The organism is Ruminococcus sp. D54t1_190329_F1 (assembly GCF_015551645.1).
GTDB classification, from domain to species: domain Bacteria; phylum Bacillota; class Clostridia; order Lachnospirales; family Lachnospiraceae; genus Blautia_A; species Blautia_A faecis.
The window spans coordinates 1-57,671 of the sequence record NZ_JADNDC010000002.1; the positions used below are offsets into that span (position 1 = coordinate 1).

Below are 57,671 nucleotides of genomic sequence, written 5' to 3' on the forward strand. Positions count from 1 at the left end.
TTGTTGTCGTTACTGTTTCTTTCTTCCCTTTCCAGTAACCAGCGATTTTGCAATGTATATTCGCAAGCCGCGCATTTTAGGAGCGGTTTTAGTGGAGGCGAGATCCATGACTTACGGAGACTTAGGCGCGAAGGCTTTCCTGAGCGTCTTAGTCGTAGTTAGTCATTAGCTTGCCGGAACGTTGCGACGCGCGGCGGTGAATATACATTGTAAAATCGCGTCCGGGATAACGACCAACACATTAAATAGCAAAACAGGAGGTTCTACATGGGAAAAAGAAAAAAAGAAGAATTGCCCGATTACACAGTAGCCAATATGGATGTGGATGGTATGCCCTGGAATTCCAGAAGACCATGGCAGATATTTCCTGGAGATCCATCCAGACGCAGAAAAGAATTTGATGTAAAAGTGCCGGAACCGGGAATGGAAAATGAAGTGACGGATAATCTGAGCGCTTTTCAGAATCCGCCGATGACGAAGGAAGAAAGAAGAGGAATCATCTGGCTTTCGCTAAAGGCGTCACTGACTGTGGGACTGATCTTTGGCGGTGCGGCATTTTTGTTTATTTTATTCTGTGTATTCGTGTGGCTGAAATAAAAAAAGAGAACAGCGGTTTTACCTGTGAAAGTGAGCATTTCACAGGTAGAGCCGCTGTTTTTTATTAGATATCATGAAACATTCCGATTTTATTCTTAATTTTTTGCATTTCGTTATCCGTTTCGATTACTGCCTGGGCCGAGCGGAGCAGTTCCTCACTGATCTCTGCATATCCTGGCAGGTCCTCGATTCCCTTCTTGTAGCGGAGCTGATGCTCCAATGTAGCCCAGAAGTCCATGCCGTTGGTGCGGATCTGAAGTTCTACTCTCATAGGTGTTTTCCCCTTGGAGAAGAATACCGGAATCTCCACTATCATATGATAACTACGATAACCATTTGGCTTGGGATTCTTGATATAATCCTTGATTTTAATAACTTTAATATCATCCTGTCCGGCAATCAGATTGGCCACTGTATAAATATCGTCAATGAAAGCACAGACCACCCGGACACCAGCCACGTCATTTAATTGTTCCTGAATATTCTCCGCTGTAAAATCATATCCTAGCTTCTGCAGTTTCCGGTAAATACTTTCCGGTTTCTTTATCCTTGTCTTAATAAAAGATATGGGATTTCGCTTATACTCTACTGAAAATTCATCGTCCAGAACCTCCAGCTTAGTCTGTACCTCCCGGATGGCACATCTATACATCATCATCAGATCATTAAACTTTGCTGCATTTTTGATAAAACGCTGCGGATCTGGCGTATCCAGCCAGGGCGCATTCTTTTCTCCTTCGTTCATAGCGAATCCTTTCATTTTTAACATACAGATTATCCTGCATGAAGAATTTTATATAGTCTTATTATATAAGAAAAACGCTGTGGAAGCAACGGATAAATCCTTAGAGATATCCAGTGAAGGATAAGAAAATATTGTTAAAAAACATATAAAATACCGCTGTCATATTTTACTGTGATTTTACTTTTAAAAGCTAGTGCATTTTACATCCAAACATTAAGATACAACTGTAATCGCGAGAGAGGTAAAAAACATAAGGACCGCGAAGAAAAGGAGAAATGAATTATGAAAAAAGGTTTAGCAGTAGCAATGGCGGCATTATTAGGAGTAGCAACAATGGGAACAACAGCAATGGCAGCAGCTTCCGGAGATATTACAATCTGCTCAAGAGAAGACGGATCCGGTACAAGAGGCGCATTCATCGAACTGTTTGGAATTGAAGAAAAAGATGCAGATGGAAATAAAGTAGACAATACAACTGAGGCAGCAAAGATCACAAATAGCACATCCGTTATGTTAAGCACAGTAGCTCAGGATGTAAATGCAATCGGATATGTATCCCTTGGCTCCCTGGATGACAGCGTAACAGCAGTAAAGATTGATGGTGCTGAGGCAACAGCTGAGAGCATTGAGTCCGGAGATTACAAAGTGGTTCGTCCATTCAACATTGCAACAAAGGATGATGTAAGCGAAGCTGCACAGGATTTCATTACATACATCACGAGCGCAGACGGACAGCAGATCATTGAAGACAACGGATACATCGCGGTAGGTGACAAACCTGCATATGAAGCAGCTGACGTAGAAGGAAAGGTTGTAGTAGCTGGTTCCTCTTCTGTAACACCAGTTATGGAGAAACTTGCTGAGGGCTACAAGGCAGTAAATGACAAAGTTGATATCGAGGTTCAGCAGAGCGATTCTACAACTGGTATGACATCTGCAATCGACGGACTTTGCGATATCGGTATGGCATCCCGTGACCTGAAAGACAGTGAGACAGAGGCTGGTCTTACCGCAACTGTAATTGCAAAAGATGGTATCGCTGTAATCGTAAACAACGATAGTGGTGTTGAGGAGCTTACCAGCGAGCAGGTAAAAGATGTTTACACAGGCAACATCACAACCTGGGAAGACCTTGCAAAATAATAAGAAATAAAGTTACTGTTCACAAAAAACACCTTGCGGAACGTCACTGGTGAATAGTAAAGAAATAAAGTACCTTTACAATTACGAAACATGAAATAGAAAAAGGAATCCTGCAAAGCCGGTCAAAAGCTTTGCAGGATCCAAATTTTCCGAATAAAAAAGGAACTTACTTTATATGAAATCGATCAATGAAACTGTAATGAAATTTGTTTTCCTTGCAGCGGCCTGTACCTCCGTATTAGCCGTTGCATTAATCTGCATTTTCCTGTTTGCAAACGGAATCCCGGCAATGGCGAAGATTGGTCTGCCAGATTTTCTGTTTGGAATGAAGTGGAAGCCGTCCAATGGACTGTATGGAATTTTTCCATTCATTCTGGGAAGTATCTATGTAACAGCCGGGGCCATTGTGGTGGGAGTTCCAACAGCCCTTCTGCTTGCAATCTTCCTTGCATTTTATTGTCCGAAAAAGCTGTATGCACCATTAAAGGCAATGGTAAACCTCCTTGCAGGAATCCCATCTGTTGTTTATGGATTTTTCGGTTTGACAGTGTTTGTCCCGCTGCTTCGACAGCTTACCGGTCATGATGGAAGTACCATGCTGACAGCTTCAGTGCTTCTTGGAATTATGATCCTTCCAACGGTAACCGGCGTTGCAGAACCAGCCTTAAAAAGTGTTCCCACAAGTTATTATGAAGGGGCACTGGCACTTGGAGCAACCCACGAAAAAAGTGTGTTTGGCACTGTTTTCCCGGCTGCAAAATCAGGTGTATTAGCTGGCGTGGTTCTTGGAATCGGACGTGCCATTGGTGAGACGATGGCAGTGATCATGGTAGCCGGAAACCAGACCTGGATGCCCCAGGGACTGTTCAAAGGACTTCGAACCATGACCGCAAATATTGTAATTGAAATGGGCTATGCAACCGATCTTCACAGGGAAGCGCTGATTGCTACAGGTGTTGTACTTTTCGTATTCATCCTGATCATCAACCTGTGTGTATCAGCCCTGAAAAGGAGAGCAGAAGATGAGTAAAAATAAATTATCTTATTGGAAAAATCATCCTGGTTCTGCCATCCTGAGGCTCCTGGTATGGTTATCTGCAATTATTACAGTGGCAGTTATGGCGTTTCTTGTTGGTTTTATTCTGATAAAAGGTGTTGGAAATCTGACACCAGACTTGTTTGCACTGGAATATAATTCTGACAATGCATCTTTGATGCCGGCACTGATCAACACCTTGATCATCACCCTGTTATCTCTGGCGATCGCAGTGCCATTTGGAATTTTTGCAGCAATTTATCTGGTTGAATATGCGAAAAAGGGCAGCAAGCTGGTTAAGATCATCCGTATTACAACAGAGACTCTTCAGGGAATTCCATCCATTATCTTCGGTCTGTTCGGTCTTCTGTTTTTCAGTACCGCTCTCCATTGGGGATATTCCCTTCTGGCGGGAGCTATGACATTGGTGATTATGATCCTTCCGCTGATCATTCGTACTACAGAGGAGGCACTTATGGGTGTCCCGGATGCGTACAGAGAAGCTTCCCTTGGCCTTGGGGCAGGAAAGCTCCGCACCGTGTTTAAAGTGGTGCTTCCAAGTGCAATTCCTGGAATCCTTTCCGGTGTAGTACTTGCGACAGGACGTATTGTTGGTGAGACTGCAGCCCTGATTTATACTGCCGGTTCTGTGGCGAAGGTTCCATCCAGTCTGATGGGATCCGGACGTACCCTGGCAGTACATATGTATGTGCTTTCCAGTGAGGGACTTTACATGGATCAGGCTTATGCTACAGCGGTTATTCTGCTGATCTTCGTACTTGTGCTGAACTGGGTATCCGGTTTCTGTGCAAAGCATTTAAGCAAAGCCACAAACGGACAGTAGTAGGAAAAGAGGAGAATTATGGGTAAAATAGATGTAAAAAATATGGATCTGTACTACAGCAGCTTTCATGCCTTGAAAAATATTAATCTGGAGATTCCGGAAAAGAAGATTACCGCGTTCATTGGTCCAAGCGGCTGCGGAAAATCCACATTGCTGAAATCCTTAAACCGTATGAACGATCTTGTGGAAGGCTGCAAGATCACAGGCGATATTTGTCTGGACGGTGAGGATATTTATGGTGATATTGATGTAAACCTTCTTAGAAAACGTGTTGGGATGGTTTTCCAGAAACCAAATCCTTTTCCAATGAGCATTTATGATAACATTGCATATGGACCTCGTACTCATGGAATTCATTCCAAGGAAAAACTGGACGATATCGTAGAGCGTGCTCTTCGAAATGCTTCTATCTGGGATGAGGTAAAAGACAGGTTGAAAAAGAGCGCCCTGGGTATGTCTGGCGGACAGCAGCAGAGACTTTGCATTGCAAGAGCTCTTGCGGTAGAGCCGGAGGTACTTCTTATGGATGAGCCTACCTCTGCACTTGATCCAATTTCCACATCTCACATTGAGGATCTGGCGTTGGAATTAAAAGACCGTTACACCATCGTGATCGTAACTCACAACATGCAGCAGGCAGCTCGTATTTCTGACAAGACTGCATTTTTCCTGCTGGGTGAGATTATTGAATATAACGATACTACAGAACTGTTTTCCAGACCACAGAACAAGAAAACAGAAGAGTATATTACAGGGAGGTTTGGTTGATATGAGAGATGTGTATACCGCAAAGCTCTCCAGGCTTTCAGATGAGGTCCTGGAAATGGGAAATCTGTGCGGTCAGGCCATCATGAAGACCTGTCAGCTTCTGGCAAGCGTGGAGGTCCGTGAGGCTGCCACAAAGGAGATTGGAAGAATTGAGAAGGAGATTGACGACAAAGAGCATAATATTGAGGCTCTTTGCATGCAGCTTCTTCTGAAACAGCAGCCGGTTGGTACTGATCTTCGCAAAATTTCCGCAGCACTTAAGATGGTAACAGATATGGAGCGAATCGGCGACCAGGCTACTGATATTGCGGAGATTCTGAACACAGGCAGCGTTCATATACCAGTAACAGCCATCCCGCTTCAGGAAATGGCAGATTATGCCATGCATATGGTAAATGACAGTGTTACCGCTTATGTAGAGGGAAAAAGTGACCTGGCAAAAAAGGTGATCAGCAGTGATAATGTTCTGGATAATCTTTTCGATAAAGTAAGAAATGCGTTGGACCAGAACACCATGGACTTTTCCAGTGACGAGGTTCTTGATCTTCTGATGATCTCCAAATACTATGAGCGAATCGGTGACCACGCCACCAACATCGGAGAGTGGGCAGAGTTTTCTGTAGACGGAATCCACAGAAACGGAGACAGCATCAGCGATCTGTTTAATCCGGATTCCTTATAAAAGGATTGGAACAAAGACAGGGGCAAACATGTTTTGCCTCTTTTTGGCAGGAAAGTTACATATAAAAGAACCTTGTCTGACTGGCTAAAAGCATCGTATCAGACAAGGCTCTATGTTTTTCAGGAGAGGAATTCTTTCTTTACTTTTATTTTATTCGTAATTTTTATGTTTTTTAAAGAAATCCATTGTTTCCTTTACGACTACACCGCTTAAAGCAAGCAGCGCAATCAGGTTCGGGAAGGCCATCAAGGCATTGAAGATATCTGCAATGTTCCAGACAGCAGCAACAGTCATGTACGGTCCGAAGAAGACGCAGATGATATATAACCAGCGGTAAGTCTTTACTGCAGTCATGTTGCGGTTGAAAAGGTATTCCAGGCAGCGCTCACCGTAATAATCCCATCCAAGGATGGTTGTGAATGCGAAGAATACCAGGCACAGCATAAGAGCAAAGGAGGCAAACTGTGCAGGGAAGGGAAGTCCTTTCTGGAAAGCTGCGGTAGTAATCGCAACACCCTCAAGTCCTGTATTCCAGGTTTCGGTAATGACAATGGAAAGACCTGTCATGGTACAGATTACAATGGTATCAATAAAAGTACCGGTCATGGAAACAAGTCCCTGACGAACCGGTTCCTTTGTCTGAGCGGCAGCTGCAGCAATCGGAGCACTACCAAGACCAGACTCGTTTGAGAAAATACCGCGGGCAATACCTTTCTGCATTGCCACAACCATGGTTCCTATGGCACCGCCTGCAAGGGCACTTCCGTTGAAGGCTGTTTTTACAATTGTAGCGATGGCACCAGGAACTGCGGTAATATTTGTGATCACAATGATCAGTGCAAGAGCAACATAAAGAACCGCCATAAATGGAACGATGATCTGGGAAACCTTTGCAATACGCTGAATACCGCCAAGAACTACAAGTCCTACACATAAGGTAAGAATCAAGCAGGCGATTACAGTTGCCCAGGAGTATGTATTTCCAAAAAGGGAAACGGTGTGTACGGTATCCGGGTCAAAGAAGTTCTTTACTGCAGAAGCAATACCGTTTACCTGAGTAAAGGTACCAATTCCGAAAAGACCGACTCCGGCTCCAAAGAATGCAAAAATTTTCGCAAGCCATCTCCACTGTTTTCCCATACCATTCTCAATATAATAAAATGGTCCGCCAAGAACGTGTCCGTCCTTGTCGATGGTACGGTATTTGATGGCCAGAAGTCCTTCTGCATATTTGGTTGCCATTCCGAAGAATGCAGCAACGATCATCCAAAACAGGGCTCCGGGTCCGCCGGCAGCAATAGCAGTGGCAACACCTACGATGTTACCGGTTCCGATAGTTGCGGACAAAGCTGTGCAGAGCGCACCAAAGCTTGTGACTTCACCTTCGCCGCCTTCTTCATTTTTTACCATGAATTTCAGTGCTTTTCCCAGATGTCTTACCTGTAAAAAGCCTAACCGAACGGTTAAAAGGAATCCTGTGATCAGGATCAGAATGATTAACGGAAGTCCCCAGACTACTCCGTCAAACCAGGTGATAAAGTTGTTGATTTGTGTAAACATGTTCTCTTTCCTCCATCCTTTTGCCTGAGAGATTAACAGCATTACAAATGCTGCGTACACCTTCGGCGCTCTTCCATAAATTTTTTTGAAGAGACTCTCCTGAGTTACGAAAAACCTGCTTATACATTTTCTATAAAATGTACGAGCATGACGGTCATTCGTACTGTGTAGAAACACACTAATACACAGAATATCATATACGATCATAAATTTCAATGAAAATGTTAGAAAAATATTTTGTTTTGACAAGAAAAATATTTGCCTTTCCTTCATTGCAGCACAGGAGCGCGTTTGGAAAATCATTTCCGCAATCTGCTGGTATCATAAAATGAAACAGTTGACATGCATTTTCATATGTGCTATGCTTATGAAGATTTTGAAAGACAAAGAAAGAGTCTTTTCAAAGCAATTATTTTGGATCACTCCATTTGGGGTTAAGGCCATACGGACAGCCGGGTCCACTGCCGCTGATGGTAACTTTGGTTGCCTTATTGATTGAGTTAGAAGCTCAAATTTTATAAGTTGGTTCCTTTGATAACCACTATGCGCCTGATGCGCAGACTTGTGAAACGGTCAATAAGAGTAGTAAAAGTATGATTGCTATATAGACTCTGACATATATCATCCGGATTTCTATTTTATGTAAATACGAGGATTCCTATATTTATTATAAGTCAATGGAGATAGAATCGGGAAGAATGATCCAAGCAGGTTTGCGGTTTTAAGGCAGCCTGCTTTTTTTGTGTAATAGAAAATCCCGTTGGAATTTCCTATTATATAAAAAGCTCTGCCGGGTAGGATTCCACTGCAGCGGAAGAGCAGATGGCGCTGGAGACGCCCCTTTGCAGGCGAAGAATCCTGCAAACAGGATTCTTTATACAGACAAAGGAACTGGAAATGGAGACGCAATGAACAGAACTCGTTTTAAACTGGACCAGAATCGTGCACCAATTCACGAGGCTCTGGAAAATTTCCGGCGCATGAGGGTGGTACCCTTCGATGTGCCAGGACATAAAAGAGGAAGAGGAAATCCGGAGCTTACTGAGTTTCTGGGGCAGAAATGTGTAGGCGTGGATGTAAACAGCATGAAGCCGCTTGATAATCTCTGTCATCCTGTATCTGTGATCCGGGAGGCAGAAGAACTGGCAGCAGATGCTTTTGGAGCAGCTCACGCCTTTCTCATGGTTGGCGGAACTACAAGCTCCGTACAGACCATGGTGTTAACAGCCTGTAAGAGGGGAGACGAGATCATTCTTCCCCGCAATGTTCACAGAAGTGTGCTGAATGCGCTGGTTCTGTGCGGAGCAATTCCGGTTTATGTGAATCCGGAAGTAGATCAGAGACTTGGAATCTCTCTTGGAATGCGCCGTGAACAGGTGGCAAAGGCAATTAAGGAGCATCCAAATGCAGTGGCTGTGCTGGTAAACAATCCTACCTATTATGGAATTTGCAGTGATCTTCGTGCAATTGTGCGGATGGCTCATGAAGCAGGAATGCTGTGTCTGGCAGATGAAGCCCATGGGACTCATTTTTATTTTGGAGGAGGTCTGCCGGTTTCGGCAATGGCAGCTGGTGCAGATATGGCATCTGTATCCATGCATAAAAGCGGTGGAAGCCTGACCCAGTCCAGCCTTCTTCTGACTGGACCTGACGTCCATGCCGGATATGTCCGTCAGATTATCAACCTGACCCAGACTACCTCTGGAAGCTATCTTCTGATGTCAAGTCTTGACATTTCCCGGCGGAATCTTGCACAGCGCGGACGTCAGATTTTTCATCAGGTAGCAGATATGGCAGAATATGCAAGGGAAGAGATTAACGCCATTGGCGGCTATTACGCATTTGGAAAAGAACTGGTGAATGGAGATTCGGTTTTTGATTTTGACATTACGAAATTAAGTGTACATACCCTGGATATCGGACTTGCAGGAATTGAGGTTTACGACATTCTGAGAGATGAATATGATATTCAGATCGAATTTGGTGATATCGGAAATATTCTGGCTTATCTGTCAATTGGAGACCGTGCCCAGGAAGTAGAGCGGCTGGTAAGTGCCCTTGCGGAAATCCGCAGACGTTTCCAGAAGGATAAATCAGGATTGCTGGATCAGGAATATATTGATCCCCAGGTAGTAACAAGCCCTCAGGAAGCGTTTTATGCAGAAAAATGCAGCCTTCCTCTCCGGGAAACGGAAGGAAAGGTATGCAGTGAATTTGTAATGTGTTATCCCCCGGGAATTCCAATTCTGGCTCCAGGAGAGCGGATCACCCCGGAAATCCTGGATTATATTGAATATGCCAAGGCAAAAGGATGTAACATGACAGGTCCGGAAGATCCGGATATATTACGGTTAAATGTGCTGGAGCATGTTTGAAGTTACTGTGAACGGAGTGAACAGTAACTGTTTGAAAAAGGCTGTCTGCAAATTGTGACACACATTTTGCGGAAATAATTTTAAAACACACTCTGGCAGGGAGGTAAAGAAAATGGAAATGTGGTTTTCGGAATTTCATACACCGGATGTGAAGCATAGTATCCGGGTAAACCGTCAGCTCTACTCAAGGCAGAGCGACTATCAGCGAATTGATATTTTTGAGACACCGGAATTTGGCAGGGTTCTTACACTGGATGGCAATGTAATGCTCACGGAACGTGACGAATTTATTTATGACGAAATGATTACCCATGTACCTATGGCTGTCCACAAAGAAGCCAGGGATATTCTTGTGATCGGAGCAGGAGACGGTGGAGTTGTACGTGAACTGACCAGATATGACCGTGTCCGCCATATTGATCTGGTAGAGATGGATCCCATGGTAGTGGAAGCCTGCCGTGCCTATCTTCCGGGAAATGCCTGCAGGCTTGATGACAGGAGAGTGCATCTTCATTATGAAAATGCGTTGAAATTTATCCGACGCTGTGAAAATAAATATGACCTTATCATCGTGGATTCTTCCGATCCTTTTGGTCCTTCGGAAGGCTTGTTTACCCGTGAATTTTATGGAAACTGTTATAATGCGCTGAAAGAGGATGGAATCATGGTCAATCAGCAGGGAAGTCCTTTTTATTCTGAGGATGCCCACGCCATGCAGCGCAGTCACAAAAGAATTGCAAGTACGTTCCAGATCAGTCGTGTTTACCAGGCACATATTCCTACCTTTGCTGCCGGCTACTGGCTGTTTGGTTTTGCAAGCAAAAAGTACCATCCGGTGGATGATCTGGATACGGAGGCATGGAACGCCCTGAATCTTCGCACCCGTTACTATACCACAAGGCTTCACAGAGGTGCATTTTATCTTCCGGCTTTTCTGGAGGAAATGCTTCAGGAGGTGGAGGACTGATTTATGATTTTACCAAATATTGAGAATTTTATCGGCTGTGACAGCAGCTTTGAGGAAGCAGGGATTGTCCTTTACGGAGCGCCCTTTGATTCTACCACAAGCTTTCGCCCTGGAGCCAGGTTCGGCCCTTCTGCCATTCGTCATGAAAGCTTTGGACTGGAAACCTACAGTCCTTATCAGGACCGCGACCTTACAGATATTCAGGTATTTGACAGTGGAGATCTGGAGCTTTGCTTCGGCAGCAGTGAAATGGCACTTGCTGATATACAGAATCGTGCCTGGGAAATTCTGGAAGCAGGAAAGATACCCTTGCTTTTAGGCGGCGAGCATCTGGTGACGCTAGCGGCTGTAAGAGCCGCAGCCAGAAAGTATCCAGGACTTCATATTATTCATTTTGATGCCCACGCGGATTTGAGGGATGATTATCTTGGTGCCCGCTTAAGCCATGCGTGTGTCATCCGCAGATGTCATGATATTCTGGGAGATGGACGGATCCATCAGTTTTGCATCCGAAGTGGGGAAAGAGAAGAATTCCGGTTTGCAAAGGAGCATACAGATTTTCATCCCTTTACCTTTGAAGGCTTGGAAGAGACCGTACAGGAATTGGACAGGAAGCAGGTTCCGGTATATTTTACCATTGATCTGGATTGCCTGGATCCATCCGTATTTCCGGGAACAGGTACACCGGAGGCGGGAGGCGTAAGCTTCCTTGAGCTTCTTGCTGCTATCCGGAAAGTATCAGAATTAAATATTGTGGGAGCAGATGTTAATGAGCTGGCACCTATGCTGGATCCAAGCGGTGTTTCCACAGCCACAGCATGTAAGGTAGTCAGGGAACTGCTGCTGGCAGTGGCGAAATAAAAACAGCTGCGATAGTGAAATATAAAAAAAGGAGATAAAAAACATGAGCAGAGTACTTGTAATCGGCTGCGGCGGAGTAGCCAGTGTAGCAATCCAGAAATGTTGTCAGGCAGATGAGGTATTTACAGAACTGTGTATTGCAAGCAGGACAAAAGAAAAATGTGATGCCCTTGCCCGGAAGCTGGAGGGAAAAACAAAAACAGTTATTACCACGGCAAAGGTAGATGCAGATGATGTAAACCAGCTGATCCAGCTGATCAATAGTTACAAACCGGATCTGGTAATGAACATTGCACTTCCTTATCAGGATCTGACGATTATGGATGCCTGTCTGGCATGTGGTGTAAACTATATGGATACGGCAAATTATGAGCCCGAAGATACCGATGATCCGGAATGGCGGGCTATTTACGAAAAACGCTGTAAGGAAGCTGGATTTTCCGCATATTTTGATTATTCCTGGCAGTGGGCATACCGGAAGAAATTTGAAGAGGCAGGACTTACTGCTCTTCTTGGCTGCGGCTTTGACCCGGGCGTTACACAGGCATATTGTGCATATGCATTAAAGCATGAGTTTGACCAGATTGATACCATTGATATTCTGGACTGCAACGGAGGAGACCATGGATATGCATTTGCAACCAACTTTAACCCGGAGATCAACCTTCGTGAGGTAAGTGCTCCTGGAAGCTACTGGGAGAATGGACATTGGGTGGAAATTCCTCCGATGGCCATTAAGCGGGAATATGATTTTGACCAGGTTGGCGATAAGGATATGTATCTTCTTCATCACGAGGAAATCGAGTCCCTTGCCCAGACAATTCCGGGAGTAAAGAGAATTCGTTTCTTTATGACTTTTGGACAGAGCTATCTGGATCACATGCGCTGTCTGGAGGATGTGGGAATGCTTTCTACTACTCCGATCAACTATAACGGACAGGAAATTGTTCCCATCCAGTTTTTGAAGGCTCTTCTTCCGGATCCGGCAAGCCTTGGTCCCCGTACCAAAGGTAAAACCAATATTGGCTGTATTTTCACCGGAGTAAAGGATGGACAGGAGAAAACCTACTATATCTATAATGTTTGTGACCATCAGGAATGCTATAAGGAGGTTGGAAGCCAGGCAATCAGCTACACGACAGGCGTTCCAGCCATGTGTGGGGCATTAATGATGCTTACCGGAAAATGGATTCGTCCAGGAGTGTATACAGTAGAAGAATTTGACCCGGATCCATTCCTGGAGGCACTTGACAAATACGGACTTCCACGCAGTGAAAATCATAATCCGGAGCTGGTTGATTAATGGAAAAAACAGATACAAGACCACCCTTTGCAGCATCCGGCGGAATTATTCCGCTGGAATTCCGGAAAATCAAGACGCCTTGTTATGTTCTTGACGAAACAGCGCTTATAAAAAATGCAGAATTAATGGGAAAGATCGCCGAAAGAACTGGATGTAAAATGCTCCTGGCGCAGAAGGCTTTCAGCAATTATGACTGCTATCACCTTTTGGAGCCATATCTGGCTGGAACAGAAGCAAGTGGACTGTACGAAGCAAGGCTTGGCGCCCAGGAGATGCCAGGAAAAGAGGTACATGTTTTTTGTGCCGGATACCGTGAGGATGAATTTGAGGAGCTGCTTTGCTTTGCAGATCATATAGTGTTTAACTCACCCTCCCAGCTTCTTCGATTTGGAAAAAGAGCGAAGCAGGCCGGGAAAAGTGTAGGGCTCAGGATCAATCCGGAATGCTCTACCCAGGAAGGACATGCAATTTATGATCCCTGTGCCCCAGGCAGCCGTATGGGTACCACGAGAGCACAGTGGGAGGCTGCTGTGAAAATGCATCCGGATCTGACCGGATTATTGGATGGTATTCACTTTCACACCCTTTGCGAGCAGGATTCCTCTGATCTGGAAACTACTCTTGCAGCGGTAAAGGTGAAATTCGGAGATCTGATTTCTAAGGTAAAATGGCTGAACCTGGGAGGAGGACATCATATTACAAGACCAGGTTATGATATTGCACGGCTTGAAAAGTGCATTGAGGCGGCAAAGGAAGAATGGAAGGTGGATATTTACCTGGAGCCTGGAGAGGCATGGGCTTTAAATGCCGGTTTCTTTCTGACAACTGTGCTGGATGTGCTGCAAAATGGTGATACCCGGCTTGCAATTTTGGATGGAAGTGCTGCATGTCATATGCCGGACGTTCTGGAAATGCCTTACCGTCCGCCACTTCTTGGAGCAGGGGAGCCAGAAGAGAATGTCGTTACAGTCCGTCTTGGAGGACCAACCTGTCTGTCCGGGGATGTTATAGGAGATTACAGCTTCCAAAAGCCTTTGGCATACGGAGATCTTCTCATGTTTGGCGATATGGCCATATATACAACCTGCAAAAACAATACCTTTAACGGAATGCCCCTTCCTGATATCTGGCTGCGGCATGGTGATAAAACCATGGAACGTCTGACGGATTTCGGTTACGAGGATTTTAAAGGCAGACTTGGACACCGCAGGTGATCATAAAAAATCGCAGGTGATCATAAAAAATCTGTTTGACTTTTTGAAAAACAGGCAATATAATTAAATCAAACGAGTAGCAGGTAAGCGTAAATCCAGTTTACAAGCTGCTCGTTTTTTATTTTGCTAAAAATGAATAATATCGCCATGAAAAAGTGTGTAGCCTGTCAGCGTAAGTCCAGCTTATATGACAGAGTGCGCACTTTTTTTGTGCAGAAAAAAAGAGAGGAGTTAAAGCAAAATGGCGGAAAGCAACAAGATGAAGGAGATGCCGGTGAATAAGCTGATGGTCCAGATGGGAATTCCGATGATCTTATCCATGGCATTGCAGGCAGTCTATAACATTGTAGACAGCGCATTTGTAGGAAATATGAGAGTGGGCAGTGAATCAGCACTAAATGCACTGACTTTGGTATTCCCGGTTCAGATGCTTATGGTGGCAGTAGGAATTGGAACAGGTGTAGGAACCAATGCACTTCTTGCAAGAACACTGGGACAGGGAAACCGTAAAAAAGCTGCGAAGGTAGCAGGAAACAGTCTGTTTTTGGGTGTGATCATTTATGTGGTTTGTTTATTGTTTGGCATCTTTGGAGTGAGAGCATATATTTCATCTCAGACAGTAGATGCGGAAGTACTTGAGATGGGAGTCAGTTATCTGCGGATATGTTGTGTGATTTCTTTTGGAATCATCTTCTTTTCCTTATTTGAAAAGCTGTTACAGGCTACAGGACGCTCTCTTTATTCTACAATCGGTCAGGTGGTTGGAGCAGTTGTAAATATCATTCTTGATCCGATCATGATCTATGGTATTGGACCTTGTCCGGAAATGGGAGTGAAAGGTGCAGCCTACGCAACTGTAATTGGACAGGTAGCATCCGCAGTATTACTGCTTATCTTTCATATCAAATTAAATAAGGAATTTGAGCATGGGGCAAAATACATGAAGCCGGACGGCGGAATTATCAAGGAAATCTATGCGATCGGACTTCCGGCGATTATCGCTCAGGCACTGATGTCTATTATGGTTTATGTGATGAATCTGATCCTGAAGTTCAATCCGTCAGCACAGACAGCTTATGGATTGTTCTATAAGGTGCAGCAGTTTGTTCTCTTCCTTGCATTTGGTCTGCGAGATGCGATCACTCCGATCATTGCATTTGCTTATGGAATGAGAAGTAAAAAGAGAATTCAGGATGGTATTAAATATGGACTTATTTATACCGTTGCATTAATGATTATAGGAATTGCAATTACGGAGATTTTCCCTGGAGCATTTGCAACGCTGTTTAATGCAGGACAGTCCAGAGAATATTTTATCGGCGCGATGAGAGTGATCTCGGTAAGCTTCCTGTTTGCCGGAATCAATGTTGCTTATCAGGGTATTTATCAGGCACTGGACGGTGGTGTGGAATCATTGGTTATTTCACTTTTGAGACAGCTTATTATCATCCTGCCGCTGGCAGGAATCTTTTCCCTGTTTGTAAGAAATGGTCAGGTGGGCGTTTCCCTGATCTGGTGGGCATTTCCGATTACAGAAGTAATTGCATGCCTGGTGGGCTATGTATTTTTAAAGAGAATCAGAAAAAACAAAGTTGATGCTTTGCGTTAAGGAGGAACTGGAAATGGCAAAAAGAATCATTACAATCAGCAGAGAATTTGGAAGCGGTGGACGTTTTATCGGAGAAGAAGTCGCGAAGAAGCTGGGAATTGCTTATTATGATAAAAATGTTATTAATGAAATTGCAGAAAAGTCCGGATTATCGCCAGAATACATTCAGGAAAATGCAGAATTATCTCCGAAAAAAGGGATGTTTGCATATGCACTTGCCGGACGTGACATCACAGGAAGATCTGTGGAGGATATGGTACATGAGGCGCAGAGAAAAGTTATTTTAGAACTAGCCGAGAAGGCCCCTTGCGTGATCATTGGAAGAAATGCGGACTATATCCTGAAAGACCGTGATGATGTGCTGAATGTATTTATTCATGGAAATATGCCGGAGAAAACACAGCGGATCATTCGATTATATAATGTAGATGAGAAGAAAGCTGTGAAAATGATGGCAGACACAGATAAAAGACGTATGACAAATTATAACTTTTACACGGAGCATAAATGGGGAAAGGCCAGTAATTATACGTTGTGCCTGAACAGTTCACAGCTTGGATATGACAGATGTGAGAAGATCATTATGGAATGTATTAAATAACAGGAGGTGTATACTGTTTACTACAAATTGCTGTTGGTTCCAGGGCAGGAATATTAGACGAAATAGTTAGTGAGGTTTCTATGGCAATTTCTATTTTTCGCTATGGATGGAAAAATATGGATTCTTCTGAATGTGAGACATAATGACAAAATCTGCTTGATAAACCAGATAAAGGTGATATACTGGATGCATAAGAAAAGAAACCGTGTGGAATTACAGTTTTGTTTTCACACGGTTTTTTAGAAAATATGAGTTAGACAATGCTAACATTGGTTGCTTGCTTGAAAAAGAGGGCAGATTTCTATGAAAATATTGATTTATGGAAAATGAATATTTTTGGTTTCCTGTCTTTACAAATTCTAATGGTTATGTGAAAAAAACTGAAGACATGTGAATGTAAGGCGAAAACAGCACAGTGATTGGAGGAAAAAGCATGAGAAACGAAGAATACAAAAGGTTGTCGATTGCTGAATTTACAAAAGCAGCAGGAAGATATGAAAGTAACCATGCGGGTATATACGAAATGTGTAAGAAGGATTATCCAGATATTCTGGCGGAGCTGGAGAAAGAGTCGTTTAGAGAATTGTTGGATGCAGGCTGTGGTCCGGCTCCAATGATTTCTTTATTATCAGAAAAATATCCAGACAGGCATTATACCGGGTTGGATCTGACTCCTGCGATGATCGAACAGGCAAAAAAGAAAGAGATTCCAAATGCAACATTTGTTGTGGGAGACTGTGAAAATTTTCCTTTTGAAAACGATTCATTTGATGCAATTATTTGTTCTATGAGCTTCCATCACTATCCAAATCCACAGGCATTTTTTGACAGTGTGAAAAGATGTCTTCGCCCAAATGGAAGATTGATTCTGAGAGATGTGACCAGTGACAATAAAGTATTGGTATGGCTGATGAATACACTGGAAATGCCTTTGGCAAATATATGTGGACACGGAGATGTCCGGGTTCCGACAAGAGATGTGGTCATGAAATGCTGTAGGAAAGCAGGATTAAAAGTAGAAAAATTTGAAATCCGTAAAGGTATGAGGATGCATTGCGTTGTAAGAAAACAATAGAAGAAGGCAATAGACAATGAAAGAAAAAGTGAATGTGACAGGTGTGCCGGAAACGATGGTACAGACTTTGTATGCAAGAGCAAAAGAAACAAAAAAGCAAAATGCCAAAATCAAGGATGAGATTGCAGTAGAACTTGTGGAGAAGCTGGACTATAACTTTTCCAAAGCAGATAAGGATAAAGCCATGAATTATGGCGTAATTGCTAGAACAATCGTATTAGACCGGATGGTTAAGCAATATCTGGAGAAGCATGCAAATACAGTTGTTATAAATATTGCATGTGGACTGGATACCAGATGTTATCGGATGGAGAGAAAATATCTGCACTGGTACAATGTGGATCTGTCAGAAACGATGAAGATAAGGAGTCAGTTCCTTACCGAAACTGGTCCGGTATATCAGATTGCAAAGTCTGCAATGGATGAATCCTATGTAGATGATATCGATTATCATGGTGAGAATGTTCTGTTAATAATCGAAGGTCTTACAATGTATTTGTGTGAAAAGGATATTAGAAAAATGTTTTCTATTATTGAGAAATCATTCCAGAAGGTAACCGTAATGATTGAAACCATGTCCCCTTTTGTTGTAAAACATGTGAAAGAAAAATCTATAGAGGGGAGCAATGCAAAATTCACATGGGGAGTTAAGAATGGAAAGGAACTGCAAAGAATCATACCGGCATTTTCTGTTCGACAGGAAGTCAGTCTGATTGAAGGAATGAAAGAGCTTATGCCGATTTATCATGTGATAGGAAAGTTTCCAATCGTTCGGAACATCTCAAATAAAATAATAGTTATGGAGAAACATGGCTGATATTATACGAGCAGGAGATGATACAGATGAAGAAAAGTCATTTTGATGTGGAAACAGATGGATTTTATGGCGCATACTGGAAATGCAAATCAGATTCAGACTGTGCGATGATCGCCATGATCGGGGATGATTCAGAGGATTATCTGGCGCGTACATCCGTGAAATGGTTGCATAAACTCGGTGTGAATGTGATGACGATGTCACCTGGGAAAAAGGATTATGGACATCATAATTATCCGCTGGAACGTATAGAGAAAGCAATCAATTGGTTAAAAGTGCATGGTAATCAGAAGATAGGAATTGTCGGGGTATCTACGACAGGAACACTTGCCTTAACTGCCGCTTCTTATTTTGCAGATATTACATTGACGATTGGTCTGACACCGAGTGACTTTATCTGGCAGGGATTTATGCAGGGCAAAAAAGATGGCTGTAAGGAATGGCCGATTGAGGGAGAATCTCTTTTTTCGTATAAAGGAGAACCACTTCCGTACATGCCTTTTTTCTATAAACATCCGGATTACTGGCATGTAATTGAAAAAGAAACAAAGCGAACCGGTGATATGATTAATTCAAGAAAACTGTTTGACGATTCGGAAAAGGCTCATCCAATCCAAGAAGACGAGATGATCAAGATTGAAAAAATCAATGGAACATTATTGCTGATTGGTGCGGAAGATGATGTGTTGTGGGATACTACAAAATACATCCGCCGAATGAAGCAGCGTATAAAAGAACATCCGCATACATGCAGATTAGAGTCTGTAATTTATGAGCATGGAACCCATTTTGTTTTTCCAGAAAGCATGCTAAAGACAATGCTTCCGGTTGGTTCCGGACTCTTTGTGAGACTGGCATTTCAGGCAGCAAGAAAACATCCGAAAGAATGTCGCAGAGCACGTCTGGATATTGACCAGCGGGTGAGAAATGCTGTTGCAAAATGGAAGAGAGTAGATAGATCTTTTAAAAGTGGATAAAGCAGCTAGAGAACGGGAAGAAGTGATCCTGAAACAGTTAGAAGAAAAAGAACCACTGCCGGATAAAGAGAAAGATTAGATGGCATGGGTGAGAGTAGCCAACCAGCACAGAGCGATTGCAGAAGAGATTATTCTCAAGGAATTGATTTATGTTTAAATGAAGGTGATGAGGTCGTGGATTGCGACCTCATTATTGTATGAAAAATAGCAGTAGGCAGAATGAGAAAAATAGGGTAAAATGGGAACATGGATTTTGGAAACTCATAAGAAATGATTGTGCGGTAAAGTAACTTGAAATGCCAGTTTGGCATTTCAAGTTATAGAGGAGATGGAATGGCGGATCAGAAAGTAAAAGAAATGGAACCAGTGGAAACACAAATAGTTGAAATCATGCCACCGGACATTGAAAATCTGATTTATGTGGTAAGAAACAAACAAGTTATGGTGGATAGTGATCTGGCAATGCTTTATCAAGTAGAAACAAAAGCTTTAAATCGTGCAGTAAAAAGAAATATAAAACGATTTCCAGAAGATTTTTGTTTTCAGCTTACAACAGAAGAAACAGAATCTTTGAAGTGCCAATCTGGCACCTCAAAAATACAAGAGCCAGAAAAAAAGGATGGACGAGGTGGCAGACGTACGCTACCGTATGTATTTACAGAGCAGGGAATATCCATGCTGGCCAGTGTATTGCATAGCGAGGTGGCAATTAATGTAAGCATAGGTATTATGCGTGCATTTGTAGAAATGCGACGGTTTATAGCCAACAATGCACTTTTGTTTGAAAGGATTAGTAACGTTGAGCTAAAACAACTGGAATATCAGAAAAAGACAGATGAAAAGCTGGAGCAAATTTTTGAGTACATATCAGATCATGAGGAGTCTAATCAAAAGATATTTTTTGATGGTCAGATATATGATGCGTTCAGTTTACTAATAGGACTGATTCAGAAGGCAGAAACGGAAATTGTTCTGGTAGATGGATATGTGGATGTAGGAACATTAAATATTTTGTCAAAGAAGAAAGAAAATGTGGCGGTGACAGTTTATACACTGCAACGGACAAAATTATCTCAAACAGATGTAGATAACTTTAATGCACAGTATCCTAAACTGGATGTGAAGTACACAAGAGCATTTCATGATCGATTTTTAATTCTTGATAAAACGAAAGCATATCATGTTGGTGCGTCTTTGAAGGATGCAGGTAAAAAATGCTTTGGAATAATCTGATTGAAGATGCAGGTATTGTAAGGGATATTTTACAGAGATTAGAATTAGAAACAGAAGAATAGAAAAGTAAGTTATGCAGAAAGGCGTGAGTCATAAGAATATGGCTTGCGTCTTTTTCTGTCTGGAAAGGAAGTGGGGAGCATGGCACAGATTTTTCGTGTAGAGAGAACTAAGAATTTTACGGTAATGAGTAATCATCATTTCAAGAATAAGAATCTGACATTGAATGCGAAAGGGCTATTATCGCTGATGTTAAGTTTGCCAGAGCTATTCTTCGAGAATCACGAAATGCAAGACGAAATTCGGAAATTAAACGACGAAATTCATCGTTTGACAACCGAACTGTCCGAAACGCAGAAGCTGAATCAATTGCTTCAGAAGAACAACGACGATTTGAGGAACAGAAACGGTTTGAAGAGCAGGAGCGAGCAAGAGCTGCTCGAAGAAGAAATAAAAGACGTTCGGGACCAGAACTCTAAATTGCAGATACAGGTGAATAAATCATCTGTGCAAGCTGTTGATGAGGCATATAGAAAACAAAAAGAAGCAGAAAAACAATTACGGTCATTAAAGCATCAGGCGGAACAGAATAGAAAGATAGCTGAGAAGGAAGTGCAAAAATTGAAAAAAAGGATAAGATTGCAATCAGAGAAAATAAACGAGATAAAATTTTTCTGTGGAATCGGATATATAGTGGCACTTGTACTTTCAGCTTGTCTTATTAAGATGTGCTTCTTGTGATTTTAAATGCGATATTTCAGAATTGAATTACGATTTTTGATAGACTAGATTGTTTGAAACGCATTTTTATGATATGATGATAAATACCATGTGAACAGATATTTCAAGCAAATAAGATTGAGGTGAAAAAATGGCAGTTAGTTACAAGAAATTGTGGAAATTGTTAATTGATAAAGAAATGATGAAGAAAGATTTGCGTGCAATGACAGGAGTTAGTACAACAACGATGTCTCGATTATCAAAAGATGAAAATGTAAGTACAGAGATTCTGTCAAAGATATGTTCTGCTTTGAATTGTGACGTGGGAGATATCATGGAATTTGTTCCTGATAAAAAAGAGGAGCAGTAAGGAGGTACGGGAACATGGATCATTCTTATCCTTATATTGCATCTTTGACCAGAGAGCCGTTCCTTTTCTACGAAATGCGTTCTACCGCAAAGCTAATGGTAGAAGGAAATTCCGATGATGCAATTGTTAAAGAAATTGTAGAGCAGAATCTTTTCCAGTACCCAACGGAAAAATCTATCACACGCATGGCAAAAGCTTGTATAAAACGGCTTCATGCACTGGAAGATGATTCACTGGTTGCTGCGATTGCGTCACAGCCAACGGATGTAGCAAAACAGATTTGTCTTTATGCATTGATGAAGCAGAGTCGACTGGTTTGGGAATTTATGCTGACAGTTATTGGTGAGAAGTACAGATTAAGAGATACGTCTTTTGGTAAGATAGATTTGAATACATTTTTTATGCGCTTGCAGGAGCAGAATGATACCGTAGCTTCCTGGAGCGATACTACAATAACAAAGTTAAAACAGATCATTGCCAGGGTGCTTGTCGAAACAGAATATCTCGACAATCTCAAGGCAGATCATTTGAATCCAGTATGGCTGCATCCTGTTTTGGAGAATGCCATCAGAAGCAATGGCGATACGGCGATACTGCCAGCGTTTAATTGCTTTTCGTAGGAGGTAGCCTGATGAGTGATATAAAAGAACGCCTGGACAAAGTTCGGGCATTGATTCAGGAACCGGAGTTCCTGGAAGGCAAGGGACTCAGCAATGAGGTGAATATCAGAATCTTCTGTTATGAACCGGAGAATGAAATGGTTGTCCGTCATTTTGTGAATCAGCTGGAAACTGATCAGTCCTTAGATTGCCATTTGATCGTTTGTAATTTATATAAAACATTTCTCTCTATCTGCGATGATATGGACATCACAGATGCGATTCCCGATATGGAAGAAGCTGACGGAAGTGCTTATCTTCTGGAGCAGCTTAACTCCGCAATCGGCAATGGAGAGTTCATTGATAAAATCCAGTATGAGCCACACGAACCGGGTGATGTGCTGATGCTGACAGGTGTGGGCGAGGTGTTCCCGTTTATGAGAATCCATACGTTATTGGAAGCCTTGCAACCGTATTTTTCGGATGTTCCGATTTTGGTTATGTATCCGGGTGAGTTTGATGGTCGTCATGTAAAACTATTCAATCGTTTGACACCAAATGATTATTACCGGGCATTCAGTGTCATAGATTAAGGGGGATAAAGCCATGATGATTCGAGATATGTTTGCGGATGACATTAACCGCAAAATCAATGGTGTAATTAAAGTAGATCAGGCTGCTGATGATGTAATCGAGCAGGAGTTAAATGAATATGTCATTACCAGAGAATTGAAGAAACACTTCATTACGTTCTTCAATTATTACGGTGATGCTTTTGACCAGCCGACAGCTGATATGGGTGTTTGGATTTCTGGTTTCTTTGGAAGTGGTAAATCTCACTTCTTGAAAATGCTTTCCTATCTTTTGGAAAATAAAGAGGTAAAAGGCATTCGCAGTGTGGAGCGTTTCCGTAAAAAGTTTGAGGATGACCCGGCAACCTTTATGCTGATTGATCGTGCCACAAAGGGACAGACCGAGACAATTCTGTTCAATATTGATATTGAGGGATTCAGCAATAAAGATAAGACTGCGGTTCTTCGTGTATTTGCCAAAATGTTCTACAACCATCTGGGATTTTACGGTGAGAATCTGAAAGTTGCCATGATGGAGCGTTATATTGACCAGCAGGGAAAAACTGAGGAGTTTCGCAGAGTTTTTGAAGAAAAGAAAGGAAAGCCTTGGCTTGAAATGCGCCGTGCCTTTGCTTTCAATGGCAAGTTCATCATCCCGACATTGATGAAAGTTCTGGATATGAGTGAGGACGATGCCAAGGCGTGGTTCAATGATAAAACCGCAACAGAGATTTCTATTGCACAGCTTGTGGAAGATATGAAAGCCTATGTAGATACTAAACCTGCAAACTTCCGTCTGCTGTTTATGATTGACGAGGTTGGTCAGTATGTTGGTACGGATACCGATATGCTTTTGAACCTCCAGTCTCTGACCGAGAAAATCGGAAGTGAGTGCGAAGGTAAGATTTGGGTGATCTGTACCGGACAGGAAGCCATTGATGAAATCATTAAAGTTCGTGCTGATGAGTTCTCTCGTATCCAGGCACGTTTCAAGACAAGACTGAGCTTATCTTCTTCCTCCGTGGATGAAGTTATCCAGAAGCGTATCTTGAAAAAGAAGCCAGAAGCAACCGAAGATTTGGAAGGTGTTTATGAGCAGAATGATTCTGTTCTTCGTAACCTGTTCAGCTTTAGCGGTTCTATTCTGGATATTAAAGGTTATTCCGGTCCGAGAGAATTTACAGAGAACTTCCCATTCGTGCCGTATCAGTTCATCATCATGCAGAAAGTATTTGCTGAAATCCGGAAACATGGAAATTCCGGCAAGCACCTGTCCGGTGGTGAGCGTTCTATGCTTTCCGGTTTCCAGGAAGCTGCACAGAAAATTCAGGAGAAGGATGAATACGCACTTGTTCCATTCTTCCGTTTTTACGATACCGTACATACTTTCCTGGACGGTTCTATTCGCCGAGTAATTGAGCGTTGTCAGAAAGCTGCTGACAACGTGGATGGCATTGAACAGCAGGATGTGGATGTGCTGAAACTTCTGTACTTGATTCGATATATTGATGATATTCCTTCTAATCTGGACAATATCGTTATCCTTATGGCGGACGATATTCGTGTGGATAAGATTATCATGCGTGAAGCTGTCCGTGGATGCCTTGACCGTCTGATGAGCCAGAACTATATTGGCAGAACTGGCGATACTTATAATTTCCTGACCGATGAGGAACAGGACATTCAGCGTGAAATCCGGGATACCAATGTGGATACCGCTTCTATCGTGGAGCGTATTGCTCAGATGATTTACGGTGATATTTTCACAACCAAGAAGTTCCGTTATGGGAAATATGACTTTGCTTTCGATCAGATGGTGGACGGCATTACGGTTGGTGTGGCAACTGGCGGTATGCGTCTGCGTTTCCTGACCGTGGCTACTGATGCCATTGAAAAAACAGATTACCGTCTGATGGCGGAATCCAAAGGTAACGAAGCAATCGTGGTTCTGGCTGACACGCCTTACTATGAATCTCTGGAATCTGCTATGAAGATTCGCAAGTACGTAAAGCAGAGAAATGTAAGCCAGCTTCCAAAAACTGTGCAGAAAATCATCAGTGACCAACAGGACGAAGCCGGAAAATATGAGCTGAGTGCAATGACCGAATTGCAAAATGCCATTGAAAGGGCGCAGTTCTATGTAGACGGCGAACATCTGGAAATTAAAGCCGGAAATGCCAAAAGCAAGATTGACCAGTCTCTTGAATATCTGGTTGCTCATGTATATAGCAAGCTCGACCTGATTACAGATAATGCAGGAAGTGACGCAGATATTATTGCAATTCTGACAGGTGCGGTAACGGCACTTCCGGGCATGGAGCCAAACCGTGATGCTGCTTCTGCTATGGAAGAATATCTGGAAATGCAGGATGCGAAAAAACTGCCGACATCTATGGCAGACGTACAAAGCAAATATAGTGCAATTCCGTATGGATGGAAAGAAATTGATATTGCTGCGGTTACGGCACAGCTGATTTATTCCCAGAAAGTAACCATCAAGTATGCAGGCAATACCATTCAGCCAGATAACCCGAAATTGCCAGATATGCTCCGCAAAAAGAGTGAGATCGGCAAGACTTCCATCAGCAAGCGTAAAACCATTTCTGCTACGATGATGCGTGATGTAAAAGCGATGCTCCGAGAGTATTTCGATATCATGGATGTACCGGATGATGAAGATGGTCTGATTCGCTTTGTGACTGAGAAATTCAGTGAACAGCGTGATTACTATGCTTCTTTGGATGCCCGTTATGACGGACATAAATACCCGGATCGTGGATTGGTGCAGGAAGCCATTCATCTGATGGACGATGTACTTTCTCAGAAGAAAGACAATATTGCCCTGATTGAGCGTGTGCTGAAAAAAGAGGATGCTCTTTTCAACAATAAAGAAGCCATGAGCAACGGCATTGAAAACTTCTTCAAAACCCAGGTAACAGTATTCGACCAGGCAGTGCAGTTTGAAAAATCTCTGTACGACGATCTTGACCGAATTGCAGAAAATGAGGAAGCACATAAGGCACTGAATACCATTCGTCTGATTACGATGGTTCAGACTGGAAGCAAGTTCAACTATACCCGGATTCGTGAACTGAATCCGTTGATGGATACGGTTCGCACCTCCCATGACAAGATGCTGGAAGAAAAACGTGTTGAGGTTCTGGAAACGGTTCGTCAGTGTATGGAAGCAACCCACACTGCCGCAAACGGTGATTCCAAGGCATCACATTTGATTGAAAAATCAGACAAATATTTCAGCCAGTGCAAGGAGAAAATTGCAGAATTAAAGAGCCTTGCCCTTCTGGATGCTATGTTCTTGCCGATGTGTCAGTACAAGGATGATACGGTCAGCAATATCGAGTCTGTTCTGGCTCCGCCTGCACCGAAGCCGCCAGTACAGCCGACACAGCCGGGAAAAGAAGCAGCTCCGGCAAAGAAAAAGGTTGTTCGTGCTTATAACCGTCAGGTTGTATTCCAGGCAAAGACCTTACAGACGGATGCGGATATTGATGATTATGTAGAGAAAATTCGTTCTCAGCTGAAACAGTTGCTGAAGAATTGCGACGAAATTAAGCTGAATTAAGGAGACGAGTATGGATAAGAATGCGATTAAAAAATTTGCTGTCTGGGCAAGAACAGAGCTGATCGCCCGTGTTTCACTGAAAGGTGTGGAATACGGTATCACAGAGGACAACATTGAGGATGCCAATGCGGACAGCGTTGGCGGCAAAGTCCTCACTGCCGATGAAAAGAAACAGCGTCAGGCTCTGATTGCTGAGATTAACGATAAAGGATATAAGCAGGTCATGGAAGAGGTTGCCTATACTTGGTTCAATCGCTTTTCTGCTCTGCGATTCATGGAAGTAAACGGCTACCTTCCTTCCCATGTGCGTGTATTCACGGACGAGGAAAACAACTTTAAGCCACAAATTATAACTGAAGCCATTCATCTGGATTTGGATGGACTGGATATGGAAAAGGTCTATAAACTGAAAGATGCCGAAAAGACCGAAGAACTGTATAAATATCTGCTGATCGTGCAGTGTAACGCCTTGAATAAGATTCTGCCGGGAATGTTCCAGAAGATTGCGGACTACACCGAGCTTCTTCTGCCGGATAACTTGCTTCGTGAAGGCAGTGTGATTCAGCAGATGATCGAGCTGATACCGGAGGATGACTGGAAAGATGCTGTTCAGATTATCGGATGGCTGTATCAGTATTATAACAGCGAGAAAAAAGACGATGTTTTCGCAGCGTTGAAAAAGAATGTGAAAATTACAAAAGAGAATATCCCTGCAGCAACCCAGCTTTTTACACCTGACTGGATTGTTCGCTACATGGTAGAGAACAGCCTTGGTCGCCTGTGGCTGGAGGGACACCCGGATGTGAAAGAGCAGCTTCTTCCTACCGAGGAAGAACAGTCTACTTATGCTGACGGAAATCGTGAATCAGAAGATACTAAATGGCACTACTATCTGGAAGAAGCCGAGCAGGAGCCAGAAGTGCAAGAACAGTTGGCCGAAATCCGTAAGGAATATGCTACACTGACACCAAATCAGCTGAAAGTTATTGACCCATGCTCCGGTTCCGGTCATATTCTTGCGTATATGTTTGATGTGCTGATGAAGATTTATGAATCCTACGGCTATACTACCCGTGAAGCAGTGGCAAGTATTGTGGAGAACAATCTTTATGGTCTGGATATTGATGACCGTGCGGCACAGCTGGCTTACTTTGCGGTGATGATGAAAGCCCGTCAGTATGACCGCCGCTTCTTTAGCCGCGGCATTCAGCCCCATGTATATGCTATTGTGGAGAGCAACCATGTAGATAAATTCGCGGTGAATTATTTCTGTAACGGCGATATGAAGCTCACAGCCGCAATGGATACCATCATCAAAGAATTGCATGATGCAAAGGAATATGGTTCGATTGTAACCGTAACACCGCAGGATTGGTCTGTTCTGTATGACCGTTTCGCTGAGATTACGGTAGATATAAATATGTCTCGTGATACGGCACTGAGAGAATTACTGCCGTTGGTACAGGTGGCAGAAGCATTGTCACAAAAGTATGATGTGGTAGTGACAAATCCGCCGTATATGGGGAGTTCGGGTATGAGTGCAAAACTGTCAGATTATGTAAAAAAGAATTATCCAGATAGCAAGAGTGACTTATTTGCGGTATTCATTGAGCATTGCGGATATATGGCAAAGAAAAATGGATATCAAGCGATGATTACACAACAGGTGTGGATGTTTATTGCAGGATATGAGCGATTGCGAGAAAAACTTTTAAGCCGCAGGGTTGTCAATATGTTGCATCTTGGAGCAAGAGCTTTTAATGAAATACCAGGAGAGGTAGTTCAAACTGCTTCTTTTATTTTGAATTTATCATATATTTCTGAGTATAGTGGAATGTATTGTAAACTTTTGACTGGAAAATCGGAAGCTGAAAAAGAAAAAGAATTTTTTAATCCAAAACAACGCTTTTCTACAAAACAAGCTATTTTTTCTGGAATACCAAGAACAGAGTATATATATTGGGTAAGTGATGCTCTTTTTCATGCGTTTACTCATTATAAAAAAGTAAGAGATTACTTTACAGTTCGCAATGGACTGACTACAGGGGATAATAATCGTTTTTTACGTCTATGGTTTGAAATTCGAAAAGAAAACATAGGAAGGAAATGGTTTCCTTGTAATAAAGGAGGTACATTCCGACGTTGGTATGGAAATAAAGATTATTTAATAGATTGGGAAAATAATGGATTTGCTCTCAAAAATTTTACAGATATAAAAACTGGTAAGTTAAGGTCGACACTTAGAAATATTGATTTTAATTTTCTCCCATCGGTTGTTGTTGGACATGTAGCATCTGGAGATTTGCCATTTAGATATGTGGAAGGTGGATTTATCTCAGAAAGTGCAGTTAACAGTATATATTCACTGAATAATGAAGTGAGTCTCATATATTTGCTTGGCATACTTAATTCTAAATCTTGTAACTATATTTCAAAAATGTTAAGTCCTACATTGGGTGTGTCACCTGAAGATATACTTAACATTCCGATTGTGGTGAGAGATGAGTCGATAGTTTCTTCAGTGGTGAAAAATACGCTTGCAATATCGAGAATAGATTGGGATGCTTTTGAAACATCATGGGACTTCCAACATCATCCTTTTCGTCGCAAAGTTTCGACTATTGCCGAAGCTTTTGAACAGTGGCAGGTTGAATGTGATGACCGTTTCAATCAGCTGAAAGCCAACGAGGAAGAACTGAACCGCATCTTCATTGATATTTATGGTTTGCAGGATGAGCTGACACCGGAGGTTGAGGATAAGGATGTCACTGTCCGCAAGGCTGAACTTGGCAGAGATATTCGATCTTTCATTTCTTATGCGATTGGCTGTATGTTTGGTCGCTACTCTCTGGAGGTGGATGGTCTTGCTTATGCAGGTGGCGAATGGGAGGCCAGCAAGTATGCTTCTTTTGCTGCGGATAAAGATAACATTATCCCGATTTGCGACGATGAATACTTCGAGGATGATATTGTCGGTCTGTTCGTGGAATTTGTGAAAACCGTTTACGGTGCAGACACCTTAGACGAAAACCTGAAATTTATTGCCGATGCCCTCGGCGGCAAAGGACAGCCGAAGGAGGTGATTCGGAACTATTTCCTGAATGATTTTTATAAAGATCATTGCAAGATTTATCAGAAACGCCCAATTTATTGGTTGTTTGACAGTGGCAAAAAGAACGGCTTTAAGGCTCTGATTTATATGCATCGTTATCAGCCGGACACCATTGCCCGCATTCGTACCGACTATGTGCATGAGCAACAGGCTCGTTATCGCACAGCTATTGCTGATTTGGAACAGCGGATTGCCAATGCTTCCACCGGAGAGCGTGTGAAGCTGAACAGAAAGCTGACCACCTTACAGGCACAGGAAGCTGAAATCAGAACCTATGAGGAAAAGATTCATCACCTTGCTGATCAGATGATTTCCATTGATCTGGACGATGGCGTGAAAAAGAATTATGCAATTTTCCAGGATGTTTTGGCTAAAATAAAGTAAGGAGGGATAGTTATAGAACCGAAACAAAAGAAATCTATTCTCTTGGGGAATGGAGTAAACATACAGTTTGGGGGAAAAGCCTATTCAAATAGGTTCATTTTGTCAAGAATTATTTTTAACGCACAGTGCGATAAGTATGATAGTCTTTTTGAAGGTACGCTGTCTGGAAGTGAAATTGAACAGATATTTCGAGGACTTCTTCCTACTGCAAATGCTGTGCTTGATGGAAAATATGATAAAGTTAATGCTGACGATGAAGTGAAAAGAGCTGTAATGGAGTTCAAGGCACAAAACGCAGAACGCAGCAAATTTGAGCATTATTATGAAATTCCATTAGAAGATTGGTTTTTGTTACTTCAATTATTCTTCTTGGATAATCCGGATTTGAGTGATATGTGGAAAGCATCAAAACAAGGATTTGAATGGATGATTCTGGATGCTATCTATAATGCTGGTAAAATTCAAGAAATTTATCAAAAAATGAAAAAGCCTGTCAAACGTTTTTTCAGATCGTTTGATTCGATATTTACATTGAATTATGATAATAATATTGAAAAGCTGACTAATAAAACAATTTACCATTTGCATGGGGATTATTCTGTCCTTGCAGATTCTGAAAATCCTGAAACAGTTCAGGGATTTTTGAACAAGCAAAACGGAAAAATCGTTATGAATCCAGATTATCCGCAATGTTATTGTAATGCACTACTTAATTTTAGTGGACAGAATAAATATAAAGAAGCTCAGGATAAAGTGAAAGGAATCGAGGCACTTCAAAGACTAAAGCAATTACATGATTCGGATGTAGAGAAATTTGAGATAATGAGAGCAGGTGTAGAATCAGAAAAAGCTCAAATTATAGATACTTATATCAAACATCCAGAACTGAAAATTGCCACGGATTATCATTTTGGGGAACTTGAAAAACTTTCAGGTGAATTGCATATTATAGGGCTTTCACCACAGAATGACAGTCATATATTTGCTTGTATAGAAAAAAGCTCATTAGATAAGGTAGTTTTCTATTCGTATGGTGAGCCGCCAAAGAAATTGCCATTGACTAAATCATATGAATTTGCAGATATTAAGCAGTTATGGAAGTCATTGGATGCGAATCAGCCACAATATAATTGTGGTAGAAAATATCCGGATTCTGATGAAGCTAAAAAGTTTTTTGAACTTTTTAATACATTATCCCTTGATCCGATTACAAAGGAAGAAATTGAGAAAGAAGCAAATTCAATTCCTGAATATATGGCGATGCCATTATGCAAAGAAGCTATGAATTTGATTAAGGTTCAGACAACACCAAAAAGTGAAGAAGAACTTATGAAACAGTTTAGAATGGTTAGTAGAATAGCTTTAAGAGAGGGAATTTATCCGTCTGCTTTTTATTTGATTTTAATAGACAATTTTTCAAAATTATCGTAAAAGGAGGGCTTGCATATGATAACGGATGAAAGAATCAAAAATTCCAGTGAGCTGGAGTTTGCTGTATTTTGTATTGAAAATGTAGCGACAAAGCTGGGCGTGGATGCAGAGCGTGTTTATCAGGCGTTTACCAAACAGAGTGATATTTTGCACGGCTACATCGTGCCGGAATATGAAGTGCTGCATACCCAGAGCCGGGAATATATCGTTGATGACCTCCTTGACGTGATGAAAGAAAGGGGTGTGGAAGTATGATTCTCTATCATGGTTCCTTTTTAGAGATTGCAAAGCCGGATTTGGTTCATTCCCGCCCCAATGTAGACTTCGGACGTGGCTTCTATGTCACGCCGCTATATGAACAGGCGGCGAAGTGGTGCGGCAAGTTCAAATGCCGTGGAAAAGATGGTATTATCTCCTGGTATGAGTATGATGAAAGCCGGGAAGCTGAACTGAAAACGCTGAAATTCGATTCCTATTCCGAAGAATGGTTGGATTTCATTCTGAATTGCCGCAGCGGAAAAGATTCGACAGATTATGACTTTGTTGTGGGCGGTGTTGCCAATGATAAGGTGTTTAATACCGTGGAGTTGTTCTTTGACGGATTGATTGATAAAACGGAAGCTATCAACCGCCTACGTTATGAAAAGCCGAACCTGCAAATATGTTTCCGCACAGAGAAATCACTGTCTCTGTTGCATTTTGAAGGGAGTGAAACACTATGACAGCGAACCCGATTTTGCTTCAGAAAAAATATGCTCGTGTCATTGAGTGTTTTGCCAAACAGCAGGGACTTTCATTGGATGAGGCATTGGATTTCTTTTATCATTCCCTGGTCTATCAGCTGATCCGTGATGGTGTTTCTGACATGCACTGCATGAGCGATGCGTATTTGGCAGAGGAATTGAAACAGGAATATGAGGAAAAAGTGCCTGAAAATGCGGTAGTAAAGGAGAGAATAAGGTGAGACAGAATATTTTTGATTCAATACCATCAGATATAGTTTCCAGTAAAGATAATGTATTTGCAAATTTTTTGCAAACGGCGGGACTTTATGAGTCCATGAAAATAGATGAAGATAATATTGAAGAGTTAATTCTTTTACTTGATGGAAAAGTCCGAATAAGTGCTTATTGTAAAGAATGTAAAGAAGAGCGTGTTTTTACAATGAAGCCTTATATATATTTTCAAGATAATGATAATGAATGCTATTCAAAAAAACTTTCAGAGGAAGTTTGGAGAATTCAGCAGTTGCGTATTCTTGAAAATACACCACAGGTTGGAGGGTTCGTAAAAGAACAAAATACGGTATGGAAGTGGAAAGAACCGCAAACTGAAGAAGTGTCAAGAATTTTGATATTCCAATTTGTTTGTAGCATGAATGAGGAGCATCATCTTGATTATATTGTTCTGACAACAGACAATTCAATGATGAAAATTGGGCAGTATCCATCTGTCGCAGACATGACATTTCCAGAATTAGATGCTTATAAGCATGTGATTTCTAAGGAAGACCGTAAGGAACTTGGAACTGCAATAGGACTTTTTGCAAGTGGTGTTGGTGCTGGATCATATGTTTATCTGAGAAGAATTCTTGAAAGACTTGTTTATCAAGCAAAAGAAACTGCGGCTGATGCGATTGATAACGAGATGTTTGAACGGGCGAGAGTAGCTGAAAAAATTAAGATGTTGGAAGGATATCTTCCAGATATACTGGTCAAAAATGCAACCATTTACGGAATCTTGAGTAAAGGTATTCATGAGTTAAGCGAAGAAGAATGCCGAAAGTATTTTCCTGTTGTGAAAGAATGCATTTATCAGATACTCGGTATGTGGGAAAGTGAGAGAAGAAAAAAGGCTGATGAAGATGCTTTAAGCAAAGCATTGAGCTCAATTTCTTCATCAATCAAGTAAAAATATGGTGGTTAGGACTGTTAAAGAGAGCGAGGTGTTACGATGACCATAGAAGAAATTCTTGCAGGGGAATCAAAAAATGTAGAGTTTAAAGAGAACCTGCCTGAGAAAAGCATCAAATATATGAAATCTGTGGTTGCCTTTGCAAATGGAACCGGAGGAAAAATCATTTTCGGAATTGCCGATAAAACCAGAGAGGTTGTTGGCTTTGACAAGGAAGATGTGTTCAAGAAAATGGATGCCATTGCCAATGCTGTATCAGACAGCTGTGAACCGGCAATTATCCCGGATATCACTTTACAGACGGTTGATGGTAAGACTGTCATTGTGGTTGAGGTTTCTGAGGGCAGACAGCGCCCGTATTATATCAAAGCCCTTGGCAGAGATGGCGGTGTATATGTTCGTGTTGCCGGAACTACCCGTCTTGCCGATGAGTATATGATAAAAGAATTGTTGTTTGAGGGGAGTAATCGTTACTATGATCAGACTTTATGTACTGGGTTAAATGTTACAGATGAAGATATTGATGTCCTCTGCAAAGCTATGAAAGAGCAGGCTGTCAGAAATGCCCGTACAGAGGAACAGAAAGCAACGATTAAAGATGTAGGCAGACAGCAGTTACGTTCATGGGGCGTTTTGATTGAGCGTGATGGAAAAGATTATCCATCCAATGCGTTTGCTATTTTGACTGGTAACGGAGGACTTCATGTTGCAACGCAATGTGGTGTGTTCAAAGGTACAACGAAAGCGGTATTTGTTGACCGTAGAGAATATACTGGTCCGCTTTGGGAGCAGATAGATGAAGCATTTCAGTTTGTTCTGAGAAATATTCATCTGGGTGCTACTATTGTGGGAATTTATCGCCAGGATGTTTATGAGATTCCACCGGATGCTATTCGTGAGTTGATTATTAATGCCATGGTACATCGTAGTTATCTGGATCATGGTACAATACAGGTTGCGGTATATGACAACCGATTGGAAATCACTTCTCCAGGAAAGCTGCCAATGGGACAAACTATGGAACGTATGAAAGAAGGCTATTCCAAAATCAGAAATGAAGCCCTTGCCCATGCGTTTGCGTATATGAATCTGATTGAGCATTGGGGAAGCGGTATTCCGAGAATTATTGATAAAGTGAAAGCTGCCGGACTGCGGGAGCCGGAGTTTATTGGTGGCGAAGTGGATTTGCGTATCAATATTTATCGAGGTCAGGTTGATACCAATAACGCCACATTTAACGCCAATGGCACTAAAAATGGCGCTAATGGCGTTAAATGTAGCGCCGATGATGGCACTAATGGCACTGAAGTGCCGCTTAATAAGGAACAGACGCAGATAGAAAAATTGTTGCAGATTATAGAGAAGAATCCATCTGCAACACAGGCATATTATGCGGAAGAAATGGGTATATCGAAAAGAACGGTTTCTCGAATATTTGCTTCTTTACAGGAAAAAGGTAGATTGGTACAGGGCGGAACAAAACGAAAAGCAAATTGGAAGATTATACGGTAGGAGGACAGCATGGATACAGATAAAATAATACAAGATTTAAATCGCAGGTTTGCTGCACCTCTTCCTGAGTTTTATCAGCGTCGTATCATTTTCTGGTACGATGAAGATAAGGAATTTGAGGATAAGCTGGATGAAGTGGTTTTGGAAAATGCAAAGGTGATTGCGCTGACTGGAAATAATGCGTTTTCTGTAAAAAAACTGCTTTCAGTAGATGATTTGACCACAAATTATCTGGTTTACAGTCCGTGTGTCTATAACCGCCCGGATGATAACTGGCTTCTGGATGTGGAGCTTTACAGCGAAGAGTTTCGGGCAGATCTGATTTCTATCTGGATGGATGAGATGGGACTTATATCAAATCCGGCAATGAGGAAACAGGTTAAAAATTATCGTGCTTATTTCAATGCGAAAGACCGTCGTTTGAAAGTTAGCACACAGAATAAAGTTCCGGAAACACCGGCACAGTTACACATGGCTGTCATGGCGGCAATCTGTGGATTGAAGGATGCACAGCCTAATATGATTCTCCGTAGTGTGTTCCAGGCAGGACTTGATTTGAATAATAACACGATTTATCAGGATTTTGTAAAATATCATGCGGACGCAGCATTTTGGGCGATGGTTCGTCAGGGATGCGGATTTGTGGAGGAAGAACCAGATCTTGGGCGGTTGGCAATTCATCTGCTTTTAACTGCGGCGACCCGTACCATGCGGCAGGAATATCTTGCCGGACTGGACGGTTTTATTTCCATGCCACATCAGGCATATTGCTATGATTTTATTTCTGAATGGCTTCATAGTGATAACATTCCGCAATTATATGATGTGGCTCGTTATGTTGAGGATGAAGCTCGTCTGTATCAGCGTTTTGAAAAGCTGACAGTAGAAGATTTGGTAGGAACAGAGTGTTTTCCGTGTATTAATGAAGTGATTCTGAAAAAGTTAATGACAGAGATCAGCGACCATATCATTGATGTGGATACCATTACGAATACCGTTGAAAAACGGAGAACTTGTGTATGGTATGAGCCATTTGAGAATTTTTATGACGGTATCTTACAAGTGGCGAATATGCAAAGTTTCTTTAAGGAACATTCTGCCGGATTCCATACCGCAGAAGCGAAAAGTATCTGGAAAGAATATACAGAGAGTTACTATCAGATGGACACTTATTACCGTTTGTTCCATCTTAGTTTTCAAAAGAGTTTGGAGGCTTCCAATATTCTGTTGGATGATCTATTTAAGCACGTTGTCGATAAAGTGGAAGGACTCTATAATCATTGGTTCTTAGGTGAGTTGGGCAACAATTGGTCGGATGTATGTGCGGATGAACTGGCAACTTACGGTAAAGTTCTGGAAGTACCGCAACAGGAGGATTTTTACCGTTCCCGTATCCAAGCCTCGGATACGAAAGTATTTGTAATTATCTCAGATGCCATGCGTTATGAAGTGGCAGCTACGATGGCAGATCAGCTTCAGCGAGAAACGCAAAGTAAGGTTTCTATCAGTAGTATGCAGAGTATCTTCCCTTCTACTACAAAGTTTGGTATGGCGGCTTTGTTGCCGCACAAAGAACTGACAGTAGAGGTTCGGAACGATATTTTGACGGTTTTGGCAGATGGACAGTCTACGGCAAGTACTTATAGGGATAAGGTTCTGAAAACAGAAGATTCGGCAAGCGTGGCTTTAAAGTATAATGACATCATTGCTATGAAACGAGCGGAAAGAAGTGCTTTAGTAAAAGGTATGGATGTGGTCTATATTTACCACGATACCATAGATGAAGCCAGCCACACTTCGGATACTGCTGTTTTTGCTGCGTGTGACAAGGCGATTTCAGAATTGAAAAACCTCGTGCGTATCATTGTAAATGAATTTGGTGGAACGAATATTTTAATTACGGCAGACCATGGATTTCTTTATACATACAGTCCTTTGAAGGAAGATGACAAAGTAGATAAAAGAGGCTTTTTTGATGTGGATGTAACAAATTCTGATATCAGAAAAAAAGAAAGCATCAAGCGGTGTGTAGAATATGGCAGAAGATATGCAATTATGCAGAAAGGTGTGCAACCAGATTACTTGATGCCTGTAAAATTCCTGGGCGGAAATACAGAATTCGATGGATTTGCACCGAGAGGAAGTATTCGTATCAAAATGAATGGCGGCGGTATGAATTTTGTGCATGGTGGTATCAGTTTACAGGAAATGGTTGTTCCGGTGATTGAGTATCATTATCTCCGCAATGATTCTATGGAATATAGGCGAAATAAGCAGAAATATGATACTAAGCCGGTAACGGTTAATTTACTGTCCGCAAATCGTAAGATCAGCAATATGATTTTTTCATTGAACTTCTATCAAAAAGATGCGGTCAGTACAAACCGTGAAGCAGCAACCTATCAGGTTTATTTTACAGATGAGGATGGCAAGCAGATTAGTGATATTCAGAAGATTATTGCAGATAAGACCAGCGATAACGGTGCAGAAAGAACTTTCCGTTGTCAGTTTAATCTAAAATCTCTAAAATACAGCAATACAGCTACTTATTATCTGGTAATTGCAGATGAACAGGGATTACAGATGCCACAGCGGGAGCCATTCCAGATTGACATCGCCTTTGCGGTGGACGAGTTTGATTTTTTTAGTTAAGGCCGCAGGAGGAGAGAAAGATGGAGCAATTTGCAGAGGGTGAAAGTACCCGTGAAGAAATAAAGAACAAGCTCCGTCAGAACTTTGACGGTAAGATTGTTCGGAAAGACCTGACAAAGAAAATCAAAGAAGGGGCGAATGTCCCAGTTTATGTTCTTGAGTTCTTGTTGGGACAGTATTGCAGTTCAGATGATGAGACGGTTATAGAGAAAGGCGTACAGAATGTGAAGCGTATTCTTGCTGACAACTTTGTACGCCCGGATGAATCACAGAAAATTCTGTCTCAACTGCGTAAAAAAGGTAGTCACACAATCATTGATATGGTGACTGTTCGATTGGATATGAAAAAGGATTGCTTTTTTGCAGAGTTTTCTAATTTGGGCGTTGGTAATGTACCGATTGCCGATGAATATCCAGAAAAATTTGATCGCCTGCTCTGCGGCGGTATCTGGTGTATTGTTCAGCTGGATTATGAGGTTGAAGGCGACAATAACTTTGGTATTGAGGACATTGATGGAAATCCGCTTCGTTCCAAACAGAAAAAGCAGAAAGATATTTCACCAATTAGTATCCGTAAGTTGACACCAATCCAGATGCCACACATTGATATTGATGAACTTAAGCAGGGACGAAAGGCTTTTACGAAAGATGAATGGCTGGATATTCTTCTTCGTTCTATCGGCATGGAGCCAGATGAATTTACATATCGTGAGAAATGGCTGCTCCTGACCCGTATGATTCCATTAGTTGAAAACAACTTTAATCTTTGTGAGCTAGGACCGAGAAGTACCGGTAAATCTCATCTTTACAAAGAGATTTCACCGAACAGTATTTTGATTTCCGGTGGACAGACGACGGTTGCAAACCTGTTTTACAATATGGGACGCAAAACAGTCGGACTGGTCGGCTTATGGGATTGTGTAGCCTTTGATGAAGTGGCAGGTATCAAGTTTAAAGATAAAGATGGCATTCAGATTATGAAGGATTATATGGCATCCGGCTCTTTTGCCCGTGGCAAAGAAGAAAAAGCTGCTACTGCGTCCATGGTATTTGTGGGAAATATCAATCAGAGTGTGGACGTGCTGTTGAAAACGTCCAGTCTGTTTGCACCTTTCCCGCAGGAAATGGGAACAGATACAGCATTTCTTGATCGTATGCATTGTTATCTTCCAGGATGGGAGATACCGAAGTTCAGACCGGAGCATTTTACCGATGATTACGGTTTTATCAGTGACTATTTGGCAGAGTTCATCCGAGAGCTTCGCAAGGAGCAGTATGGAGATGCACTTGATCACTACTTCCGCTTGGGGAGAAATCTGAATCAGCGTGATACAATTGCGGTTCGTCGTATGATAGACGGTTATCTGAAGTTGATGTACCCAAATGGTGAGTTTACCAAAGAAGAACTGGAAGAAATTATTCAGATTGCATTGGAAATGCGTCGCCGTGTCAAGGAGCAATTGAAGAAGCTGGGTGGCATGGAGTTTTATGATGTGAACTTCTCCTATATAGACCTAGAAGATATGTCAGAACATTATGTTTCCGTACCAGAACAGGGTGGTGGTAAGCTGATACCGGATGGAATGTGTAACCCGGGGCAGATTTATACCGTATCCAGAGGAAAAAGTGGCATGATTGGTGTATTCCGTTTGGAAAGTCAGATGCTTCCAGGCAATGGCAAAATTGAACGGACTGGCTTAGGCAGTGATTCTAAATGCAAGGAAGCGGTGAACACGGCATTTAATTATCTGAAAGCCAACGGCAATCGGATCAGTGGCGCTATCAGTACTTCAACCAAAGACTATATCATCAACTATCAGGATTTACAGGGAATTGGTATGACAGACAAATTGGCACTTCCAACATTAATTGCACTTTGTTCGATTGCCCTTGGAAAGCCTGTTGTCAGCAACTTGGCAGTGTTGGGAGATATAACAATTAGTGGTACAATGATAAAGGTGGATGAACTTGCCAATACACTTCAGGTGTGTCTGGATAGCGGCGCAAAGAAGGTGCTGATTCCGAGTACCTCGTTTGTTGATTTCGCAAGTGTTCCGGCTGATCTGATGAGTGCATTTCAGCTGATTCCGTACCAGAGTGCGGAAGATGCGGTGTTTAAGGCATTGGGGGTAGAATGATTGAAGAAAGACTTAATTAAACTTATAGATTCACGAAAAGAAATAGAAAAAATGTTTCATCCGTTTGGTGGCGGTATGGGAACATCCTTTGAACGGATCAGTGATGTGCCTGAATTCCAAAATTGGCTTCAAGAGATAAAATTGGAATTACAGGGAATTTATGATCGAACTCATGACACTTTTGTGTGGGAAACTATCAATTTCTGTGGCAAGCGTCTGGATGGTTTTACGGAGAAAAAGTATTTTATTGAGCTTGTCGGAAAACTTCAGGCTATTAGAAAAAATATTGATAAATATTATCCGGACGAGGAGAAAGAGTCAGGATTGTCACATTCACAAGGAGGTGCTTCTGGTATGAAAAAGAAACCGCTTATATTTATAAGTCATTCTTCTAAGAATAGGGATCAAGTTGCAAAAATTGCGGATTTACTTCGTTCAATCAATTTAAGTCCTCGCAGAGATATTTTTTGCAGCTCCCTACCAGGATATGGAATACCAAATGGAGCCAATATTTTTGACTTTTTAAGGGAACGGTTCCTTAATTATGACTTGCATATTATTTTCGTACATTCGCCAGAATATTACGAAAGCCCAGTCAGCTTAAATGAAATGGGCGCAGCATGGGTACTAAGAGCCAATGCAACTTCACTTCTTCTTCCTGGTTTTGATTTTTCTGGAATGAAAGGTGTAATTGGAAGTGACTGCATTGCTATTAAGTTAGATGGTGATCGTTCAGAAGTAAAAGATCGCCTAAATCAGTTGAGACGGGAATTAGAATCAGAATTTGATATTTCAGATAATGAAGATATTATTTGGGAAGAAGCAAGGGACAAGTTCATCAGTGAAATAAATGGCGATGTATCAACCAAAAATGAGAATATCAGTGCTACACCTGCCTTAATTACAGAGGAAATGAAGCAACTCCTTAAAAAAGTGGCAGATGCACCGGGAGGGCAGATTCTGATAACTTCAGATTTGGAATCAGGTACATATATTCAAATTGGCAGCGAAGTAGTTGCTAAGGAGTATCCAGATAGACGTGAATATGCTGTTTGGGAAGAGGCGCTTAATGCTTGTTTGAAAGAAAAATATATTGAAAGAAAAAGCGAAGAAATTTGTGTAATTACAAATGCGGGCTATAAAGTAGTTGAGTGATGAAAAATACATATAGTAGAAGAGCATTAGATTAAAAAAAGAATAGTAGCTCCCCATTATTGGAATATTGTCCAGTTTTGGGGAGCATTGTATTTGCTATATTCGCCATTTTTTCTTAGGTTTATATTTTCCACAACCATCACAAGTCTGTGGCCAGTTGATTTTCCATTCAAAATATTCATCTCTGGTAATCTCACCGGATTTCAGTTCATCCATCCGAACCACCCATTCTTTCAAAAAATCATTCAGAACTCCATAGTCAAACCACATACAGACAGGAGCATGGGCAGGCCAGCTATCATTGTCATGGTAGTAAACGGAAGTGTCGGCTACTTCATTGCATTTTTCACCGGGAAATCTCCGAGGGAGAAACAGATGCAGGGAAGATGGGTTAAATTCATCCAGCCAGAAAAGCAGTTCCATCATTTCGGAAGCGTCACGTCCAGCGGTATCATAGAGGGTATAAGGATTAACATCAAGAGCCTGTGCCATTTTATCGACCAGATCTTTTTTTGGAACACGAACTCCTTTTTCATATTGTACAATTCTATGTTGATCGGTCAGTCCGATCTTCTCTGACAGTTCTTTTTGTGTCATTTTTCGGAATGTCCGGATTTTTTTTAGTTTCAGATTAAAATTCATAAAGTCACCTCTGCATTAGTCCTGATAAACATCCATTGAAGATAGTAAAATCAAAAAATGAATAACTATTTGTCCATATTATAACACAAACTAGCAGAAAATCAATAAAAAAGAGTACAAAAAAGAACCTAAAACGCATGAAGTGCTATTGACTGTGAACTTCCGAAAAAATCTCCCCTAAACAAATTTTAAGGGTTGATGAGGAATAAAAAATATTGAAAATCCGGCATTTGCAGGCGATTTGGCTTGCAAACGACCGGATTTTATGATAAAATAATTATAGGGTATTTATACCCTATAATTATGAGAGAATTTATTTAAAATGGAGGGAGTTTCATGTTCCTGAAATATAAAGTTGACATTCCGGTTGTGCCGGGGAAACTGGTGAGAAAAAAACGTGGTGGACACACTTATATAGAGTTTGAGTATGATCGAATTTATGATCCTGTCAAACAATATACGTATCCAAAACGAGCTTCTATTGGCCGTGTGGATCCGGAAAATCAGAACAGAATGACTCCGAATGAAAACTTTTTAAAGTATTTTCCTGACGCAGATATTCCAGAAGAAATAGATCGTTCAGAGAGGAGTCCGTATTTAAATATTGGTCCATATGTTGTGCTTCAAAAACTCATAAGGGACAGCAAGTTGAGAGAAATTTTAGGTGAATATATGGATGAAAAGGACACCGGATTTTTGCTGGATCTGGCCTGCTACAGCATTATTGAAGAGAATAATGCTGGGCAGTATTATCCGGATTATGCATATGAACACGCTCTTTTTACACCAGATATGAAGATATATACAGACTCGAAAGTATCCGATTTTTTTCAAAAATTAAAGCCGGAACAGTCGGTTGGTTTTCTAAATAGTTGGAATAAATCGAAGAATAAAAGACAGAAAATTTATCTGTCCTATGATTCTACAAATAAAAACTGCCAGGCAGGGGACATAGATCTTTTAGAGCACGGAAACGCAAAAACAGATGTAAGTCTGCCTATTTTTAATTACTCAGTTGCATGTGATTCTGCGAACCGTGAACCTCTTTTTTATGAACTATATCCGGGAAGTATTAATGATATTTCCCAGCTGACTTGTATGATTGACAAGGCACATGGATATGGCTACAGGAACATTGGATTTATTCTGGACAGAGGGTATTTCAGTAAAGCAAATCTGGAATATATGGAAAAAAACGGTTACAGTTTTTTGATCATGGTAAAGGGGATGAAGGACTTTATCCGTGAGATTGTGATAGAAAACCAGGGCAGTTTTGAGAACAGTAGAGGAAAATATATTGATCGTTATGATTTGTACGGAACAACTGTCAGGCGCCTATTATACGAAGGTGATACGAAAAAAAGAAATATCCATATTTACTACAGTGATGGAAAAGCATATGGTGAAAAACAGGAAATCAAGCAGAAGATACGCCGGCTGAAAAAATATCTGGACGGATGTGTTGGGAAAGAATGTGTAGCATTTGGCCCGGAGATCATGAAGTATTTTTACCTGAATTTTGAGCAGGATGGGAAGACGCTGAAGCTTGCAGAAGAGAACGCTTCAGCAGTAAAAAAGGAACTGTCCCTGGCAGGATATTTTGCCATTGTTTCATCAGAAAATATGACGGAACGGGAAGCAATTGAGCTATATAAAAGCAGAGATGTATCAGAAAAACTGTTCCGCAGTGACAAATCTTATCTTGGAAATAAAAGCATGCGCGTATACAGTGATGAAGCATTGTCATCAAAGGTATTTATCCAGTTTATTGCCCTGATTTTGCGTAGCAGGATCTATATAGCATTAAAAGAAAAAAGCGAAAAAATGTTGAAAAGGCCGAATTATCTAACAGTCCCGGCAGCATTAAAAGAGCTGGAAAAGATAGTAATGATACGTCAGCTTGACGGTGTTTATCGTCTGGATCATGCTGTCACCGCAACCCAGAAAACCATACTGGATGCCTTGGGTTTAAACGAAGGAAATGTACGGTATCAAGCGAAAGAAATCGAAAAAATCTTACAGCACCAGTAAGAAAAACAAAGGAGAAAAAAGATATGGCAAGAATGAGAAGAAGCAGCGAACAGACCCTGGAATACAAGATTGAACAGGCAGAAGCAAAGGTTGCAAAAACCAGAGAAGCACATGAAAAAGCGGTTGATGAATTAAAAAAACTGTACGATATAAGAAAGGCATATCAGAGAGATGAACTGCTAAAAGCGATGAAAAACAGCAGTCGTTCTTATGAAGAGATCCTGGCATTTATTACCTCGGGAGAGACATCAGAGGATGAGCAAAACAGGACTGAATAAGCCTGTAAACAGGCAGGACAAGTAAATTTAGCATAGTTGTTTGGGTGAAATCCTGCATTTAGGGGATTTATTTTCGGAAGTTCACAATTGACATTAGCAGTAACGGGGGATATAATGGCATTAAATCAAATAGGTACAAAAATGTATACCTACAAAACTTTTGATTATTGAACCTTGAAAATTGAATGAGCTGTATGGGTGCCTTTCGGGCTTAAAGGTAACACAGGATTCCACCGCTGTATCAGAGAGTAGTATGTGGAAACCGAAGATACTCCGGCAACGGCTGGTATGCTTGAGAAGAAGCTGCCAGTATTCAGAAAGATTTCTGATAGAGGTCAATTGTAACGTTGACACCGCCATATACAAATGGAAGCCAACACGCCGAACAGAATGGAAAATCATCGTAAGAAGTCCAAACAAAAAGTATATGTACTGACAACGGGCATAACCGCTGTCTGGGAGGTGATGCAGAAGAATACGGAGGAAAGGAGGTATGTGCATCATGAGAAAAACAACAGAGTATAAGGCTGAGAATCGTCTGACGGTAGATATTGAAGGATTAATGGCAATGTTATCCTGCGGAGAAGTAACTGCAAAGAAAATTGCAGATTATGCAGAAGCAAGAGTGATTATTGGAAGACGTGTTCTTTATAACGTGGATAAGATAAAAAAATATCTTGATGCAATGGCAGTGTAATGAAAGATGAGAAGATAAAATACAACAACTTTCCTTCGGAATGAAAAGTAAAAAAGGGAAAATATTCCTGTAAAACAGGCAAATAAAAATTAGTATTTTGCAGGAATTTACCCTTGGAAATCATAAAATATTATGTTAATCTGTGAGCAGATATCAGACAGTAAATGACTGATACCGACAGGACAAAAATCATTCCGAATAACGAAAAATGAAGTGAAAGGAATGATTGATATGGCAAGAAAAGATAATAAAGGCAGAAATTTAAAAACAGGTGAATACCAGCGCCCGGATGGACGTTATGAGTATCGCTACAAGGATGAAATTACCGGAAAGCGTAATTCGGTTTATGCAGCTGATCTGGCGAGTCTGCGAGAAATGGAAAAGAAGATCAATAAGGATATGGATGATCTGCTTATTACAGACGCATCAGTCAAGAAGCTGACTGTAAATACTTTGTTTGAGCGATACATGGCAACAAAGAATATCAAGGAAAGAACGAAAAAGAATTATATCCATATGTGGGACTATCGGATACGAAATACTTTGGGAAATATTCGTGTTGTAGATTTTAAGACATCTCACGTAAGGACGTTCTTTTCAGCATTGTCAGATGAAGGACTGGCACACAGTACTATCAAAGGTCTTTATGGCTTATTGAATCCCAGTTTTGAACTGGCAGTGGAAGATGGGATTATCCGTAAGAATCCGGTAACAGGAACACTTGGAGATTACGGGGCTCCGGCAAAGGAGAAAGAAGCACTGACACTGGAACAGCAGGAAAAACTTCTGAAGTTTGTTGAACAGAGTAATGTGTATAAGCCTCATCTTCCAATGATGCAGGTTATGTTTGGGGCTTGCCTGAGAGTGAGTGAAACCATCGGCTTAACCTGGTCGGATGTGGATATGAAGAACCGAGAGATCCATGTAGGTGGACAGCTTGTGTATTATGAAGGTGATGAAGGGTATTGTTTCCATGATTCAGAAACCAAAACGGATGCAGGAATCAGAGACATTCCTATGACACAGATGGTATATGATGTGTTCCGTGAACAGAGAGAGCTGAACCTGATGCTTGGTTTACAGAGTAATGTGGAGATTGGTGGACGCAGTGGATTCATCTTCAATACAAAGCATGGACGTCCGATCATGCCGGCGGGAGTGAACAGCTTTCTGAAAAATATTGTCAATGCCTATAATAAGAAAGAAAGCAAACTGGCAGAAGAAGAGAAGCGAGAGCCGGAGCTGATGCCGCCTATTTCATCGCATACTCTTCGTCATACGGGATGTACCAGACTGGGTGAGAATAATGTCAATCCCAAAGTTATGCAGTATGTGATGGGCCATTCAGATGCACAGATTACAATGAATGTCTATAATCATATTGCAGAGAAGTCTCATGTGGAGAACGAGATGTCTAAAATGAACCTGCCGGAAACCGTACCTGCTGTGGTATAAACCAGAAGCCGTTGTCGTAAAATGTGGTAAGAAAATCAGACGAATCTATTTTTCCAAGAATTTGTGGTAAAAATGTGGTCAAATCAAGAAAATCGAGTGCGAAAGTAAGTGAAAAATCCCTGTGAAGCTCGTAAAATCAAGGCTTCACAAAATCTTCACAAAATAATTAGCACTCACATCTTGACAGTGCTAACAATCGGTGCTATATTAAAAACCGTAATAAGAAACTACCTATACAAAACGCAGCCCCTGCGAGTTACTTTTTTAAAGAGCCGCGGCAGCTGCGTTTTATATATAAAAATAGTTGGGTGGAATTATTTTCATTCACCCAAGCTGAAGGAGGAGAGCCTATGAACATCAGCAAATTTACGCAGAAATCCGTACAGGCTGTTCAGGATCTGGAGAAGGTTGCTTACGAATATGGCAACCAGGAAATCGAACAGGAGCATCTGTTATATACCCTCCTGACACAAGAAGACAGCCTGATTCTCAAACTGATCGAGAAGATGGAAATAAATAAAGAATATTTTCTGAACACAGTAAAGAACGCCCTGGATGCAAAAGTCAAAGTATCTGGCGGCGAACTCCGGTTCGGACAATATCTGAATAGGGCACTTGTAAATGCAGAAGATGAAGCTAAGGCAATGGGAGATGAATACGTATCCGTAGAGCATCTTTTCCTGTCCCTGCTGAAATATCCAAGCCCCAGCATGAAGAAAATCTGGAGCGAATTTGGCATTACCAAAGAACGCTTCCTGCAGGCACTTTCCACAGTACGTGGAAACCAGCGTGTAGTAAGCGACAATCCGGAAGCCACTTATGATACTTTAAATAAATATGGCGAGGATCTTGTGGAAAAGGCAAGAAGCCAGAAGCTGGATCCGGTCATTGGACGTGACAGTGAGATCCGGAATGTGATCCGTATTCTTTCCCGTAAGACCAAGAACAATCCGGTTCTCATCGGTGAACCTGGTGTTGGTAAAACAGCCGCTGTGGAAGGTCTTGCACAGCGAATTGTAGCAGGAGATGTTCCGGAAGCACTGAAGGATAAGAAAATTTTTGCTCTGGATATGGGTGCACTGGTAGCAGGTGCCAAATACCGTGGTGAATTTGAGGAACGTCTGAAAGCAGTTCTTGAAGAGGTAAAAAAGAGCGAAGGTCAGATCATCCTGTTTATTGATGAGCTTCATCTGATCGTAGGTGCAGGTAAGACGGATGGCGCAATGGATGCCAGCAATATGCTGAAACCAATGCTTGCCCGTGGTGAGCTTCACTGCATCGGTGCTACCACACTGGATGAGTATCGTCAGTATATTGAGAAAGACGCTGCCCTGGAACGTCGTTTCCAGCCGGTTATGGTAGATGAGCCAACTGTGGAAGATACCATTTCTATCCTTCGTGGTCTGAGAGAACGTTACGAAGTATTCCATGGTGTTAAAATCACAGACAGCGCACTTGTTGCAGCTGCAACACTTTCACATCGTTATATTACAGACCGTTTTCTTCCGGATAAGGCAATTGACCTGGTAGATGAGGCCTGTGCCCTGATCAAAACAGAGCTGGATTCCATGCCAACTGAGCTGGATGAGCAGCGCCGTAAAATCGATCAGATGAAAATGGAAGAGTTGTCTCTGAAGAAGGAAACCGATAATTTAAGCAAAGAGCGTCTGGAAGAGCTCCAGAAGGAGCTTGCGGAAATGCAGGATTCCTTTAATACCCAGAAGGCTCAGTGGGAGAACGAGAAACATTCTGTAGAGAAGCTTCAGAAGCTTCGTGAACAGATTGAGGATATGAACAAACAGATCCAGATCGCAAGACAGAACTATGATCTGGAGAAAGCTTCCGAACTGCAGTATGGCGAGCTGCCGAAATTACAGCAGCAGCTGGAAATTGAAGAGCGCAATACAAAAGAGAGTGACAGAAGCCTTGTCCACGAAGTAGTAACAGACGATGAAATCGCAAGGATCATTTCCCGTTGGACTGGCATTCCGGTAGCAAGGCTGACAGAGGGAGAGCGTGCCAAACTGCTTCATCTGGAAGATGAGCTCCACAAACGTGTTATCGGTCAGGAGGAAGGTGTGCGCCGTGTAACCGATGCCATCCTTCGTTCCAAAGCAGGAATCAAAGATCCGACCAAACCAATCGGTTCTTTCCTGTTCCTTGGACCTACCGGTGTTGGTAAAACAGAGCTTGCCAAAACCCTTGCACAGACTCTTTTCGATGATGAGCAGAATATGGTTCGTATTGACATGAGCGAGTACATGGAGAAATACTCTGTATCCAGACTGATCGGAGCTCCTCCAGGATATGTTGGATACGAGGAAGGCGGACAGCTTACAGAGGCTGTTCGTCGGAAACCGTACAGCGTTGTACTTTTCGATGAGATTGAGAAGGCACATCCAGATGTATTCAATGTACTTCTGCAGGTACTGGATGATGGTCGTATTACCGATTCCCAGGGACGTACTGTAGACTTCAAGAATACAATTCTGATCATGACCTCCAATATCGGATCTCCTTATCTGCTGGATGGTATTGATGAAAATGGAGAAATCAAGGAAGAAGCCCAGAAAGAGGTTATGGATGATCTGCGCGGACATTTCCGTCCGGAATTCCTGAACCGTCTTGATGAGATCATTCTGTTTAAGCCGTTGACAAAAGATAATATTGGTAGTATCGTTGATCTGATGGTAAAAGAGCTGAATGACCGTCTTGCCGACCAGGAGCTTTCCCTGGAGCTGACAGATGCAGCCAAGAAGGATGTCATTGACAATGGTTACGATCCTGTCTACGGTGCAAGACCTCTGAAGCGTTATCTTCAGAAATATGTAGAGACACTGACTGCCAGAAAAATCCTTTCAGGCGAAGTCCATACCGGCGATACACTGGTACTGGATGTGGAGAATGGAGAGTATGTGGTTAAAGTGAAGTAAAGGAAAAGAAAAGGAGTCCAAGTCTTATGATACCAAAAGATCCTATGATTCTGCTTAGTTATGTAAATACCCAGCTTCGGGATTATTACGATTCTCTGGAAGCACTGTGCACCTGCCGCGGACTGAACAGGGAATCCCTGTTGGATAAGATGGATTCCATCGACTACCACTACGACGAAGAGACCAATCAGTTTATTTGAAATCACAATATTCAATAATTTAATACCGCTTGTCAAAGCTGTGAAAACCGCTTGGCAGGCGGTGTTTTTTTGCTACAGGAATTTCCTGTTACGTATTACATAAAAAGCTTACCAGGCGGGATTGCACTGCGACGGAAGGGGTGTTGTCGCTCCAGGCGACCCGCCGCAAATGGAGAATCCTGCAAGCAGGATTCTTTTTACCATGAAAATTCCGGACAACAGATAATGTGGTCTTATACATAATAATTAGCCGACAAAATAAATACATATTTTAAATTCAATAAATTTAAGACACAAATCTAAAAAAAATATAAACTGCACAAAAAACACTTGCGTTTCTTGTGAAAAAGTGTAAACTATAAAATTAGTCGGCTAACTAATATGAGAAAGCTGAACAGGAACTTGAAACTGTAATACACACTCCAAAGCTTGTATCTCAGTTTCAGACAGCAAGTGAGGTGAGAATTTGGAAAACAACAATGAGAAAAGCATTCAACGTCTGATTATGGAAATCAGCCGCATGTATATGGAAAAATGCTTTGGTAAACTTAAAAGTCTGGGAATCCATCCAAGACAAATGCCTATTCTGGCTGTTCTGTGGAAAGAAAACGGATGCAGCCAGAAAGAACTGGCCAGCCAGTTAGGCGTGAAGCCGCCTACTGTTACCGTAAGTATCCAACGCCTGGAAAAAATCGGTATTATAGTTCGAAAACAGGATGAAAAAGATCAACGCATAAGCCGGATTTATCTTACAGAAGAAGGAAAAGCAATAATTAATGAAGGTATGCGCATGGCAAAGGAAGGAGAAAAACAGGTTCTGAACGGATTTTCCGAAAGTGAGTTATGTCTGATGAAACGATTCTGCATACAGATTAAGGAAAATATTGCGGCAATGCCAGCACCAGAGTTTTCACCGGAAGAAATGTGCATGGGACATTTTTGCCATAATAAAAAGTAGCACAGGAAACTGAAAAACAAAGCAACAGGCAGAAAAGCCTGGATGTTTTGAAAAAATGTAGAAAGGACAACCCAAGCATGATTAAATTAATGAAGTATCTGAAAAAATCAGCAGGCTACGTCGTCCTGATCATTGGACTGCTGTTTTTGCAGGCATACTGTGATCTGTCCTTGCCGGATTATACCTCCAAGGTAATTAACGTAGGTATCCAGCAGGGGGGAATACCAGATGGTGTTCCGGAAAAAATGCGTCAGAGCACAATGGAAAATCTGCAGATTTTTATGGACGAAGACACACAGAAAGAAGTTCAGGACTCTTATGTCCTGGATGGAGACACATATGAACTGAAAGGTGGCATTACAGGGGATAAACGTGAGGAATTAAACGATCTTCTGTGCAAACCTCTGATGATGTACACCTCTTTTACCTCTGGCAGTGAAGAGAGCCAGAAAATGCTTTCCCAGATGCAGGTACCGGAAGGAACGGACCCAATGCAGGTTTTGTCAGCAATGCCGGAGGATGCAAAAAAACAGATGCTGGAGGCTGCAGATGAGAAGCTTTCCGACATGCCGGAATCCATTCTTACACAGGCCGCTGTCAGTGGTGTAAAAACAGAATACGAAGCTATGGGCGAGGATTCGGACGCAATTCAGATGAATTACATCCGGACATCCGGAATCCAGATGGTTCTGATGGCGCTGGTGATCATGCTGACCGCTGTAAGTGTTACCTTCCTTTCAGCAAGAGTGGCAGCAGCCCTTGGACATGATCTGCGAGATAATGTATACCGCAAGGTTATTCATTTCTCCAGTAACGAATATCATAAATTTTCCACTGCATCCCTGATCACGCGAAGTACCAACGATGTGCAGCAGGTACAGCAGGTTATGACCATGATGTTCAGAATCGTTCTGTATGCGCCCATCCTTGGCATCGGAGGCGTGATCAAGGTTCTCCAGACCGATTCCTCCATGACCTGGATCCTTGGAGCCGCAGTAGCCATCATTCTGATTGTTATTTTTGTACTGTTCCAGATTGCAATGCCGAAATTCACCAGGCTGCAGACTCTCATTGACCGTCTGAACCTGGTAACCAGGGAAATCCTTACCGGAATCCCGGTTATCCGCGCATTCAGCCGTGAGAAGCATGAGGAAGAGCGTTTTGAAAAAGCAAATATGGATCTGACAAAGACAAACCTGTTTGTAAACCGCTGTATGACATTTATGATGCCGATCATGATGCTGATCATGAACGGTGTATCTGTAGCGATTATCTATTTCGGTGCACATGGCGTTGACAATGGAACTATGCAGGTAGGAAATATGATGGCATTTATCCAGTACGCTATGCAGATTATTATGTCCTTCCTGATGATCACAGCTATTTCCATTATGCTCCCAAGGGCAAACGTGGCAGCAGGCCGAATCTGTGAGGTTCTGGAAATGGAGCCATCTGTAAATGATCCGGAGGAACCGGTAATGCCAGATAAGCAGGAAAAAGGAACGGTCGAATTTGACCATGTAAGCTTCGCTTATCCGGAAGCAGGGGAAAATGTCATCAACGACATTACCTTTAAGGCAGAAAAAGGCCAGACTGTTGCTATCATCGGAAGTACCGGAAGCGGCAAGAGTACGCTGATCAACCTGATCCCCAGATTTTATGATGCAACGAAGGGCTGTGTCAAAGTAGATGGTGTGGATGTACGAAATATGACACAGCATGAGCTTCGTGACCGTCTGGGCTATGTACCTCAGAAGGGAGTCCTGTTCTCTGGAACCATCGACTCCAACATTCGTTACGGTAAGCCGGATATGCCAGAGGAAGATGTAAAACTGGCAGCTCAGATCGCACAGTCTGATGACTTTATTGAAGCGAAACCGGAAGGCTACAAAGCACCTATTTCCCAGGGAGGAAATAATGTATCCGGTGGCCAGAAGCAGCGTCTTTCCATTGCAAGAGCGATTGCCAAAAAGCCGGAAATCCTGATTTTTGACGACAGCTTTTCCGCACTTGATTTCAAGACTGACAGCAAGCTTCGCAAGGCCCTGAAGGAAAAGACAAAGGATATTACCACGATTATCGTAGCACAGCGAATCAGCACCATCCTGAATGCAGATCAGATCATCGTGCTGGATGACGGAAATATGGCAGGCATCGGTACCCACAAGGAACTGATGAAGAACTGTGAGGTTTACCGCCAGATCGCCATGTCACAGCTTTCAGAGGAGGAATTAGCATGAGTGAAAACAAAGCCAGAGGCCCTGTGATGGGTGGTCATCGGAGCCGTGCAATGAACTCCGGGGAAAAGGCAAAAGACTTTAAAGGAGCAATGAAACGACTTTTGAAATACATGGAACGCTACAAAATCCGTTTCGTTCTCATGTTTCTGTTTGCAATTGCAGGAACTATTTTTAACATTGTAGGACCAAAGATCCTTGGAAAGGCAACAACAGAGCTTTTTAACGGCCTGGTAGCCAAGGTAAACGGCACCGGAAGCATTGATTTTGAAAAAATTGGCTATATTTTGTTATGGACATTAGGACTGTATCTGGCAAGTGCCTGCTTCTCCTTTATCCAGGGTTATGTGATGACCGGAATTTCCAACGACGTTACCTACAATTTACGTAAAGATATTTCAAAGAAATTCAGCCGCCTCCCAATGAACTATTATGAGAGCCGGACAAACGGCGAAATCCTTTCCCGCGTAACGAACGATGTGGATACCCTTCAGATGAGCCTGAACCAGAGTATTACCCAGCTGATCACATCAGTTACCACCCTGATCGGTGTGTTTGTGATGATGCTGTCCATCAATGTGTGGATGACTCTGGCTGCCCTTCTGATCCTTCCGCTGTCCATGTTTATCATCAATTTCGTTATGAAGCACTCCCAGAAATATTTCCAGGCACAGCAGAAGTATCTGGGGGAGGTAAATGGCCAGATTGAAGAGAACTATGGCGGACACAATGTAGTGAAGGTATTTAATAAAGAAGAAGACGTAGTTGCAGAATTTGAAAAAGACAACCAGAAGCTTTACGAATCAGCCTGGAAATCCCAGTTTTTCTCCGGAATCATGATGCCGGTCATGCAGTTTGTTGGAAATCTTGGATATGTTATGGTAGCCCTTCTTGGAGGATGGTTCACGATCAAAGGTTCTATTGAAGTAGGTGATATTCAGTCCTTCTTCCAGTATATCCGCAACTTTACCCAGCCCATCCAGCAGATTGCACAGGTAACCAACCTGCTTCAGTCCTCAGCTGCCGCTTCCGAGCGTGTGTTTGAGTTTCTGGATGAGGAGGAAGAGGAGACCACCAAAGAGAATGCCGTTTCTATTGACGGGCTCAGCGGAAATGTAGAATTTGATCATGTAAGCTTCGGCTACAATCCGGAAAAGATCATTGTCCATGATTTTTCGGCAAAGGTCAGAGACGGTCAGAAAATTGCAATTGTAGGTCCTACCGGTGCAGGAAAAACCACCATGGTTAAGCTGCTCATGCGCTTCTATGATGTAAACAGTGGTTCTATTAAAGTAGATGGCCATGATGTAAAAGATTTCAACAGAAGCGAGCTTCATGAAATGTTTGGAATGGTGCTTCAGGATACCTGGCTGTTTTCCGGAACCATTATGGAAAACATCCGCTATGGACGGCTGGATGCTACCGATGAGGAAGTGATCGCAGCAGCAAAGGCTGCTCATATCCACAACTTTATCATGCAGCAGCCGGGAGGCTATAACATGGTTCTGGATGAGGAGACCAGCAATGTTTCCCAGGGCCAGAAGCAGCTCCTGACAATTGCAAGAGCCATTCTTGCAGACAATAAGATTCTGATCCTGGATGAGGCTACCTCCTCCGTTGATACCAGAACCGAGGTACAGATCCAGAAAGCTATGGATAACCTGATGAAAGGCAGAACCAGCTTTGTCATCGCTCACAGACTTTCCACCATCAGGGACGCAGATCTGATCCTGGTTATGAAGGATGGTGACATTATCGAGCAGGGCAGCCATGAAGAGCTGCTTGCAAAGAAAGGCTTCTACGCAGATCTTTACAACAGCCAGTTTGATAAGACGCAGACTGCATAAAAGTAAGTGAAACAGATAAAAAAATACAGCAGCTTTTTCGGAAAATATACGGAAAAACTGCTGTTTTTTTGTCTTCAGAGAGAAAAAATCCAGGGATTTGCTGTCTGTACTTTTACCCTCAGATAATGTATAATGGAGCAAAGTTTCTGCCGGAAAGGAAGGCAGGGACAAAGTCATGACAACGAAAAAACCTCATTTATTGCAGCAGCTCTGGGTGTCTTTTTACAAGACTGGTAGAAAGGGCTGCAGCGCGAATGTTAAAGGAGTATACCCCCAATGACAATTGATAATAAAGACGGAGCAGCTTTTCTTGCATACGTTACAGATAAATTAGAAACCAGGATCGCCCATATCAGCCAGTCCATTCTGGAAGGACAGAAGGATATCGAAGGAATGCATGAGTATTACTGGGAGAACTATACGGAGATGGACCAGTATGGTTACGAAAATTTCGATAACCAGCAGGCACTTCTTCACCAGATCAACGCCAACGAGCAGCAGATCCATTTGCGAAAAAGATTTCGTAAAATGCTGGATTCCCCTTTCTTTGGAAGAGTGGATTTCGTATTTGAAGGGGATGAGGAGCCGGAGATTTTTTATATTGGAATCGGAAATTTTGCAGAAGAGGCAGGGCATACGCCGCTGATCTATGACTGGCGTGCTCCTGTCAGCGGGCTTTTCTACGACTATGATAAAGGTCCGGCGTCTTACCAGGCACCGCTGGGAACCATCTGCGGTGAAATTGCCTCCAAGTGGCAGTACAAGATTCGAAATGGCCGTATGATTTACCAGTTTGAAAGTGATGTGAAGATTGATGACGAGATTCTTATGGCAGAGCTTGGCAGCGGAGGCAGCACTGCGCTGAAAAATATTGTCCGCACCATCCAGAAAGAGCAGAATGCCATCATCCGAAACACCAGGGATAAGATCATGGTAATCCAGGGCGCAGCCGGAAGCGGCAAGACCTCCATTGCCTTGCACAGAATTGCCTATCTTTTGTATCACGACCGCAAGAATCTGAAATCCTCCAATATCCTGATCCTGTCTCCCAACAGCATTTTTTCTGATTATATTTCCCATATACTTCCGGAACTGGGAGAGGAAAATATTAAAGAAATGAGCTTTGATCTTTTTGCCTACAGACAGTTGAAAGATACGGTATCTGACTGCGAAGACCGTTATGACCAGATTGAGCGCAGCCTGAATTTCCCGGATATGCCTTCCTTATATAAGGAAAAACAGTCCAGGGAATTTTTGAATCAGATGGAGGGGTATCTCACCTCCTTAGAAGATGAGCTGATGGATTTTCATGATGTGGAATATAAGAGCTTTACGAAAAAGGAAGAGGAGATCATTGATCTTTTTTACTTTAAATTTCAGGATATCCCTCTGTTATCACGTATGGAGGCAGTTGCAGAGAATTTCATTGATGAGGTAGAGACGCTTCGGGACAATGATATGGATGAGGAAGAACGTGCCATTGTAATGGAGAAATTCATGAATATGTATGAGACACAGGATCTCTATGTGATCTACAGCCGTTTTCTGGAAAGCTGCGGCTATCCGGGACTTCCTCATGTACAGCTTCAGGAGCGAAAGCTTCGGTACGAGGACGTCTATCCGGTGCTTTACATGAAGTACCGCCTTCTTCGCCAGACCAGTCACAATGGTATCAAGCACCTGGTAGTAGACGAAATGCAGGATTATTCAAGGCTTCAGTATCTGATTCTAAAAATGATGTTCCCCTGTCGTATGACCATTCTGGGGGACAAAGCCCAGACTATGGAAGATGAGGCTCAGGATGTCCTTGGGTTTTTACCGAAAATTTTCGGAAAAGAGATCCGCAGGATCGTCATGAACAAAAGCTACCGAAACACTGTGGAGATTGCTTCTTATGCGAATCAGCTTGCAGGGATTACAGATATGGATTTGTTTGATCGTCATGGCGATCCGGTGGAAGAATTATTTTTTAAAGGGAAAAAACAGCAGGCAATGGAAGCGGCTCTGGACGAGCTTGTGAATAAGCTTCAGCTGGGAACGGAACAGTTTGAGACAGCTGCGTTGATCCTTCGCACGGAATCTGAGGCAAAAGAAGCCGCCCGCATTTTGAAAGAAAAACTGGAAAATACAGGGTTTGATATGGAAAATCGTTTCTCGTACCTGCATCGTGATAGCAACAGCTTCTGCAAAGGCCTTACAGTTACTACGTTTTATCTTGCAAAAGGTCTGGAATTTGACCAGGTATTTTCCCTGTTCCCTGCAGCAGATCAGAGCCTGATTGCAAAACAGGGACGTTATATTGCAGCTACCAGAGCGCTTCATAAATTGCATATGTACGAATACGGAAAATAAATATTACAAAAGTATGACAAACAGAGCGTAAAATAAAAAAGAAATTCAGGTTAGCAAAATATGCTGTCAAATACAACGTACATTTTGCAGACAGGATTTTACCAACACTCTTTGAAAAAATGTATAAAGTTCGTCACGAAAGTTTATAATATTTTCACAGCAAATTTAGATTCTGCAGTGGGAAATCCATTGACAGGATTGTAATAAAATTGTAAAATACAGCTCGGGAGATTTTTATAAACGAGAAATATTTTCGTTTTGTTAATGAAATAGAATAATGTAGATTTACAAAATTTACTTATGAAAAGAAATAAGGAGGATACTATGAAGAACAAAAAGATTTTAGCAATCTTAACGATATCAGCAATTATTTCTGCAGCTGCTACAGGCTGCAGTTTTGGCGGAGACGAGCCGGAAGAACAGGTAGTGGTAACTGAGACACCTGCTCCGGAAGCAACCGCTACACCTACTCCGGAGCCAACCATCGCGCCAGACGTACAGGACAGCACCTATACATCAAGCAATGGGGCTGTCTCCATTAAGCTTCCAGATGCTACCTGGTCCAATAAGGCGGATGAGGCAGATATGCTCAGCTTCGAATCCCCGGAGCAGGGTAAGATACTGATCCTTCATGGACAGGGAGAAGAGGATATGTCTTCTGCTATGCTTCCGGATACGCAGGATCTGGCTGTGGCATTAGAGCAGGCTTCTGACCTTGCAGAAGGTACTGACTTTGAGATCCAGGATTATACCGCCAGTGATGTGGAGGGAGTAGGCGTTTATTCTTACACTGTGAAGTACACAGATGCTTCCAAGAGCGGCGGATATGTTTATGCGATCCATAAAATTTATAAGAGCTCTGATGAGTATTACAATATCTGCGGATCTGTTGTGGATGAGGCTTCTTATGCAGGAGTTAAGGCTGCAGTTGATTCCTTCGGAATTGCAGGAGAGTCTTCTTTGAAAGCTGCTGCACCGGTACAGTCTTCTGACAGTGCAGACGGAAGCACTGAGGGAAGCACAGATGGTTCCACTGACGGAACACAGAGTGCAGGTACTGATTCTGCGTCCTCAGGTGATGGAAGCAGTGATGGAACAATCACAAACTCCGGCGGATTTACCCAGGAGCAGCTTACAGACACCAACCAGACCAGAACTATTTACCGTAACTCCGATGGCCATCCCCTTGTAATTACTCCGGATGGAAATGGAAACTGGGTTGACTTTGATGGAAATACCTATCGTTTTGTAAATAATGAGGACGTTTACGATCAGAATGATGTGGATTATTACTGGCATGGAGAAGGTGCAGACGTATATTATATGCCTGTAGAGTAATAACAGAAAAAGCAGAATGTTGACTTACACGGACACAGCTACCCGGGATGGATGGCTGTGTCCGTGACAGTTGGAGGGAATATGGATAATTTTCAGGCTTATGGCGAATTTGCCAGAGTATATGATATGTTCCAGGACAATGTGGACTACCAGA

Annotated in this window: 46 protein-coding genes, 1 pseudogene and 1 riboswitch (1 of these 48 running past the window's edge); of the genes and pseudogenes, 44 read left to right on the forward strand and 3 right to left on the reverse strand. The window is 42.1% G+C overall.

What is annotated here, in order from left to right; all coding sequences use genetic code 11:
* Nucleotides 1-267 precede the first annotated feature (267 nt).
* Complete coding sequence (locus I2D69_RS00915) at nucleotides 268-597, forward strand: hypothetical protein (protein ID WP_195379234.1); 330 nt, start codon at nucleotides 268-270, stop codon at nucleotides 595-597.
* A 64-nt stretch (nucleotides 598-661) separates the two neighbouring features.
* Here I2D69_RS00915 and I2D69_RS00920 read toward each other — a convergent pair whose 3' ends face one another.
* Nucleotides 662-1,357 (reverse strand): GTP pyrophosphokinase family protein, encoded by a 696-nt coding sequence (locus I2D69_RS00920; protein WP_243243746.1) that lies wholly within the window; start codon nucleotides 1,355-1,357, stop codon nucleotides 662-664.
* Nucleotides 1,358-1,624: 267 nt separating this feature from the next.
* Between I2D69_RS00920 and I2D69_RS00925 the strand changes: the two genes are divergently transcribed.
* From I2D69_RS00925 to phoU, 5 genes are all read left to right on the forward strand, one after another.
* Nucleotides 1,625-2,485, forward strand: coding sequence for a substrate-binding domain-containing protein (locus tag I2D69_RS00925; protein ID WP_195379235.1), 861 nt, complete (start codon nucleotides 1,625-1,627; stop codon nucleotides 2,483-2,485).
* Between the two features lie 175 nt (nucleotides 2,486-2,660).
* The gene (pstC, locus tag I2D69_RS00930) at nucleotides 2,661-3,515 is read left to right on the forward strand and encodes a phosphate ABC transporter permease subunit PstC (protein ID WP_148461214.1); all 855 of its coding nucleotides are present in this window, start codon (nucleotides 2,661-2,663) and stop codon (nucleotides 3,513-3,515) included.
* Entirely contained in the window at nucleotides 3,508-4,365 is an 858-nt protein-coding gene (pstA, locus tag I2D69_RS00935) for a phosphate ABC transporter permease PstA (RefSeq protein WP_173717954.1), read from the forward strand. Before pstC ends, pstA begins: the two co-directional genes overlap by 8 nt.
* Nucleotides 4,366-4,383: 18 nt before the next feature.
* Nucleotides 4,384-5,133 (forward strand): phosphate ABC transporter ATP-binding protein PstB, encoded by a 750-nt coding sequence (pstB, locus tag I2D69_RS00940; protein ID WP_148461216.1) that lies wholly within the window; start codon nucleotides 4,384-4,386, stop codon nucleotides 5,131-5,133.
* Between the two features lies 1 nt (nucleotide 5,134).
* Nucleotides 5,135-5,815, forward strand: a complete 681-nt coding sequence (phoU, locus tag I2D69_RS00945) for a phosphate signaling complex protein PhoU (protein ID WP_195379236.1) — start codon at nucleotides 5,135-5,137, stop codon at nucleotides 5,813-5,815.
* A 150-nt stretch (nucleotides 5,816-5,965) separates the two neighbouring features.
* Here the strand turns inward: phoU and I2D69_RS00950 are convergent, their stop codons facing one another.
* Nucleotides 5,966-7,375, reverse strand: a complete 1,410-nt coding sequence (locus tag I2D69_RS00950; RefSeq protein WP_195379237.1) for an alanine/glycine:cation symporter family protein — start codon at nucleotides 7,373-7,375, stop codon at nucleotides 5,966-5,968.
* A gap of 2 nt (nucleotides 7,376-7,377) precedes the next feature.
* Nucleotides 7,378-7,487, reverse strand: a riboswitch (glycine riboswitch).
* Between the two features lie 796 nt (nucleotides 7,488-8,283).
* On the opposite strand from I2D69_RS00950, the gene I2D69_RS00955 reads away from it, so the two are divergent.
* From I2D69_RS00955 to I2D69_RS01085, 26 genes and pseudogenes are all read left to right on the forward strand, one after another.
* On the forward strand, nucleotides 8,284-9,750 hold the full coding sequence (locus I2D69_RS00955) for an aminotransferase class V-fold PLP-dependent enzyme (protein ID WP_148461333.1): 1,467 nt from the start codon (nucleotides 8,284-8,286) through the stop codon (nucleotides 9,748-9,750).
* A 112-nt stretch (nucleotides 9,751-9,862) separates the two neighbouring features.
* A complete protein-coding gene (speE, locus tag I2D69_RS00960; protein ID WP_195379238.1) occupies nucleotides 9,863-10,717 on the forward strand; it encodes a polyamine aminopropyltransferase in 855 nt (284 codons plus the stop codon).
* Nucleotides 10,718-10,720: 3 nt separating this feature from the next.
* Nucleotides 10,721-11,578: an agmatinase gene (gene speB / locus I2D69_RS00965; RefSeq protein WP_195379239.1), complete on the forward strand. Its 858-nt coding sequence runs from the start codon at nucleotides 10,721-10,723 to the stop codon at nucleotides 11,576-11,578.
* Nucleotides 11,579-11,621: 43 nt separating this feature from the next.
* Nucleotides 11,622-12,881, forward strand: coding sequence for a saccharopine dehydrogenase family protein (locus I2D69_RS00970; RefSeq protein WP_195379240.1), 1,260 nt, complete (start codon nucleotides 11,622-11,624; stop codon nucleotides 12,879-12,881).
* On the forward strand, nucleotides 12,881-14,095 hold the full coding sequence (locus I2D69_RS00975) for a carboxynorspermidine decarboxylase (RefSeq protein ID WP_195379241.1): 1,215 nt from the start codon (nucleotides 12,881-12,883) through the stop codon (nucleotides 14,093-14,095). The genes I2D69_RS00970 and I2D69_RS00975 overlap by 1 nt, the downstream gene beginning before the upstream one ends.
* A gap of 241 nt (nucleotides 14,096-14,336) precedes the next feature.
* Nucleotides 14,337-15,704, forward strand: a complete 1,368-nt coding sequence (locus I2D69_RS00980; RefSeq protein WP_195379242.1) for an MATE family efflux transporter — start codon at nucleotides 14,337-14,339, stop codon at nucleotides 15,702-15,704.
* A gap of 13 nt (nucleotides 15,705-15,717) precedes the next feature.
* The gene (locus tag I2D69_RS00985; protein WP_118582978.1) at nucleotides 15,718-16,305 is read left to right on the forward strand and encodes a cytidylate kinase-like family protein; all 588 of its coding nucleotides are present in this window, start codon (nucleotides 15,718-15,720) and stop codon (nucleotides 16,303-16,305) included.
* Between the two features lie 433 nt (nucleotides 16,306-16,738).
* On the forward strand, nucleotides 16,739-17,380 hold the full coding sequence (locus tag I2D69_RS00990) for a class I SAM-dependent methyltransferase (protein WP_195379243.1): 642 nt from the start codon (nucleotides 16,739-16,741) through the stop codon (nucleotides 17,378-17,380).
* A gap of 16 nt (nucleotides 17,381-17,396) precedes the next feature.
* Nucleotides 17,397-18,197, forward strand: a complete 801-nt coding sequence (locus tag I2D69_RS00995) for a class I SAM-dependent methyltransferase (protein ID WP_195379244.1) — start codon at nucleotides 17,397-17,399, stop codon at nucleotides 18,195-18,197.
* Between the two features lie 26 nt (nucleotides 18,198-18,223).
* Nucleotides 18,224-19,174, forward strand: coding sequence for an acyl-CoA thioester hydrolase/BAAT C-terminal domain-containing protein (locus tag I2D69_RS01000; protein ID WP_195379245.1), 951 nt, complete (start codon nucleotides 18,224-18,226; stop codon nucleotides 19,172-19,174).
* A gap of 333 nt (nucleotides 19,175-19,507) precedes the next feature.
* The gene (locus I2D69_RS01005) at nucleotides 19,508-20,407 is read left to right on the forward strand and encodes an ORF6N domain-containing protein (RefSeq protein WP_330656031.1); all 900 of its coding nucleotides are present in this window, start codon (nucleotides 19,508-19,510) and stop codon (nucleotides 20,405-20,407) included.
* Nucleotides 20,408-20,548: 141 nt separating this feature from the next.
* Nucleotides 20,549-20,674 (forward strand): annotated as a pseudogene (locus I2D69_RS20600) (helix-turn-helix domain-containing protein); the annotation flags it as partial.
* 604 nt (nucleotides 20,675-21,278) lie between these two features.
* Nucleotides 21,279-21,497, forward strand: coding sequence for a helix-turn-helix transcriptional regulator (locus tag I2D69_RS01015; protein WP_002578407.1), 219 nt, complete (start codon nucleotides 21,279-21,281; stop codon nucleotides 21,495-21,497).
* Between the two features lie 14 nt (nucleotides 21,498-21,511).
* On the forward strand, nucleotides 21,512-22,117 hold the full coding sequence (locus I2D69_RS01020) for a DUF1819 family protein (RefSeq protein WP_195379246.1): 606 nt from the start codon (nucleotides 21,512-21,514) through the stop codon (nucleotides 22,115-22,117).
* 11 nt (nucleotides 22,118-22,128) lie between these two features.
* On the forward strand, nucleotides 22,129-22,689 hold the full coding sequence (locus I2D69_RS01025; RefSeq protein ID WP_195379247.1) for a DUF1788 domain-containing protein: 561 nt from the start codon (nucleotides 22,129-22,131) through the stop codon (nucleotides 22,687-22,689).
* Between the two features lie 13 nt (nucleotides 22,690-22,702).
* A complete protein-coding gene (gene brxC / locus I2D69_RS01030; RefSeq protein ID WP_195379248.1) occupies nucleotides 22,703-26,251 on the forward strand; it encodes a BREX system P-loop protein BrxC in 3,549 nt (1,182 codons plus the stop codon).
* Between the two features lie 10 nt (nucleotides 26,252-26,261).
* On the forward strand, nucleotides 26,262-29,747 hold the full coding sequence (pglX, locus tag I2D69_RS01035) for a BREX-1 system adenine-specific DNA-methyltransferase PglX (RefSeq protein ID WP_195379249.1): 3,486 nt from the start codon (nucleotides 26,262-26,264) through the stop codon (nucleotides 29,745-29,747).
* Between the two features lie 99 nt (nucleotides 29,748-29,846).
* On the forward strand, nucleotides 29,847-31,178 hold the full coding sequence (locus tag I2D69_RS01040; RefSeq protein ID WP_227199118.1) for a hypothetical protein: 1,332 nt from the start codon (nucleotides 29,847-29,849) through the stop codon (nucleotides 31,176-31,178).
* Nucleotides 31,179-31,193: 15 nt separating this feature from the next.
* On the forward strand, nucleotides 31,194-31,433 hold the full coding sequence (locus I2D69_RS01045) for a DUF3791 domain-containing protein (protein ID WP_195379250.1): 240 nt from the start codon (nucleotides 31,194-31,196) through the stop codon (nucleotides 31,431-31,433).
* On the forward strand, nucleotides 31,430-31,900 hold the full coding sequence (locus I2D69_RS01050) for a DUF3990 domain-containing protein (RefSeq protein ID WP_195379251.1): 471 nt from the start codon (nucleotides 31,430-31,432) through the stop codon (nucleotides 31,898-31,900). The genes I2D69_RS01045 and I2D69_RS01050 overlap by 4 nt, the downstream gene beginning before the upstream one ends.
* Nucleotides 31,897-32,142, forward strand: coding sequence for a DUF3791 domain-containing protein (locus I2D69_RS01055; protein WP_195379252.1), 246 nt, complete (start codon nucleotides 31,897-31,899; stop codon nucleotides 32,140-32,142). The genes I2D69_RS01050 and I2D69_RS01055 overlap by 4 nt, the downstream gene beginning before the upstream one ends.
* Nucleotides 32,139-33,089, forward strand: coding sequence for a hypothetical protein (locus I2D69_RS01060; protein WP_195379253.1), 951 nt, complete (start codon nucleotides 32,139-32,141; stop codon nucleotides 33,087-33,089). The genes I2D69_RS01055 and I2D69_RS01060 overlap by 4 nt, the downstream gene beginning before the upstream one ends.
* Nucleotides 33,090-33,131: 42 nt before the next feature.
* The gene (locus I2D69_RS01065; RefSeq protein ID WP_195379254.1) at nucleotides 33,132-34,604 is read left to right on the forward strand and encodes an RNA-binding domain-containing protein; all 1,473 of its coding nucleotides are present in this window, start codon (nucleotides 33,132-33,134) and stop codon (nucleotides 34,602-34,604) included.
* A 9-nt stretch (nucleotides 34,605-34,613) separates the two neighbouring features.
* On the forward strand, nucleotides 34,614-37,256 hold the full coding sequence (gene pglZ / locus I2D69_RS01070) for a BREX-1 system phosphatase PglZ type A (protein WP_195379255.1): 2,643 nt from the start codon (nucleotides 34,614-34,616) through the stop codon (nucleotides 37,254-37,256).
* Between the two features lie 20 nt (nucleotides 37,257-37,276).
* Nucleotides 37,277-39,394, forward strand: a complete 2,118-nt coding sequence (gene brxL, locus I2D69_RS01075) for a protease Lon-related BREX system protein BrxL (RefSeq protein ID WP_195379256.1) — start codon at nucleotides 37,277-37,279, stop codon at nucleotides 39,392-39,394.
* The gene (locus I2D69_RS01085) at nucleotides 39,395-40,549 is read left to right on the forward strand and encodes a toll/interleukin-1 receptor domain-containing protein (protein WP_227199117.1); all 1,155 of its coding nucleotides are present in this window, start codon (nucleotides 39,395-39,397) and stop codon (nucleotides 40,547-40,549) included.
* Nucleotides 40,550-40,645: 96 nt separating this feature from the next.
* Here the strand turns inward: I2D69_RS01085 and I2D69_RS01090 are convergent, their stop codons facing one another.
* A complete protein-coding gene (locus I2D69_RS01090) occupies nucleotides 40,646-41,191 on the reverse strand; it encodes a helix-turn-helix transcriptional regulator (RefSeq protein ID WP_195379258.1) in 546 nt (181 codons plus the stop codon).
* Nucleotides 41,192-41,527: 336 nt separating this feature from the next.
* Here I2D69_RS01090 and I2D69_RS01095 point away from each other — a divergent pair, with 336 nt between their 5' ends.
* The 12 genes from I2D69_RS01095 to I2D69_RS01150 form a co-directional block, all read left to right on the forward strand.
* Entirely contained in the window at nucleotides 41,528-43,222 is a 1,695-nt protein-coding gene (locus tag I2D69_RS01095; protein WP_195379259.1) for a transposase, read from the forward strand.
* Nucleotides 43,223-43,245: 23 nt separating this feature from the next.
* Nucleotides 43,246-43,500 (forward strand): ErpK protein, encoded by a 255-nt coding sequence (locus tag I2D69_RS01100; RefSeq protein WP_117688670.1) that lies wholly within the window; start codon nucleotides 43,246-43,248, stop codon nucleotides 43,498-43,500.
* 502 nt (nucleotides 43,501-44,002) lie between these two features.
* Nucleotides 44,003-44,197, forward strand: coding sequence for a hypothetical protein (locus tag I2D69_RS01105; protein ID WP_026649299.1), 195 nt, complete (start codon nucleotides 44,003-44,005; stop codon nucleotides 44,195-44,197).
* Between the two features lie 231 nt (nucleotides 44,198-44,428).
* Nucleotides 44,429-45,652, forward strand: a complete 1,224-nt coding sequence (locus tag I2D69_RS01110) for a tyrosine-type recombinase/integrase (protein ID WP_195379260.1) — start codon at nucleotides 44,429-44,431, stop codon at nucleotides 45,650-45,652.
* 350 nt (nucleotides 45,653-46,002) lie between these two features.
* On the forward strand, nucleotides 46,003-48,585 hold the full coding sequence (clpB, locus tag I2D69_RS01115; RefSeq protein ID WP_195379261.1) for an ATP-dependent chaperone ClpB: 2,583 nt from the start codon (nucleotides 46,003-46,005) through the stop codon (nucleotides 48,583-48,585).
* Between the two features lie 26 nt (nucleotides 48,586-48,611).
* Nucleotides 48,612-48,785: a DUF4250 domain-containing protein gene (locus I2D69_RS01120; protein ID WP_118582984.1), complete on the forward strand. Its 174-nt coding sequence runs from the start codon at nucleotides 48,612-48,614 to the stop codon at nucleotides 48,783-48,785.
* A 466-nt stretch (nucleotides 48,786-49,251) separates the two neighbouring features.
* Complete coding sequence (locus tag I2D69_RS01125) at nucleotides 49,252-49,743, forward strand: MarR family transcriptional regulator (protein WP_227198725.1); 492 nt, start codon at nucleotides 49,252-49,254, stop codon at nucleotides 49,741-49,743.
* Between the two features lie 77 nt (nucleotides 49,744-49,820).
* Nucleotides 49,821-51,983, forward strand: a complete 2,163-nt coding sequence (locus I2D69_RS01130) for an ABC transporter ATP-binding protein (protein WP_195379262.1) — start codon at nucleotides 49,821-49,823, stop codon at nucleotides 51,981-51,983.
* Entirely contained in the window at nucleotides 51,980-53,827 is a 1,848-nt protein-coding gene (locus tag I2D69_RS01135) for an ABC transporter ATP-binding protein (RefSeq protein ID WP_195379263.1), read from the forward strand. The genes I2D69_RS01130 and I2D69_RS01135 overlap by 4 nt, the downstream gene beginning before the upstream one ends.
* A gap of 276 nt (nucleotides 53,828-54,103) precedes the next feature.
* Nucleotides 54,104-56,179: a UvrD-helicase domain-containing protein gene (locus I2D69_RS01140; RefSeq protein ID WP_195379264.1), complete on the forward strand. Its 2,076-nt coding sequence runs from the start codon at nucleotides 54,104-54,106 to the stop codon at nucleotides 56,177-56,179.
* A 324-nt stretch (nucleotides 56,180-56,503) separates the two neighbouring features.
* A complete protein-coding gene (locus I2D69_RS01145) occupies nucleotides 56,504-57,517 on the forward strand; it encodes a hypothetical protein (RefSeq protein WP_173773391.1) in 1,014 nt (337 codons plus the stop codon).
* A gap of 81 nt (nucleotides 57,518-57,598) precedes the next feature.
* A protein-coding gene (locus I2D69_RS01150; RefSeq protein WP_148461235.1) for a class I SAM-dependent methyltransferase crosses the window boundary here: on the forward strand, nucleotides 57,599-57,671 show its 5' portion. It continues 689 nt past the right edge of the window; only the first 73 of its 762 coding nucleotides appear in the window; its start codon is at nucleotides 57,599-57,601; its stop codon lies off the right edge, out of view.

Coding starts and splice junctions, on each gene's coding strand:
- I2D69_RS00995 (WP_195379244.1), top strand. CDS start 17,397: ATGAAAGAAAAAGTGAATGTGACAGGTGTGCCGGAAACGATGGTACAG.
- I2D69_RS00920 (WP_243243746.1), bottom strand. CDS start 1,357: ATGAAAGGATTCGCTATGAACGAAGGAGAAAAGAATGCGCCCTGGCTG.
- I2D69_RS01145 (WP_173773391.1), top strand. CDS start 56,504: ATGAAGAACAAAAAGATTTTAGCAATCTTAACGATATCAGCAATTATT.
- I2D69_RS00975 (WP_195379241.1), top strand. CDS start 12,881: ATGGAAAAAACAGATACAAGACCACCCTTTGCAGCATCCGGCGGAATT.
- pglX (WP_195379249.1), top strand. CDS start 26,262: ATGGATAAGAATGCGATTAAAAAATTTGCTGTCTGGGCAAGAACAGAG.
- I2D69_RS01135 (WP_195379263.1), top strand. CDS start 51,980: ATGAGTGAAAACAAAGCCAGAGGCCCTGTGATGGGTGGTCATCGGAGC.
- I2D69_RS01020 (WP_195379246.1), top strand. CDS start 21,512: ATGGATCATTCTTATCCTTATATTGCATCTTTGACCAGAGAGCCGTTC.
- I2D69_RS00990 (WP_195379243.1), top strand. CDS start 16,739: ATGAGAAACGAAGAATACAAAAGGTTGTCGATTGCTGAATTTACAAAA.
- I2D69_RS01050 (WP_195379251.1), top strand. CDS start 31,430: ATGATTCTCTATCATGGTTCCTTTTTAGAGATTGCAAAGCCGGATTTG.
- I2D69_RS01090 (WP_195379258.1), bottom strand. CDS start 41,191: ATGAATTTTAATCTGAAACTAAAAAAAATCCGGACATTCCGAAAAATG.
- I2D69_RS01130 (WP_195379262.1), top strand. CDS start 49,821: ATGATTAAATTAATGAAGTATCTGAAAAAATCAGCAGGCTACGTCGTC.
- I2D69_RS01100 (WP_117688670.1), top strand. CDS start 43,246: ATGGCAAGAATGAGAAGAAGCAGCGAACAGACCCTGGAATACAAGATT.
- pstA (WP_173717954.1), top strand. CDS start 3,508: ATGAGTAAAAATAAATTATCTTATTGGAAAAATCATCCTGGTTCTGCC.
- I2D69_RS01095 (WP_195379259.1), top strand. CDS start 41,528: ATGTTCCTGAAATATAAAGTTGACATTCCGGTTGTGCCGGGGAAACTG.
- I2D69_RS01015 (WP_002578407.1), top strand. CDS start 21,279: ATGGCAGTTAGTTACAAGAAATTGTGGAAATTGTTAATTGATAAAGAA.
- I2D69_RS01140 (WP_195379264.1), top strand. CDS start 54,104: ATGACAATTGATAATAAAGACGGAGCAGCTTTTCTTGCATACGTTACA.
- I2D69_RS00980 (WP_195379242.1), top strand. CDS start 14,337: ATGGCGGAAAGCAACAAGATGAAGGAGATGCCGGTGAATAAGCTGATG.
- pglZ (WP_195379255.1), top strand. CDS start 34,614: ATGGATACAGATAAAATAATACAAGATTTAAATCGCAGGTTTGCTGCA.
- I2D69_RS01110 (WP_195379260.1), top strand. CDS start 44,429: ATGGCAAGAAAAGATAATAAAGGCAGAAATTTAAAAACAGGTGAATAC.
- I2D69_RS01120 (WP_118582984.1), top strand. CDS start 48,612: ATGATACCAAAAGATCCTATGATTCTGCTTAGTTATGTAAATACCCAG.
- I2D69_RS00915 (WP_195379234.1), top strand. CDS start 268: ATGGGAAAAAGAAAAAAAGAAGAATTGCCCGATTACACAGTAGCCAAT.
- I2D69_RS01000 (WP_195379245.1), top strand. CDS start 18,224: ATGAAGAAAAGTCATTTTGATGTGGAAACAGATGGATTTTATGGCGCA.
- I2D69_RS01005 (WP_330656031.1), top strand. CDS start 19,508: ATGGCGGATCAGAAAGTAAAAGAAATGGAACCAGTGGAAACACAAATA.
- brxC (WP_195379248.1), top strand. CDS start 22,703: ATGATGATTCGAGATATGTTTGCGGATGACATTAACCGCAAAATCAAT.
- I2D69_RS00970 (WP_195379240.1), top strand. CDS start 11,622: ATGAGCAGAGTACTTGTAATCGGCTGCGGCGGAGTAGCCAGTGTAGCA.
- I2D69_RS01055 (WP_195379252.1), top strand. CDS start 31,897: ATGACAGCGAACCCGATTTTGCTTCAGAAAAAATATGCTCGTGTCATT.
- phoU (WP_195379236.1), top strand. CDS start 5,135: ATGAGAGATGTGTATACCGCAAAGCTCTCCAGGCTTTCAGATGAGGTC.
- I2D69_RS01045 (WP_195379250.1), top strand. CDS start 31,194: ATGATAACGGATGAAAGAATCAAAAATTCCAGTGAGCTGGAGTTTGCT.
- I2D69_RS00925 (WP_195379235.1), top strand. CDS start 1,625: ATGAAAAAAGGTTTAGCAGTAGCAATGGCGGCATTATTAGGAGTAGCA.
- I2D69_RS00950 (WP_195379237.1), bottom strand. CDS start 7,375: ATGTTTACACAAATCAACAACTTTATCACCTGGTTTGACGGAGTAGTC.
- I2D69_RS00985 (WP_118582978.1), top strand. CDS start 15,718: ATGGCAAAAAGAATCATTACAATCAGCAGAGAATTTGGAAGCGGTGGA.
- I2D69_RS00955 (WP_148461333.1), top strand. CDS start 8,284: ATGAACAGAACTCGTTTTAAACTGGACCAGAATCGTGCACCAATTCAC.
- I2D69_RS01065 (WP_195379254.1), top strand. CDS start 33,132: ATGACCATAGAAGAAATTCTTGCAGGGGAATCAAAAAATGTAGAGTTT.
- speB (WP_195379239.1), top strand. CDS start 10,721: ATGATTTTACCAAATATTGAGAATTTTATCGGCTGTGACAGCAGCTTT.
- clpB (WP_195379261.1), top strand. CDS start 46,003: ATGAACATCAGCAAATTTACGCAGAAATCCGTACAGGCTGTTCAGGAT.
- I2D69_RS01105 (WP_026649299.1), top strand. CDS start 44,003: ATGAGAAAAACAACAGAGTATAAGGCTGAGAATCGTCTGACGGTAGAT.
- pstB (WP_148461216.1), top strand. CDS start 4,384: ATGGGTAAAATAGATGTAAAAAATATGGATCTGTACTACAGCAGCTTT.
- speE (WP_195379238.1), top strand. CDS start 9,863: ATGGAAATGTGGTTTTCGGAATTTCATACACCGGATGTGAAGCATAGT.
- I2D69_RS01025 (WP_195379247.1), top strand. CDS start 22,129: ATGAGTGATATAAAAGAACGCCTGGACAAAGTTCGGGCATTGATTCAG.
- pstC (WP_148461214.1), top strand. CDS start 2,661: ATGAAATCGATCAATGAAACTGTAATGAAATTTGTTTTCCTTGCAGCG.
- brxL (WP_195379256.1), top strand. CDS start 37,277: ATGGAGCAATTTGCAGAGGGTGAAAGTACCCGTGAAGAAATAAAGAAC.